This is a genomic window from Desulfosporosinus youngiae DSM 17734 (assembly GCF_000244895.1).
Taxonomy (GTDB): domain Bacteria; phylum Bacillota; class Desulfitobacteriia; order Desulfitobacteriales; family Desulfitobacteriaceae; genus Desulfosporosinus; species Desulfosporosinus youngiae.
The window spans coordinates 5,592,598-5,650,268 of record NZ_CM001441.1 but is presented as its reverse complement, the minus strand read 5'-3'; the positions used below and the strand labels follow the sequence as shown (position 1 = coordinate 5,650,268).

The following is a 57,671-nucleotide window of genomic DNA, read 5'->3' as shown; positions in this document are numbered from 1 at the left end:
TTCCATGCCCATATATTCCGCAAGACTATCTGTAAACCCTTACAAATCCATACCTTTCGATGGATTAGCAAGCCTTGCTTATGTCGGGTAGTCTAAATTTTGTTTGGGTTTCGTAATATAGTTTATTATGTTTGAGTTTAAGTAATAAATAGAGTGTTTTCCATACTAAATATAACAATCCCCGGTTTTGATGATATTATCAACTATATTATTCCCTTAATGTGTAAGTATTATATCAGCATAGGAGCATTAAAGAAGATAATTGTGTAAATGCACCTACCTTATGTTCCACGTGGAACATAAGGTAGGTGCATAGAAGGAAGGTAACTTAATTGTTAGGAACAATCGTAAATACAATAGCTATTTTGTTAGGAGGTTTAATAGGACTATTATTCGGACATGCTTTACCGGATAAAATGAAAAGAACCGTTATTCAAGGAATAGGCTTAGCCGTATTACTGATTGGAGTAAGTATGGCTATCCAAAGTGAAAATATCTTGGTGGTTATTGCAAGTCTAGCCTTAGGTGGGATTGTAGGGGAATTAATTGATATCGAACTTCAATTAAAGAGATTTGGATATTGGCTTGAGAGCAAATTCTCAAGGAATGGTCAAGGGGATAGATTCCCGAAGGCTTTTGTTACAGCAAGTTTAATATACTGTGTCGGAGCGATGGCTATTATGGGATCATTAAAAAGCGGACTATCAGGAGACCATACCATACTCTATGCTAAATCTATGTTAGACGGAATATCAGCGATAGTGTTTGCCTCATCAATGGGAATAGGGGTATTAGCCTCAGCGATCCCGGTATTTATATATCAAGGACTAATAACTCTTTCAGCCGGGCTATTACAAGGAGTTCTGTCTTCACAAGTTATTACGGAAATGAGTGCAACGGGAGGTCTTCTTATAGTAGGAATAGCCTTAAATATATTAGAAATAAAAGAAATCAAAGTGGGCAATCTATTACCGGGGTTGTTTATAGTCATTCCCATAACAATAATATTTACAAGCCTGCATTTAGGAGGGTAAGAAATTTAGGATTAATTAAGACCAACGTTCTGATAATATTAAACTTATAGTATAGTAAAACTTTATCTGGAAGGAAGTGAATATACCTGGTTAAAGGTAGTCAATGAAAAGTATTCTTTGCAATGCACTACCACTTTGTTAGTCGACAAAGAAAGTTGAATTGTTCAATTTTAAAAACCAGGTGATTATTGGTGACAATTGAAAGTATTATGCCCTTATATTGGTGGGCTGCTTGTATTATGGCTATTGTATTGCTCTTACTCTCCGTAATTACAATTTTGCTTTATGGTCGAATGAAGCGATTTGAGGCATCCTATATAAGCTTACAAACCTTTGTGAATGGCAAACAAATGGATATCTTACTTCAAGAGTATCAAGATAAATTAAGTAAACTGGAACAGAATCTAGAGGAATGCAAAGTAAGGCTCAATCCAATTGAAGTCAAATTGAAAGCCGGCATAGATCGGGCTGAATTAATTCGTTTCAGAGCATTTGAAGATGTAGGCAGCGACTTAAGCTTTGCTTTCGCACTCTTGAATCAAGAGGGAGATGGAGTTGTACTTAGTTCTATCCATAGTCGTGAGGAAGCAAGAGTTTATGCCAAACCAATAAGTGGAGGACAGTCTACGTATTTACTTTCGGATGAAGAAAAAGAAGTCGTCGCAAAAGCGATGATCGGGCAAAAGATTTAAATCTTTAAATCTTTCTGCTAAGGATGTCATTATTGTTTTATATGGGTTCTTAAGTATGAGCGAGTTATAAGAGAACTAATATTTTCTGACATTCTCCAGACTAAGTTGAGCCTGGTATTTTGCAACACCATGTATTCCATAAAACCACCGACATTTACAATGCCGGTCATATGAACTTCTCCAACTTCTGGAAGTTTTTTGTTCACGCCTGCTCCAGGTTTCAAGGGTCCTTGAGCAAGTGTGATGCAGCCGATAGAATCTAAACGGCCAAGACAAGCATCAACTGCGATAATAAAAGGATTAATAAAGTTATTCTTAATTGTAAGTATGTTATGCTCCAGGTTCGTTGCATGTACAGGATCATCCAATGTTCCATAGACATGAAGTTGAGGCAGTTTGAGCCGGGAAAGATGTGTCCCAATCAATGGACCTAAAGCGTCACCAGTTGATCTATCGGTTCCGATACACAGAATTACTGCAGGACGTTTGTGTGTAGAAGCAAAAAGATCTGAAAGATGTTCTTCCAGTTTTGCTTTGGCAGCATAATCATCAACATGCGCTTTAATTTTTTTAGTCTCAGTCAATAATGAAAACAAACTCACAAGCTGCCCCCTTACAATAAATCATTCATTAAATTATTTCCCAAATAGCCTTGTTTTTATGCATGAGATTCGCATTCTGCCCATAAGCATGATGGCAGGAGGGAGTAATCATGCGGTGGAAAGTATCGTTTCAGGTTGCGGCAACTTATATTGGCGCGGTCATGGGGGCTGGTTTTGCTTCCGGTCAAGAAATTCAGCAATTCTTTGCGCGCTTCGGGTATTGGGGATTAATTGGGGTTGTTCTGAGTTCGGTATTATTTTCTCTTCTGGGTTGGGGTATGTTAGATCTTCAAGAACGATGGAAGATCTCTTCCTATAAGCAATTCTTTAACCGTTTACTGGGGCCGGGCTTGGGGAAATGGGCTGATAAGCTGGTCAGTATCCTTTTGTTTGTAGGAATGCTGGCCATGATATCCGGAAGTGGGGCTCTTTTTGAGGAGTATTTTGGATTTTCCAGGTGGTTAGGGATTATCTTGACAGGATCTGTTATAGCCTTAGCCTTATTGTATCGGGGTGAAGGAGTTCTATGGATTAATTCAGTCCTGATACCTTTAAAGTTCGTATTTTGCTTAGGAATTGCAACAATTGCAATATTTGCCACTACTTCGGTGGATAGCGAAAACGTCAAGATGCTGCCAAATCCAATTGTCAGCAATTGGGCAGTTTCGGCGATCTTATATGTTTCCTTTAACCTGACCTTAGCTATGGTGGTATTTGCATCACTGGGGCGAGAGGTTCAAAAGGCCGGTGCTCGTTTAGGAGCGCTTTTGGGTGGGATTGCTCTCGGGCTATTTGCTTTTTCTATAGGATCGGCTTTACTGCGTTATCCGGATATATTGGGTCTGGAAATTCCTATGGTAGGGATTGCGGGTAAGTTAGGGGATTGGCCTGCCTTTTTCTATGTTGTGGTTTTATGGTTAGCCATGATTACTGCGGCAGTAGGAAATGGGTTTAGTCTGATAAGCAGAGTGGCTGAATCTGGAGGCTTGAGTTATGGTAAGGCAGCATTTATAGTATTTCTTCTGCTGATCCCTACAGCAGGGGTGAAATTTTCTCAGATAGTGCAGCTTGTCTATCCTTTATTTGGTTATTTAGGACTGATTTTTATGCCGGCGATTCTTTACTACTGGCTCAGAAGATAAGTGTCGGATCTACAGCGGATAGAAAACTTAGTTCAGAGGAATTTAAAGAGGATTGGACGACGAAAAAGAATTTGTTTACAAGAGAGTTTTTTGCTATAGTTAACTTGGAATGATATCCAATTGAGTACATATGTGAAGTTGGATTACAAGCAGTTCCTTAGCCGTGATGAGGACTTTGTTCGTGAAGATCATGCAAAATTACCAGCTATGAAGAATTTGTGGTCTAAGCCAAGTAAATAAGGGGAACAAAAATGGATGATCGACATTATTTAGTAGGTACAGCCGGGCATGTGGACCACGGCAAAACCGAATTGATTCGGGCTCTTTCCGGGATGGAAACGGATCGCTTAAAAGAGGAGAAGCAAAGAGGGATCTCTATCGAGTTGGGGTTTGCCCATATGATGCTTCCAAGCGGCCGGCAAGTTGGGATGATTGATGTTCCCGGGCATGAACGATTTGTACGTCAGATGTTGGCGGGAGCAAGCGGAATGGATGTGGTGTTACTTGTGATTGCGGCAGATGAAGGTATCATGCCCCAAACACAAGAACATTTAGATATTTTGACATTATTAGGTATTCCCAGAGGAATTGTTGTCTTAAATAAGGTGGACCTTGTGGATCAGGAGTGGCTTGAACTTGTGGAAGAAGAGGTACAGGAGAAACTGAAAAATACCGCCTTCAATACTGCTCGTATATGTCGGGTTTCGGCTGTAACAGGTGAAGGGATCGATGTGCTTCGTGAAACCATTGATCAATTACTTTCGGAGGTGGAAAGTAAAAAATCAACCGGGCCAGTAAGAATGCCGATTGATCGTGTTTTTAGTATTCAGGGGTTTGGTACTGTGGTTACAGGAACCCTGCATGGCGGGACCGTAGAATTAGGACAAGAGTTGGCAATTGAACCAAGCCATCTTATAGCAAAGGTTCGCTCTCTGCAGGTTTATAAAAAGAAAGTTAACTCTGCGGAGGCCGGACAGAGGGTGGCTGTAAATCTGGCAGGTGTCGAGGTTGCTCAAGTAGATCGGGGTTCAGTCCTTGTAACACCGAAAATATTCAATGTAGGGAAAATTTTAGATCTAAAGGTGATTAACCTTTCATCTTCAGATAGACCCTTAACCCAAAGACAACGAGTTCGTTTCCATCTTGGGACGACCGAAATTTTAGGACGCTTACATCTGTTGGACCATGAGGAAATACCCCCTGGCCAAGAAGGGTTTGCTCAAATATTATTAGATGAACCCGTTCTTGCAGCACCAGGGGATCGATTTGTTTTGAGGTTCTATTCCCCCACATATACGATTGCCGGAGGTAAAGTACTTAGCGTAGCAAAGTATAAGTTAAAGCGGTTTAAACAGAGTGTCTTAGAACAAATGAGAATTAAGGACCAAGGGGATCCCCTTGACCTCTTAGAAAGAGAAATGGACGAACCTAGAACGAGCTCAGACTTAGCGGCTCTCTTACATGTTAGTCCTGCAGAAATAGCAGAGAGTTTAAAATCCCTGGAAGAATCGGAACGATTGGAAATCTGGATGGAGGATGATGTTTTACTCTACTGGGGCAAGGCCGCCGCAGAAGCATGGAGATCAAAACTGATTAGAGTTGTAAGGGTTCATGAAGAGGAATATCCTCTGCGCGGCGGAATCAGCAGAGAAGAATTAAAAACCCGCCTGGGAATTTCATGGACGCATCGTCGTTGGCAAACGATTCTGGAACAAGGGTCTGTACGCAAATATTATCGTATCTCCGGAAGCAAAGTTCAAACCAACGAAGGAGTACAACTTCCTCCACTGATAATAAAGAGGCTTGATGCACTACGGGCGTATTGGCAAAATGTTGGACTTATGCCTCCTGAATTGGGGATTGCAGCTGAATCATGTGAGATTCCTAAGACAGAGATACAAGAGTACGCGGGATATTTATGTGAACAAGGTGAGTGGGTTTCAATCGGCGGCTTCTTTTATAGAAGGGACGATATTTCAAAGGCAAAAATGAGTTTGGTACAAGTGTTGCAAGTGCAAGGTGAGATTGGAGTCGCCGAGGTTCGGGAGTTATGGGGAACATCTCGAAAATATGCAGTGCCCTTGCTGGAATACTTTGACCAGCAACGGGTAACACAACGTAAAGGAGATAAACGGACTCTGGTTTAGTAATATTTAACGACAAATTTGAACAAACTAGCTAAAGAGCAGGTAACTTCTAAAAATAAGATAAGTTACTTGTTCTTTTGAATTTGCGGAGGTGTAAAAATTACGTTCACTTTAATAGTTAGGTTATATCCAAAATACTGCTAATAACTTCCTTGCAGTTTTTAAAAAATTCGCGATACTTTATACTCTTAACAGCTTGTCAAATGGTACTATTATATATAGAATATAGAACTAGAAGTTGTTATCTAACAGCCTCTTACTAATGGGTAACCCGATCGGAAAAGATATTTTCGATGGGGGATTTTATTGACGGTATCACATAAAGCTATTGAGGGAATACTGATGGGGGTGAATCTAGAAGAAATAATCGATAAGGCCTTAAAAATGAAAAAGGTACGAAAAAAGTGCAGAAAAAGGGTCTATAATGGAGAGGGGTAGAAGAATGAGAAAGATAGTTTCATTGGCAACGGCAGCGCTGTTAAGCCTTGCCTTAGTGACTGGTTGTGGAGCAGCCGGCGGCGAAAAGGCAGCCGAAGTTATTAAAGTTGGCGGAAACTTAGAATTAAGCGGCGGGGCGGCCGCATTTGGGCAATATGCTGAGAAAGCTATTAAGTTAGCCTTTGAACAGCAAAATGCTAAGGGTGGAGTACTGGGAAAGAAACTGGAATATGTATCGGCAGACAATAAGTCAGACCCGGGAGAATCTACAGTGGCCTCAACTAAGTTGGCTACTCAAGATAAAGTAGTAGCGATCCTTGGACCTATGACAAGCGGAAATACGTTAGCTGCTGTTCAAGTAGTAACAGACAACAAAGTTCCTTTGATTACACCGACAGGGACATCGGATAATGTTACATTCGAAAACGGGAAGGTAAAACCTTGGATTTTCCGGGCTTGTTTTATTGATCCTTTCCAGGGTCAAGTAGCTGCAAATTTTGCTTCGGAAACACTTAAAGTTAAAAAAGCTGCCATTTATATTGACCAAAAGGGAGATTATTCAAAGGGTTTGGCTGCTTCGTTTAAAGAAAACTTCAAAAAGGCCGGCGGAGAGATCGTTGCTGAAGAACAGTATGTAGCCGGCAGTGACAAGGACTTCCGGGCGACACTGGTGCGTATCAAAGCCGCTAACCCAGATGTTGTCTTTGTTCCCGGATATTATCAAGAAGTCGGATTGATCATGAAGCAAGCTCGTGAAATGGAAATGAAGCAAGTATTCCTGGGCGGAGACGGCTGGGGATCCCCTCAGTTAGTGGATGTTGCCGGGCCGAATGCTCTTGAGAATACTTACTATGTTAATCACGGCGCGATGGATGACCCAGGAATGGCTCAGTTTATCAAAGATTTCCAAGGGAAATACAGTTCTGAACCCGATACCTTTGCAGCACTAGGCTATGATACGGCAAATCTCTTAATTAAGGCGCTTGAGAATGCTCAAAGCACCGATCCCGAAAAACTGCGCAGTGCTCTGGAGACTATGAAGGGCTTCCAAGGTATCAGCGGAGAATTGAATGTAGATCCGGCGACCCACAACCCAGTGAAGAGTGCCGCTATTTTACAATACAAAGGCGGTAAGAGCGTATTTATGACAAAGGTAGATCCTAAATAATAAGTTATTAAGCATCAAGTGGTATACTATTGACGGATTAGTTTATCATAATTAAGAAAGGAGGGTGGAGAAACCCTCCCTCCTTTTTGTTTAAGTCACTAGATTGAAATAGATCCCCTATATAATTTGGTATTTCTTGGATGTTATTCGGTAGTTGGGAGTTGAAAATATGGGAAATGTAACTGAGCAAGTATTGCAGCAGATCGTGAACGGACTTTCGCTAGGAAGTATCTATGCTTTAGTTGCTCTGGGCTATACTATGGTCTACGGCATTATTAAGCTTATAAACTTTGCTCACGGGGATATAATGATGGTTGGAGCATACGCCGGATGGTTTGCTACAACAACCTTGCATATGTCATTCATTCCGGCGCTGCTTTTAGCAATGGCTGTCAGCGCAACTCTTGGTGTGCTGATCGAACGTATAGCTTATAAACCTTTGCGCAATGCCACTAGGATTGCAGCGTTGATTACGGCTATTGGAGTCTCCTTTTTCTTAGAATATGGGGGCATGTTAGTGGTGTCACCTCAAATGCGCACCTATCCCCCTGTCTTTCCCGAGACGATCTATAATGTGGGCGGGATTATCATCAAATATGGTGATATAGTCATGGTTGTTACATCCCTCTTCCTTATGGTTCTCTTACATTGCATTGTAAAATATTCGAAAATTGGCAAGGCAATGCGGGCAGTATCTTTTGACAATGAAGCGGCATTATTAATGGGAATTAATGTAAACAACACGATTTCGGCAACCTTTGCTATCGGTTCCTCGCTGGCTGCGGCTGCAGGGGTATTGATGGGGGTTTACTTTAATACGATTGATCCTTTGATGGGGATTGTTCCCGGACTTAAAGCGTTTGTAGCAGCAGTGCTTGGAGGAATAGGAATTATTCCCGGTGCAATGGTTGGGGGATACTTCTTAGGGCTTACTGAATCCATTGTCAGTGGTCTGGGAGCATCAACCTGGCGGGATGCGGTAGCATTCCTGATCCTAATTCTTGTTCTGATCATTAAGCCCAGCGGGCTCTTTGGTAAGAATATCCGTGAGAAAGTGTAGGTGGCAAACATGGGTAAGTGGATTAATCGTCAAAATGTTGTAACCTTACTGGGGGTCTTGCTTCTCTATGCCATCGTCCAGGGAAGTATCTTCATGGATGTTTTACCACCCTTTGTTGCTCTCACATTGATTCAGGTGTGTATTTTTGTTATTCTTTCGACCAGTTTAAATTTGATTAATGGGATAACGGGTCAATTTTCCATTGGACATGCCGGTTTTATGGCGATTGGCGCATATATGGCTGCGATTGTCGTAGTCAAATTTCAGGGGCCGCTTATTCTGGCGCTTCTTGCCGGGGCGACAGTGTCTGCGGTCGCAGGTTTCTTAATCGGATTGCCTACGTTACGGCTTAAAGGAGACTATCTGGCAATAGCTACCCTGGGGTTTGGGGAGATTGTACGAATTGTCTTTTTAAATATGGAGTATGTCGGGGGCGCTTCCGGGTTTTCAGTTCCGAAAACGATTACTTGGACATGGGCCTTTTGGCTCACGGTCTTAAGTGTTATGATTATTAGAAATTTTATTTATTCCACCCATGGCCGGGCTTGTATCTCTATACGGGAGAATGAAATTGCCGCGGATGTCATGGGCATTAACACAACCAAATATAAAATTATGGCGTTTACCTTAGGTGCCTTTTTTGCAGGATTGGCAGGGGGAATTTATGCTAATTATCTCTACATTATTCAACCCTTGACATTTAGCTTTCTTAAATCCTTTGATATACTGGTTATGGTGGTACTCGGCGGTTTAGGAAGTTTGACGGGCAGTATTCTAGGCGCAGTACTGATGACGGCTGTTTCAGCGGTATTGTCAGGCTGGCCGGAATGGCGGCTTGTGATAACCGCTATAATTCTGATCGCATTAATGATTTTCAGACCGACGGGTCTATTAGGTACTAAAGAATTTAGCTTAAGTTTCCTCGGAAAGAAGGGTGATAAGAATGCCTCTTCTAAAAATTGATAAACTCTCTAAGTCCTTCGGTGGTTTAAAAGCAGTATCCAATCTGAATATCGAGATTAATGACGGGGAACTGATTGGTTTGATTGGCCCGAATGGAGCCGGAAAAACGACGGTCTTTAATCTGCTCACAGGGGTCTATGATCCGACGGAAGGTACTGTCAGATTTTCGGACAAGGATATGCGCGGACTCAAACCTTATCAGGTTACGCAGAGAGGAATGGCCCGTACATTCCAAAATATTCGTTTATTCAGTGATTTAAGTGTTATTGATAATGTCAAGATAGCCTATCATCAACGAAGTTCCTATGGTATATTCAGTGCGTTCTTTCGTCTGCCAAGCTATTACTCGGGAGAAGAAGAAATGCATCGTAAAGCAATGGACTTGCTGAAAATTTTTAATCTTGATCATAAAGCTGAAGAAATTGCCAAAAACTTGCCTTATGGTGAACAACGCCGCTTAGAGATCGCTCGTGCTCTCGGAACAGAACCGAAGCTTCTCTTGCTGGACGAGCCGGCGGCCGGCATGAATCCTCAGGAAACTCATGACTTGATGAACCTTATTCGCTGGATTCGCGAGAAATTCAAGCTTACAATTTTGTTGATTGAACACGATATGTCTTTAGTTATGGGAGTATGTGAGCGCATCTATGTCTTAGATTATGGAACGATCATAGCTCAAGGTGCACCAGATGAAATCAAGAGCAATCCCAAAGTCATTGAGGCTTATCTAGGGGAGGAGGTTGTCTGATGCTTGTCCTTGAAGAGGTTAATGTTTATTATGGTGCTATTCATGCTCTCAAAGGGATCTCCCTCGAGGTTAATCAAGGTGAAATTGTAACCTTAATTGGCTCAAATGGTGCCGGAAAAAGTACCTGTCTTAAGACCATTTCAGGGTTATTGCGCCCGAAAGTCGGTAAAGTTATGTTTAAAGGTGCGGACCTTGCCAGCATTGCTCCGCAGGCGATTGTTTCTCAAGGGATATCTCAGGTTCCGGAAGGCCGTCGAGTATTCGCCAATATGACGGTTATTGAAAACCTGGAACTGGGAGCTTACTTGCGTAAAGATAAATCGGGTATCAAGGAAGACATAAAACGGGTTTATGACTTATTTCCTCGTTTGTTTGAAAGAAAGGCTCAGCTTTCCGGTACTTTATCGGGTGGGGAACAACAAATGTTGGCTATGGGCAGAGCTCTTATGTCCAGACCCCAGCTGCTCCTGCTCGATGAACCTTCGATGGGTTTAGCTCCTATTTTGGTTAAACAAATCTTTTCAATTATTAAAGAGATTAACACGACAGGAACAACGATTTTGCTTGTAGAACAGAATGCTCATATGGCCCTTTCTATTGCTAACCGTGCTTATGTCCTGGAGACAGGAAAGATTGTGCTTGCGGGAGATTCTAAACAACTTGCTGCAAGTGAAGAAGTCCGTAAGGCCTACTTAGGAGGCTAATTGCATATATTTAAGACAAGTCTCTTCAGTAGATCTTCCGGGGGTCCCTTGTTCGAGTGATGATAGCCTTTTTCATGACATAAGTGGCGCTAAGCATTAACCGGCCGCACTAGTTTAGCGTCGAAGAGTAACATTAATTTGCCGAGCTTTAAATTAGAAAGGGGTAATTTAGAAATGTATGTTCGACAATTTATGACGGCTCAGGTTTTCACAGTGAACCCGGAACTATCGATTGCAGATACAATGGCTCTTATGCGTGAAAAGAAAATAAGCCGATTGCCGGTTGTAGAAAAGGGTAAACTTGTCGGCTTCGTAACCGACGGTGATCTGCGTGAGGCTTCTCCTTCAAAAGCAACAACGTTGAGCGTGTTTGAACTTAATTATTTGGTGGCTAAAACCCCTATCCGTGAAGTAGCGATTAAAAAGGTTGTGTTCTGTCACCCGGATACTCAGATCGAGGATGCTGCTTTATTGATGCGTGATCATAAAATTGGCGGATTGCCTGTTGTTGATAATGGTAAAGTTGTTGGGATTATTACCGGTTCAGATATATTAGATGCCTTTTTAGATATTATGGGATTTCGCAGCCCCGGACAGCGCGTCATGATTGAAACCAGAGATCAAATTGGTGTTATGTCAGATCTGGCTGTTACAACCAAGGAATTTGATGTTAATATTGGGAGTCTGGCGGTATATCATCTTAAAGATAATCAAATCCAGATTCTTGCCCGTCTGCAGGGTGATCAGGTAGCTGAGGTTGAAGAAGCCTTACAGAAGAAAGGCTATCAAGTGAAAAAGTAGTCCAAATCAAGAAAGCCGGAAAGCACTAAGTGAAGCTAAATTCATTTAGTGCTTTCTTTCTGCGTAAAAAGAGATATAATATTATTGTATTACCATTAATTGCTTTATATATGAGGAGATGGAATAATGTATCTTTTTAATCGTTCGATTTCAGTCAATGTCCGTTCAATGGATTCCAAGACGGTATCTGTGAATGGCGTCTTTTTGGATACTCATCATGAACTTTGTATCACTCTGGAAGTTGACGTTCAACGTCAGACAATTACAGCAGCTACCGGTCAATTTTGCAGGTGTCCACATACAAATTGTGCAGAGACTCAAGAACGAATTGCCAAACTGGTTGGCCTTAAGCTGGATAAAAGTGTGCGTAAACAAGTTCTGGCTGCAGTTGGCCTGAAAAATGGATGCACACATATAACAGAGCTTACCCTCGAGTGTGTTAAAGGTTTTATGCAAGCAACTTATAAGTTGATGAATCTTTCAATGCCGGCGGAAAAAGTCGATGAACTAGTCGAACAATATCTCGAGGGCAGTTGCTTCCACTATCAAAAGCACTGATTTGGTTATTAAAATAGTTATTTCGGATTTTCATAAGCGATTAAGATGGTTTTCTCACCATTGGTATTAAATTTTGTTTCTAAGGCTCTAAGATCTTCAATTTGAGCTGTTGTTAAATTAGAAAATAAAACGTCTGAATGATTCATAACTAAACCCCTTTCAATTTCCTGATTCTTATCCGGTTATAGAGCTGGATAAGAATAGTTTGCTTAGATTTTTTAAAACTTATACCGTTGTTCTTAAGTTTAAAGTACTTGACATTACAGTACCATTTGCTTTCCAAACTATTGGAAATATGTTAAACTTATTGCTGTGGTTAGTTTGGGGATGGATGGTGGCTGGTGCTGCTCCCGGACTTCAAATCCGTGTGTCGGGACGCAGAACGTTCCGAGGTGTGTTCGATTCGCACGCATCCCCGCCATATTGAAGCCCGAGGGTGACTATTGAAGGATCAATTCAAGATCTGATCATGATAGACATGGAAACACAACCGAAAGATAATTTTGATGATATTAGGCAGCGATAGCTGCCTTTTAACGTATTGAACCCATTAGTTCAGCAGGATTTTGGCTGGCCTTAACCGAATAGGCATTATTCATAAAGAACTAAAAAGGCTGCCGATGGTTGATTAGGAGGGAACAACAGTGAATCTGTTTGATGTTCTTATTATGGGGTTTGTTTTATTAGGGGCACTGCGCGGCTATCAAAGAGGCTTAATCACAAGTATTGTTAATCTTTTTAGTTGGATTGTAGGTGTCTGGGCAGCCTCTTGGCAGTATATACCTGCTCTTCGCTGGGCTGAACGCTACTTTCCACTTCAACAGTGGTTGGAACCAGTGATCTATCGGGCCCTGCTGCCTTCGGTGGAGACAAAAGCCTTAACCTTGCAGCAACAGCTTTTGGGAAATATGTTGGGGATACTTCCTGAGGAATGGCGTAATATGTTTCCTTCATTAGATTTATCCGGCTTACAGATGCCGCAAACGGTTGAACAAGTCACTCATACTCTTGCCGGAACGATTACCGAGAATATTCTGCGGCTTATCGCTTTTGGCTGCGTGTTTTATTGTACAGTGCTATTGATACACTTATTGGCAGCGATCCTCCTGCGGCCCTTTGGCAGTTGGGGCGGATCGTTTAATCGCGGCGGAGGGCTTCTGTTTGGAGGGCTGGGTGCTCTTATTGGCTTGTCTGTCTTGGCAGGCTTATTGTCACCCTTCCTGCCGATGGGTGAGGGCGGTGATTTTATGCAGTTGATTGAGAATTCCCATTTCTATCCTTCTTTAATTGCCATCTTTAATGGTCTGGATCAGGTACTTTCGGCTCAGCTTAGAGAGAAGCTGATTGACCCCTTATTAATGAATAAAGGGGTTTGGTATTAGATATCAAATAGACCGCTTTAGGCGGAGACCCCAAGTGACTCTAAGTATCGTATAAATCAAACGCCGAAGAAGAAGACTTAAAAGTGGATTACTAATTTCCTGGCAAACTGCCGAATTAGGAAAACTATTTACGGAATGGATGTCTTGATATGGTCATGATGATGCGCGGCTATCATGCATTTTTAGACTATAAAGGCTAGACTATCTTTAACTGAAAAGGACGACGTATACTATGAATGGCACTTGGCTTCAAACCAGTTTAAACAACTATGATTGGCAGCAATTAGGAACGACTGTCTTGAATTCCTTACTGTATATCGTTATGATACTTATTATTGCCCGGATTTCCTATGGCGTGTTTATTTACATATTGCGCCGGATGCTGCTGGATCGCAAACAAAAAAACATTCTCAATGAACGTAAAGCAAATACGATGTTTTCCCTGCTCCGAAGTCTGTCGTTTTATTTTATTACCTTTACGGCTATTTTGCATACACTCAAACATCTTTTTAAGTTTGATACGGGCACCCTTCTGGCTTCGGCCAGTGTCTTGGGCGTCGCCTTAGGTTTCGGCTCGCAAAGTTTGGTTAAAGATGTAATAGGGGGTTTCTTCATCCTTTTTGAGGATCAGTTTTCGGTTGGTGACTATGTAAAAACCGGGCAATTCTCCGGGATTGTTGAAGAAACCGGAATTCGGGCGACCCATTTAAGGGACTGGGGCGGCGAACTTCATATTATTCCTAATGGCAGTATCACGGCGGTTACCAATTTCAGCCGGGGCAAAATGAGAGCATTAGTCGATATTCAGATTCCCTATAATGAAGATTTAGAACGTGCCATGAAGGTAATGCATGCTGTATGTGAAAGAGTCGCCGCAGAGTTTGGTGATAAAATTATTGATCCTCCGACCGTGCAGGGCGTCATTCAGTTTGGGGAACGAAATGCTGTCTTGCGGGTTGTTGGGTTTACAAAACCTAATGAACAGTGGAGTCTGGAGCGGGAACTGCGTCGTCAAATACATAGTGCCTTTCTGAAAGAGGGTATTCGAACTCCGCAACAAACGATTATTATTGATGATCTTAAGAAACCTCCCATGGGAAACAAAATATAATAACGTATTTTTTATGATAAAAGGTTTGTTAGTCAGAGAGGACGAATTAATCAGAGGGGTCGAATGACGGAAGCCAGAGGAGTGACATCCAACTTCGAACCTCGATTTAGGGGGGAGTTAATAAAAATGGTTCCATTAAATGTAGGAGATATTGTACGTCTTCGTAAACCACACCCCTGTGGCAGTGTGGATTGGAAAGTGATGCGGACGGGTATGGACTTTCGAATACAATGTTTGGGCTGTCAGCATCAGGCCTGGATCCCCAGAGTTAAGCTGGAGCGCAATTTGAAGGAGATTCTTCAGCATGCTGATGAAAAATAAGCTAAGTGGTTGCAGAGTAGAAGAACTTCACATATAATCTGTAAGGATAGCTCGTCTCGTTATTATGAGGAGGTTAAAGCATTGACGTTACATGCGGGAATTGTAGGTCTGCCTAATGTCGGTAAATCGACGTTGTTTAACGCCATCACCCAAGCGGGTGCTGAAGCGGCTAATTACCCATTTTGCACGATTGATCCGAATGTCGGAATGGTAGAGGTACCGGATTTCCGTCTGCAAAAGCTGGCGGATATGGTAAATCCTAAGAAGATAGTTCCGGCTACGGTTGAGTTTGTGGATATCGCCGGACTCGTTAAGGGAGCAAGTAAGGGAGAAGGATTAGGGAACAAGTTCTTGTCGCATATTCGCGAGGTAGATGCTATTGTGCATGTTGTACGGTGTTTTGAAGACGAGAACGTTGTCCATGTTGAAGGAACGGTAAATCCTAAAAGGGATATTGAAACGATTGATCTTGAGTTAATCTTAGCGGATATGGAAAGTGTAGAGAAACGTTTCGAGCGGACAGCAAAACTTCTGAAAGCCGGGGATAAAAAGGCTCAATCAGAAATTGCGCTTTTGGAACGCTTGAAGGTAGTGTTTAATCAGGGCAAAGGAGCCCGGACCTTGACCTTTACGGATGAGGAACGGGATCTTCTTAAGGGATTTCCGCTTTTAACCCTTAAGCCTGTGCTCTATGCTGCCAATGTCAGTGAAGGCGGACTTTCTACAGCGGCTGATAATCCTTATGTAAAACAGGTGATGGAGATTGCGGCTGAAGAAGGGGCTGAGGTTGTTGTAGTCTGCGCCCAGATTGAGGCAGAAATTGCGGAACTTGAGGCTGACGAGAAAGATGCGTTTCTTGAGGACTTAGGACTTGAAGAATCGGGGTTGGACCGTTTAATCCGGGTTGCCTTTCACCTGCTGGGTTTAATGACCTTCTTTACTGCAGGACCTCTGGAAGTGAAGGCTTGGACGATTTATCAGGGAACAAAGGCTCCTAAGGCGGCAGGGGTAATTCATACGGATTTTGAACACGGATTTATTCGGGCAGAGGTAGTCTCTTATCAGGACTTCGTGGAGCACAATGGACTGAATGGTGCAAGAGATAAAGGTTTAGTTCGGTTGGAAGGTAAAGAGTACATCATGAATGATGGGGATATTGTTCATTTCCGTTTTAATGTGTAACTCGGGCTTAATTTGGCCTGTTTTAGATAAATAAGTTGCTTTTAAGGTAATTAAATGGTATAATTTCTGCTTGGTAGTCTAAATATATCCCTGCTCCGTAAAACGGGGCCGCTAGTCCGGGGGGAGGTGCAAATATGAAAGCGTACGAAATACTCTATATCATCCGGCCAGATCTGGATGAGGAGGCAACCACAGCACTTGTTGACCGTTTAGGAGGGCTTGTAGCCGCTAATGGCGGAGCAAACCTAACGGTAGAAAAGTGGGGAAAACGCCGGTTAGCCTATGAAATCAAAGATTATAGAGAAGGCCAATATATCCTTATGAACTTTGAAGGTGAAGGCCGTACATCTCAGGAAATTGAGCGGGTTATGAAAATCTCCGATGATGTAATCCGTTTCCTAACAGTTAGAAAAGATGACTAAGAGGACGGAGGGGCGCATATGTTAAATCGTGTCGTTTTAATTGGCCGTTTGACGAAAGACCCCGAATTGCGCTATACACCCACAGGTGTAGCAGTCGCTAATTTTACATTAGCGGTGGACCGCAATTATAAAAATGCACAAGGGGAAAGAGAGACCGACTTCATCAATTGTGTAGTCTATCGGCAGCTTGCTGAACTCTGTGCCAATTATTTGGCTAAGGGAAAACTGGCAGCCGCGGATGGGCGGATTCAAGTCCGATCGTATACCGGACAAGACGGTCAAAAACGCTGGGTCACCGAGGTCATTGCTGAAGATGTCCGCTTCTTAAGTCCGAAAGACAGTGGGGGCGGGAGTACGGATTCAAGATCTCTGGGCGGAAACAGCTCGTTTGGACATGAAGTAAATTTGGATGATGACATCCCATTCTAGTAGGGGAAGGGGAGAATTAGTATGAAACGTGAACGCGGACGTCGCCCACGTAAGAGGGTATGCAGCTTTTGTGTAGACAAAGTTGAGTCTATGGATTACAAAGAGACACATAAAGTACGTAAGTATGTTACTGATCGCGGCAAAATATTGCCACGTCGTATTTCCGGAAACTGTGCGATGCATCAGCGCCAAGTAACCTTGGCTATCAAACGGGCTCGCAGTATTGCCTTATTGCCATATAGTGTAGAGTAGAAAAAAGGGAGCGAGAGCTCCCCTTTTCTATTTTATAATCAGGCCCTCCTCATAAGCCATTTTGACTCTGGTTAAATTTTCATTGGACAAAGGTGCAGGAGATTTATAGGTTTATCACGAATTGTATTGGATGGGCATAGTTTATCTCTTAGTTGGCAGGGAAGTCTGCTTTGCCGCCGGGTAATATATCGTTAGGGAAGGCTTTTATTGAAGAAGTGGATCGAGGTTAGGAGGGGGCGGCCCTGGATATTGAAGTTGATGTGGTAAAAGGCTTAAAAGCGATTGATGAACTAAAGGTAAATCTAATTCAGGCACAGTGGCTTGTTCAGCATGGAATTCTGAGTGGTTCTGAGGATGAAATGATACAAGGTTTGGCAGACTTAGTAGGAATGAGCTATTTGTTGGCAAGACGATTGGGCTTTGACTTTTCACGGCTTGACCGCATGCTTCTGCAGCGATTGGACGGTTTAAAAAGCACGGATGAGATGAAGCTTGAAGAGCACTGGGGAGATTTCAGCTTGTTATTAAGCTATCTTGCCCCGGAAGACTAACCTCATAGGAGAAAGTTGGAAACGATGTTTATAAGTGATGAATTAGCACAGGATTACTTGGCGAGAGCGGTTCTATTGACCTTCCCTTGGGTAGGCATCGCAATGGGAACTTGGGGATTTTTTTGGGAAGTCCTTTTATTATTAGCTGTGTTTATGGTAGGTCGTCTCAGGGGAGTGTTCAAATCCGCTCTTTTCCTAGTGGGCGGCTATAGTTTGGCTTTGGTTGTTTTGGGGGCGGATGCCCTTAACTATCTGAGCTATGTACCCTTGGCAGGGCTCCTGGGGGTTTATGGATGGCAGAAGGATTGGCCGGCTCGTGTCATCTTTTTTTGGGGTGCTGTTTTGGCGGGAGTTTTAGGAACGATACCCATTCTTGCCTTTGTAGCACAAGGAATTGATGCTAATACTATGAATACCATGATCGATGCGACTGTTCAGCAATACCACGCTTCAGGGTTGTTGGAAATGATGCAGCAGCAAGGAGTCGATGAGAGCCAGATCCGGGATTTACTGCATCAATTAATCCAAATTTATGCTTTGGTCATTCCTGGAATTGCTGCGATTATTTCCATAATTGCGTTTGGGTTTGTTTTCTATATTATGAGGCGTTGGTTTAAACGCAGCGAATGGGTTCCGTTTACCCATTGGCGTCTGCCTTGGTACGCAGTTTGGGGTGCTGTTTTGGGAATCGCCGGCTATCTTCTGGGGGATTACTTTTCCTGGCCTGTTATATATGGACTGGGAATAAATCTTATGGTTGTTTATGGGCCTATAACCCTGGTCCTGGGGGTTTCTGCGTATCTCTATTTATTAAAATCCCCAAAAATACCCCGGTTGCTTAAATGGACGTTAATAATAGTTAATTTTATATATTTCATGTTTAGTATTGTCAGCATTACAATGTTTGGCCTATTTGATTTAGTCATGAATTTCCGGCGTCTGCCGGAAGAATCGTAAGGGAGGAATTATGCATGAAAGTTATTCTTCAAGCGGATGTGAAAGGAACCGGCAAAAAAGGACAGATTTTAGAGGTTGCAGATGGATTTGCAAGAAACTTTCTTTTTCCTAAGAAGTTAGCTATTGAAGCGACAACCGGCAATATTCAAGATATTTCCCATAAGAAAGCAGTGGAAGAGAGACGCAAAGCAAAGGAAAAAGAGGATGCTGTTCAGCTGGGTAATAAACTTAATGCTTTTCAGATCGAAGTAAAAACGAAAACAGGTGAAGGCGGACGCTTGTTTGGTTCTGTGACGAGTAAGGAAATTGCTGATGCCTTAAATAAACAGCATGGGGTTGTGGTCGATAAACGGAAGTTAGATTTAAAAGAACCGATTAAAGCCCTGGGCAGTTATGAAGTTAATGTCAAGATTCATCCTGATGTAACAGCTAAGCTTCGGGTACATGTCAGTGCTTTATCATAAAGCTTAAGAATAATTGAACCGGAACTATCAGTAATCTGTTCTCGTGAAAGGGGTTCCCTGATGAAAGGGATTTTGACAAAATGGTTAAATCAGACAAATCTCCACGGTGATCGTCTGCATGATGAGGAAGAATTGAGTCGGGAAGTAGAAGCTCTGTATGTTCTGCTTTCCAATTATTATGGCACAGATAAGCTGGTGCTTAAGGCCAGCCGGTTAGAAGCCTTAAAGCTTATGCGTTCCGGTGAGCTTGCCGAACGTGTTGCGGGATTACGCAAAATAGTCGCTGATGATCCGACGGATCAAACGCTGCCGACGATGCAGGAGATTCCCCGGTTATTAGAGGAAATCGAGGAGCAAATTGCCGATATTATCGCCCGGCGTGCAGTTGAAGAGCGGCTGGAGCGTGTTGTTTCCAAGAAGATACAGGAGCGGCATGAAGATTATGTTAAAGAGATAAAACTGAATGTGCTCAAAGAAACGGCGGGACCGGAAAACGCTCAAACACTCAAAAAGTTAGCCGTTCTCGAGAAGATGAATACGATCTCACTCAAACGTTCTGCCTTTGATGTTTTACGTCCCCGGACAGTGGAAGAAATCGCAGGGCAGGAAAATGCTGTGCAAGCCTTATTAGCTAAATTGGCGACACCTTATCCCCAGCATATATTGATTTATGGTCCGCCGGGGGTGGGGAAGACCTCGGCAGCCAGGGTTGCCTTAGAAATGGTTAAGAACCTCCCCTGTTCTCCTTTTACGAAAAACGCTCCTTTTATCGAAGTGGATGGAACGACCTTAAGATGGGATCCCCGGGATGTAACAAACCCGCTCTTGGGTTCGGTCCATGATCCCATCTATCAAGGGGCAAAGCATGACTTAGCGGATACGGGCATACCGGAACCCAAAATGGGTCTGGTGAGTGATGCTCACGGAGGTATCCTTTTTATCGATGAAATCGGAGAAATGGACCCCTTACTGCAAAATAAACTGCTTAAAGTGCTTGAAGATAAGCGGGCATTTTTTGATTCTTCATATTATGATCCCAGTAATGGACAGGTGCCTCAGTGGATTAAGAAACTTTTTGATGAGGGCGCTCCAGCTGATTTTGTTCTGATTGGGGCGACAACGAGAGATCCTGCTGAGCTTAATCCGGCCCTGCGTTCCCGCTGCTCTGAGGTGTTCTTTGTTCCTCTGGAACCTAAGGATGTTCAGCACATTATACGTCAGGCCGGTCAGAAGCTGGGAGTAAGGCTGGATGATAATGTCCCGGAAATTATCAGTGAATATGTGATTGAAGGACGGAAGGCTAATAGTATTCTGACGGATGCCTACGGCCTGGCCAGGTATCGGAACCCTGATCAAGAGGAAGTTCGAGTGACGTGTGAGGATGTTTATGAAGTCCTGCGCTCCGCCCGGCTTACTCCTTTTATTTTTCGCAAGGTCCAAAGCAATCTGGAAGTTGGCAGAGTTTTGGGCTTGGGAGTGTCCGGATTTTTGGGTTCGGTTTTAGAGATTGAGGCAATTACCTTTCCCGGCCAGAATGGTAAAGGAACCATTCGCTTTAATGAAACGGCGGGAAGTATGGCAAGGGATGCTGTCTTCAATGCTGCCGCTGTGATCCGTGCGCTGACCGGGGAGGATTTACGCAATTATGATGTTCATGTTAATGTCATCGGCGGAGGAAAAATCGATGGTCCTTCAGCAGGGCTGGCAACCACCCTGGCTATATACAGTGCCTTGAAAAAGCAGCCGCTCCGGCAAGATGTAGCTGTGACCGGGGAGATTTCTATTCAAGGAAAGGTTAAGCCGGTGGGGGGTATTTACGAAAAGATTTTCGGGGCTAAGCAGGTTGAAGTTCGTAAGGTTTTGATTCCCCTTGAAAATATGGCGGATGTACCCCAGAGTTTGCAAGGTATTGAAGTGGTGGCAGTCAGTACCATTGAAGAGGCTATGAGCCACGTTTTTGATGTCTGAGAGTAATTTCAAGAGGATAGAATGAGTAGGTTCGGAGGAGAGAAGATATGGAACTCATAAAAGTTCCGCCCCAGAATTTAGAGGCCGAACAGGCGGTCTTAGGTGCGATGATGCTCGAACCGGAGATTGGAAGTTCTGTCTTTGAGATGCTTCAGCCGGAGGACTTTTATAGAGATAATCATCGTTTGATTTTCAGCGCTGTTCAAGAGCTCTTTGAAAAAGGGGATCCGGTAGACTTAGTTAGTGTTGCGGAAGTTTTACGCCGGCAGGGACGCCTGGAACAAGTGGGCGGAATAGCGGCAATCTCCGAGATTGCCCGTTCCGTCCCTTCTGCGGCTAATGTAGAGTATTACGCAAGGATAGTCTCGGAAAAGGCCCTCCTGCGTCAGCTCATTCGGGCAACCAGCAGTATTTTAGAACGAGGATATGAGCCTGGAGAAGAAGCACGGAGCCTCCTGGAGGAAGCTGAAAAACTTATTCTGGATCTTTCCCGGCAGCGTGTTAAAGATGGATTTAGCGCTATTCGTGACGTTCTGCTGGACACGTTTGAAAAGATAGAGTACCTCTATGCTAATAAAGGAAATCTGACGGGTGTTCCTACGTTTTTTACAGACCTGGATCGTATGACAGCGGGCTGGCAGCCTTCGGATCTGGTGATCATAGCAGCACGGCCTTCTATGGGAAAAACCGCACTTGTTTTAAATATGGCTCAAAATGCAGCGGTTCGGGCCAAGGTTGCTGTGGCAATTTTCAGCTTGGAAATGTCCAAAGAACAGTTGGTGCAGCGAATGCTTTGCGGGGAGGCCTTAGTTGATCAGCAGCGTGTAAGGACGGGTGATTTGCTGGATACAGATTGGCCGAAGCTGACGCGGGCAGTGGGGCCTCTCTCGGATGCCCCGATCTTTATTGATGATACCGTAGGAATCACCTTGGCCGAGCTTCGGTCGAAGGCGCGAAGATTAAAGTCGGAGCATGATTTGGGGCTGATTATTATTGACTATCTTCAACTATTGTCAGTGGGGAAAAAGTCCGAAAGCCGCCAGCAGGAAGTTGCTCAAATCTCCAGAACTCTTAAGGGGATTGCCCGCGAACTTAAAGTTCCGGTCATTGCCTTGTCTCAGCTTAATCGGGGAGTTGAACAGCGCCAGGATAAACGGCCTATTATGTCGGATTTATTAGAATCGGGAGCTATTGAAGCGGATGCGGACGTGATTTCGTTTATTTACCGGGATGAATATTATCATTCTGAGTCTGAGAAAAAAGGTATCGCTGAATTGATTATTGCCAAACACCGCAACGGTCCGGTAGGAACCGTTGAATTGGGTTTTCTCAAAGAGTTTACTAAGTTTGTGAATTTGGACCGGCAGCATCAGATGGCTTAAAGAATTCCCCTTGCCAATTCGGGCGGGGGATTTTTGTGTCTAAGGCTAAGGGCTTGTTCCTCAAGAGGATTTATAAGGAATGTTGTATTGTCGAATGTTTTTTGTATTTTTAAAGGAAATGTTCGGTTATTGGATTGACAATGAGGATTAGGATTGTTAAGATGAAATTGTTTGCGATTGGGGTTCTTTGTCATTTTGGAATTAAAACGGCTCTGGGAGGGGAAACAATTGAAACACAATGTGGATGTATTAATCATTGGAGCCGGTCCGGCCGGAATATTTACGGCTTTAGAGTTATCAAAACACCATAAGGATCTTAAAATTCTTATTGTGGATAGCGGCCGAAGCATAGAGAAGAGAAAGTGTCCTGCCCGTACGACGGGAGTTTGCGCGGGATGCAATCCCTGTGCTATTACCAGGGGATGGTCAGGTGCAGGGGCCTTCAGTGACGGAAAGCTCTCTTTGAGTCCTGCTGTGGGCGGACGTTTAGTTGAATATATGAGAGAAGAACAAGCTCAAGAGCTGATTAATTATGCGGATTCAATATACCGGCAGTTTGGGGCTCAGGAAACTGTGTATGGTTTAGACAACCGGCGGGTAGAAGAGCTTGAATATGAGGCATCCCGTCATCAGATTGCCTTAATTCATTGCCCTGTGCGGCATTTGGGCACAGAGCTGGCTTATGACGTGTTAAAAGGCATGTATGAATATCTTATGCAAAAGACGAAGACGGTTTTTTGGGAACTGGCAGAGGTCAAGGAAATCTTAGCCGACTCTGAAGGAGCTATAGGGGCGACCATTCAGCGAAGGGGAAAGCAAGAACTTGATGAAGTGTTTGCACGTTATGTTGTTGCCGCTCCCGGACGGGGAGGAGCCAATTGGCTGGCAGATCAAACGGTTCGCTTAGGTGTTGTCACAGAAAATAACGAGATCGATATCGGCGTGCGTGTCGAGGTTCCGAACTCTATCCTGGATCATTTAACCCGCGAGCTTTATGAACCAAAACTGGTCTATTATTCGGATACCTATGATCTGAAAACACGGAGTTTCTGTGTAAACCCAGGCGGGGTGGTCTCAGAGGAACACTACGATGGGGATATCGCTGTTGTAAATGGGCATAGTTACGCCGATGCTGCCAAGAAGACCAAAAATACGAATTTCGCTTTATTAGTATCAACTCGCTTTACAGAACCCTTTAATCAACCGATCGAATACGGACGATATATCGCCCGGCTGGCGAACATGTTAACCGGCGGCGGGGTAATGGTTCAGCGTCTTGGCGATCTTCTCCAGGGAAGACGGACAACTGAAGCCCGTTTGCGCCAATCGACGACCATTCCCACACTTCTGTCGGCAGTTCCGGGAGACCTCAGTTATGTACTTCCTGAGCGGTATTTGACCTCCCTTATCGAGACTCTGAAAGCCTTCGATAAAATTGCGCCCGGCATGTATTCGAAAAACACATTACTATATGGAGTTGAGGTTAAATTTTACTCCTCTAAAGTAAAAGTTAAACCGAACTTTGAAACAGAGATCGCCAGGCTGTATACCATCGGTGATGGAGCCGGGATCACCCGGGGCTTGATGCAGGCATCAGCGACGGGGATTGTGGTAGCCCGGGATATTGTGAGTAAGATATCACCAGAAAGCGGCGTATAAATTCGAAGCTGATCTTGAAGAAAATTTATGAGGCAATATGAAGTAGTATTTTACACTCCTTTGCGGAAGATAATAAGAATTATTATAATAGGCCAAGATTTGATTGGGGGCGAAGGTTGTTGCTCGATCGATACACTCATCCGGAAATGGGACAGTTATGGCAGGATGGATATGAATATGAACGCTGGTTAGAGGTTGAACTGGCAGTTGCTGAGGTTATGGCGAAGCGAGGGGAAATTCCCCGGGAGGCCATGGAGGAAATCCGCACGAAGGCAAAGGTTAATCCCAAACGGGTTTTAGAAATTGAAGCTGTAGTACGTCATGATCTGATCGCTTTTTTGCAGGCAGTTGTAGAAGAGATCGGGGAATCCGGAAAATACCTGCATCTCGGGTTGACGTCTTCAGATGTTAAAGATACTGCCTTAAGCCTGGTCTTGCGAGATTCGGGACGACTGCTGAAAGAGGACTTAACAGAACTTCGGGGTGCTTTAGTTAAACGAGCTTTAGAAAGCAAATATACGGTGATGGTCGGACGGACCCATGGTATTCATGCCGAACCGCTAACCTTCGGCTTGAAGCTGGCCCTTTGGATTGCCGAGATTGATCGTCAAATCGAGCGTCTTGATCATGCAATCCTTTCTGTAAGCGCCGGAAAGATCTCAGGTGCTGTGGGAACCTATGCCAATGTTTCGCCTGAGGTAGAAGAGGCGGTTTGTAAACATTTGGGTTTAGAGACTGCTTTGGTTAGCAATCAAATATTACAAAGGGACAGACATGCCCATTTTGTTACTACTCTGGCACTAATCGGCGGTTCTGTCGAAAAGATCTCAACCGAGATCCGCAATTTACAACGGACAGATATTCTTGAAGTAGAGGAACCCTTTGCGACGGGTCAAAAGGGTTCCTCTGCCATGCCCCACAAACGTAATCCCATCATTTGCGAGCAAGTGGCCGGAATGTCCAGGCTGCTAAGGGGTAATGCGTTAGCGGCAATGGAGAACATTGCCCTGTGGCATGAACGGGATATGACACATTCTTCTGTGGAACGGGTTATACTTCCGGACAGCTGTATTCTGTTAGATCATATGCTTCGCCAGATGACTAAGGTTATTGCGGGACTAAAAATTCGTGAAGATCAAATGAAGAGGAATCTTCAGAAAACCTATGGACTGACATCGTCACAGCGTGTACTTTTGGCCCTCGTTGAACATGGATGTATGAGAGAAGAAGCCTATGCCTGGGTTCAGCAAAACGCTTTTCAAGCCTGGGAGCAAGGTCAGGATTTCATAGAGGTTGTTTCTAAGGATGCTCGTGTCCTGAACTATTTGACGAATGAAGAAATTCAAAGCTTGTTTGATCTAAACTATCACCTACATCATGTGGATGATATCTTTAGACGGCTGGAATTAGAAGACTAGAGCTTGAAGGATGGGAGGAATATCTATATGGCTGCAGTTGTATTGATTGGTTCTCAATGGGGAGACGAGGGAAAGGGCAAGATAACGGATTTCCTGGCTGAAAAGGCGAAGGTTGTTGTACGATACCAGGGAGGAAACAATGCGGGTCACACGGTTGTTGTGAATGGGGAAGAGTTCAAGCTTCATCTCATTCCTTCGGGAATCCTCTATGAAGACAAGACTTGTGTAATTGGCAATGGTGTGGTAATTGATCCGAAGGTATTATTGGATGAATTGGATTACCTTGCCGAGCGAGGGGTTAAAACGGGCAAACTGGTCATTAGCAGCAATGCGCAGGTGATTATGCCCTACCATAGGGTGCTTGACGGCTTAGAGGAAGAGGCCCGCGGTGAACACAAAATCGGGACTACGAAGCGCGGAATTGGACCGGCCTATATGGATAAGGCGTCACGGATCGGAATCCGGGTCATGGATCTTTTAGATAAGGATGAATTCGCAGATAAGCTGCAGAGGAATCTGGTGGAGAAGAATAATTTGTTGGTTAAAGTCTATGGCCAGGAAGCACTGGAATTTGATGAAATTTATGAAACTTATCTGGGCTATGCTGAGCGAATTCGTTCGATGGTCGCGGATAGTTCGCTTACCATTGATGTAAGTATCCAAGCTGGAGAGAAAGTTCTCTTTGAAGGGGCTCAGGGGACCTTGCTTGATATAGATCATGGGACTTATCCCTATGTAACCTCTTCTCATCCGATTGCCGGAGGGGCTTGCATAGGAGCCGGTATCGGTCCAACCCGTATTAATCGTGTGGTTGGGGTTATTAAGGCCTATACCACCCGTGTGGGAGAAGGCCCTTTCCCTACAGAGTTATTGGATGAGACCGGCGAAGAAATGCGTAAGAATGGACATGAGTTTGGCACTACGACGGGCCGCGCGAGACGTTGCGGCTGGTTTGATGCTGTGATTGCCCGTTATGCTGTTCGGGTGAGCGGAATCTCAGACTTTGCTGTTACAAAACTCGATGTTCTTACGGGATTTGATAAATTAAAGATTTGCGTTGGGTATAAGGTTCAGGATGAGATTATCCATGAATTTCCCCAAAGTCAAAAACTTTTCAAGCAATGCGAACCGGTTTATGAGGAAATGCCTGGTTGGCAAGAAGATATCACCAGCGTTCGCCGCTTTGAGGACCTCCCGCAGGCAGCGCAAAATTATATCCTGCGGATTGAGGAGCTATCCGGTGTACCGGCAACCTTAGTTGCAATTGGGCCGGGGCGTGAACAGACCATTGTACGGGGGGAAATCTTTTAGACGGGCCAATATCAAGGATCTTCAATAAATTTATGGGAAAAGCCTTGACAGAATTGATGCCTTCGTGTAAAATTCTAACTCGTGGTACAAATTTGGGCCATTAGCTCAGTCGGCTAGAGCACCTGACTTTTAATCAGGGTGTCCCGCGTTCGAGTCGCGGATGGCCCACCATTTTATAGAGATTTTTACATGAATCCGGCAGCCTCAAACAGGCTGATGATGGTTCTTAGATTGAATTGTAACAGCAAGAAGACAGTAATTAACAAACGTTAAATACTGTCTTTGTTTGTTTTGGTTTAAACGTACGGATGTTATACTTTTTGGAATTATTTCAAAGTAAAAATTAGATGCCGGAGTGCAAAAGATGCTCAAAGTTTAAACAAAATTAACATATTATAAGGAGTTATATATAATATTTGCTATTATTGTGCTATATTCAGATGAAAGAGGTTAGATTGACGAATTAGAACCTTTTTATAGTATATAAGGCTTTATTTGACAAGGGTAAACCCGGTAAAAGCTCAGGACGCTAAACCAGGGATTTTCTACATAAGGTAATGATGGCTGAGCTGCTGATTCAGGGCTATGTCGGGCCTTATTTGAGGGGGCGATTTTGCTGTACTTAATTATTCATTAGTGAAGAATTTAAGCTGTTGAGAGAAGGGGGCTAAGAGAAATGACAAAAATAAAATACAGTATTATTCTGCTGCTAGTGACGATAGCACTTATCATATGTTCTATTCTCGGAGGGTATAATATCTATAATGTGATAGTGAACGAGCGAACGAGTGTCACGCAATATCGTGATACCTTGTATGAACAGTTTGACCGGACGATTAAACTCCAGGTTCAGACGGCTCATAGTTTAGTCAAAGACATTTATGAACGTCAGGAACGAGGGGAATTAACCCCTGAGGAGGCAAAAAAGCAAGCTGCTGATTTAGTTAGAAATTTACGGTTTGACAATGATAACTACTTTTGGATTGACACGACTGAGGGGATAAACGTTGTTCTGCTTGGGAGAGAGGCTTCTGAAGGTAAGTCACGCTATGATGCCGTGGATAGTGACGGTAAATATTTTGTCCAGGATTTCATTAACAATGGAATTCAGGCAGATGGAGGCTATACTGATTATACCTTTGCTAAACCTAATGAAACTGAACCATTACCGAAGAGAAGCTATACCTTGTTATTTCAGCCTTATAACTGGGTGATTGGGACCGGAAATTGGGTTGATAGTATGGATAAGCTTGTTTCGGTGAAGCAGCTTGAAATTGAGAATAAGGGCAGGGCAAGTATAATCTATACTCTGGTATCTATCTTAGCGGCCTTAGGGGTATCCATGATACTGGGGACTATCTTAAGCAACAAGATTTCGAATAGAATTGTAGCAATGGCTAATTACACAGCGGAAATAGCAAAAGGTAATCTTAAAGTTGAACGCATCAATAGTGATGCTAAGGACGAATTAGGACAACTTGGCAGAGCGTTTGATACTATGACTGAAAATCTTATTCAGCTTGTCGAGCATGTGTCATCGTCATCCAAGCAAGTTGCTGCATCATCCCAACAATTGAGTGCCGGTGCGGAACAATCGGCTCAAGCGTCTTACCAGGTTGCAGCGGCCATAGCGGAAGTCTCTATGGGTGCGGAAAAACAATTAAGTGCTGTCAATGAAACATCGGCCAGTGTTGAGCAGATGTCGGCAGGTATTCAGCACATGATGGACAATGCTAAAATAGTGGTTAAGTCCTCTGAGCAAACGGCCCTTTCTGCCGCGGAGGGCAGCCAGGCTATCAAAAAGACGATTCAGCAAATGATGAATATTGAAGAAACAGTTACAGGATCTGCTGATGTGGTTATGAATTTGGGTGAGCGTTCTAAAGAAATCGGACAAATTGTGGATACCATTTCAGGTATAGCTGAACAGACAAACCTTCTCGCCTTGAATGCTGCAATTGAAGCTGCACGAGCAGGTGAACAAGGAAGGGGTTTTGCTGTTGTAGCGGATGAAGTCCGAAAATTGGCGGAACAATCTCAGGAGGCTTCAAAGCAAATTGCCTTATTAATCAGTGGTATTCAGCATGATACCCAAAAGGCTGTTGTGTCGATTAATGAAGGCACCCATCAAGTAAAACTGGGGACAGAGGTGGCTGAAACTGCCGGTCAGGCATTTAATGAGATAGCGGATTTAGTAAATCAGGTTTCATCCCAAATTGGGGAGATTTCAGAGGATATTCAACAAATGGCAGTGGGCAGCGAAAAGGTTGTCTCTTCGGTTACGGATATATATGAGATTAGCCGGGAAATCAGCGGGCAGACTCAAACGGTGTCTGCCGCAACAGAGGAGCAGTCGGCTTCTATGGAGGAAGTTTCCTCTTCGAGCCAGATTTTAGCAAAGATGGCTGAGGAATTGCAGGAAACCTTGAAAAAATTTAATGTATAACTACAATCCCCAAAAGGGATTAACAGGGGTGAAAGGAACGGAATAATTATGGTTTAACGCCGTTCCTTTTCCATAGCCCGCTCGAATAGTTCCGTCTAAATATTGTCGTCTAACTCAAAATCATGACCCTATAAAAATAAAAAGAGAAAAGCAAATAAAAAGCAGAACAAAAGTATAAAAAGGTATTGACAGTGATAGAAACATAGTGTAAAATCCATATTTGTGAGTGTCTTTTAAATACCTCTCTACATTAGGTCGATTTAAAGTACCTTACTAAATGGCCCGTTGGTCAAGCGGTCTAAGACACCGCCCTTTCACGGCGGTTACACGGGTTCGAATCCCGTACGGGTCACCATTTGTTTTATGCCTCGGTAGCTCAGTCGGTAGAGCAGAGGACTGAAAATCCTCGTGTCGGCGGTTCGATTCCGTCCTGAGGCACCATTTTATTCAGCAACTAGTAATCAACCAACTAAAATCTATGGATATAGCTAAAGGTTCTGTGAATTCCCCCGGGGGAAAATCAGGGCTTTTTTTGTCGTAGCAGGTCAATAAAACTGTTAGGATGTACTCTTTTGAAGAGATTAAGTCAATAATTAGTGCCCTGATACTAACGAATAAGAATAAGAGCCATCATAGGAATTCTTTTTAACGGAATGCAAAGTTGTTAATTTAGAAATACTAAAAGCAGGCTTATCATAAATAAGAAATCAGACAAGCTCCGGATGCACTATAAGACTCTTAGATGGTTTTTGGTGCTTGCTGATTATTCGTTTAATAAGGTTGGTGACTAACTATGCCATTACCTGAGAACAACTTGTTGTTTGGGTTTGCGCCAAGATTAACGCCGGAACAGCGTGAGTATGTTGACGCGATCTTCGATTATCAATTAGTCATGGTTAATGCTAAAGCAGGAACGGGGAAAACCACCCTTGCGGTTGCTTGTGCCAAGCTCTTTAAGCAACCCCTGACTTATATCTTTAATCCGGTTCAGGAATCTGCCATGGGTTTCAGACCGGGTACCCAATCTGAAAAAGAAAGTATTTATCATCAACCTTTAATAGATGCTCTTTTAGAGATCAATGAGAATCCCGCTCAGTGTGTGTATAATGAAGAGGCACTGGTTAATGAGGCCATACGCAGAAAGGTAAGCATGAAAAGGGTCATGGACAGTATTTGGTGTTACCCTAAAACACCCTTATTTCTGCGGGGGACAAATCTTAAAGATATGACGATAATTATTGATGAGTGCCAGAATTTTACGGTTCAGGAATTAAGAAAAATCTTTACTCGTGTCCATGATTCATGCAAAGTCATCTGCATTGGACATTCAGGACAGATCGACATACCCGCTGCCAAAAGTGGTTTTGTCCCTTATATGGAGCACTTTAGGAGCCAACCCTATTGCAAGATTTTGACACTGACAAAGAACTTTCGAGGAGAACTTGCCAATTGGGCTGACTCAATTTAAAGTAACTGAAACCTTTGTATCAAGGAAAGCCTTGACGAATGGGCAAAGCTTGTCTATAATATAGTTTGTTATCATAATATGCGGACGTGGCTCAGCGGTAGAGCATTGGCTTCCCAAGCCGAGGATCGCGAGTTCGAATCTCGTCGTCCGCTCCATACAGTAATAGCAACGGGTTTAGGGCTTCCTGTAAAGGAGTTCTGAACCCGTTTTTTGCATAGGCTGAGGCTCCTACGTAGAGCATTGGACAGGCAATTTTTGACTAGACCGAGGATCACTTCTATCCTTCCAAAACGATTTAATGGAGGGACTTAATTGGCTAGGTTGTTAAAAGATTAAAATGGAGCAGCAATATACAAATTGGAAAGAATGTATTAAAGATTTTTTAACTTTTAAAATGGCCCAAGGAGTATCAGCACGAACAATTAAAGACTATGAATGGCATCTCGGGCATTCTTCAAAAAGTACTCTGGATGGGGAGACAATGTGAAGTTGAAGAAAGCTATCATCAGTTATTTTGCTGAAGGGAACAGTTTAGCACCTGCAAGTCATAATATCCGTAGGAAATATCTAAAATGTTTCTTCTCGTGGGTTGTAAAGGAGGGTATCTTACCTGCCAATCCCTTAATAGATATTCCTTTGCGTCGTGAGGAGCCTCGAGTACGTGAAATTGACGAGTCAAAGCTCCATTCAATATTTGATGTTTGTGATCTTACAATATACTCAGGTTTAAGAGATTATGTACTTTTATGTCTGACTATAGATACAGGAGTTAGACCAAAGGAAGCTTTATCCCTATTACCGGATGATTTTAACTTACGTAGTATGGAAGTTCGGGTACCAGCGATCATTGCCAAAACAAGAGTTAGTAGAACTCTTCCATTGTCACCATTAACAGTAGATGGAGTTAGAAAATTAACTAGCATACGACCTGACAGTTGGGGTAAAGTCCCCTTCTTCGTTTCAGCAGAAAGAAATACCATGGACACTCATGCATGGTCGCAGAGGTTGAATCGCTATGGCAATAAACTTGGATTCAAAATTACCGCCTATGATTTACGGCATGCATTCGCTCTAATGTTTTTACGTAATGGTGGACATGCTTTAGCCCTTCAGAGAACTTTAGGGCATGTCGACTTAACTATGACTAAACGATATGTAGCATTAACCCAGGAGGATCTGCGTAAACAGCATAGAATGGCATCACCGTTAAATGTAATAGTACCAAAGAAAGAGCGCCTTAGAAAGCTTAAGTACTAAGCCGCGTTTGGTAAGTAAACAACTCTATACCTTAAAGACCAGGAGGCCGCGCTTTTGAGCTTGGCCTCTCTATTTTTAGAGGTCCGGAATTTCCAGATTTACTTTGTGTGCTTCGCGGTAACTCATGAAAAGACCGGTCTTAAAGAGCAAAATAGCAGCAATTATAGCTGCCTCTTTGAACCATCGTTTACGAGCAATGCCTTGTACTTTGTTACAGATACCATTAAATAGGGTATAGTCTTCTTCTACTTCGATTGAACTTATGCAGGATTCAAAAGCTGCACGTCGCTTAAGACTTTCGACAATTCTATGAACATCATCATCAAGGTTTTCATGAGTATCATGCTCTTCTTCATATTCAGCGTACGCATCGTTCACTTTGAGACTATTGTATCTATTATTCCTAAGAATATTAAACAAAGTCAATCCTCCTTAAAAAGAAAGCCGTTTTGGCTTCCTTTTATTTAGCTATTTCTAATCGAGTTTCTTACATTATTTAGGACATTTAAATACGAATCGACTGAGATTTTTAGAGTTTTTGTTGCTACGGCGCTTCCTATTGATGCGACTGCAATTTTAGCGAATCCTGTTGTTACGTCTACTGCGTTCTTTTTTCCAATTTGAGTAAGTATGTTTGCCATTGTAAATTCCTTCTTTCTTATTTTTACTAATATACTTATACCATCAAAAATCCGACTTATTCGTTAGATTATTCCGCGTTCCTTGAGACTGACGTACCTTTGGGAGCCTATAATCACATGGTCACAACCTCGATGCCAATAAGTTTACCAGCATCAACAAGACGTCTAGTAACTTTTAAATCTTCATTGGATGGGGTAGAGTCGCCTGAGGGGTGGTTATGGCTGACGATAACACTATTAGCCGAGCGTTTAATTGCTGACTTAAAAACTTCTCGTGGGTGGATTAATGAAGAATTAAGGGTCCCAATACTAACGGTATCAACGGCTATCACGTGGTTCTTAGTGTTCAGCATAACAACAACGAATTTTTCACGATCGAGGAGCGTCATGTCAATTAGGAGATCATAGACATCTTGAGGGCTGTTGACACACTGGATGGCTTTGGCTGGAGCGGTATACATTCTCCGCCCAAGTTCGATACAGGCAAGGATTCTCCGTGATTTTGATTTCCCAAGTCCTTTTATCTTTGTAAGTTCTTCCTCTGTGGCTTCTGCGAGGTCTTTGATTGTTGGAAACTTTAAGAGTTAGATCTTTGCTAGATTCCCTTACAGTTAGTTCAAGTAGATCTTGAAGGGGCAGATTGTTGTACATTTTTATCGCCTCCCATAAAAAGATTAAGGGACTGATTTCTCAGTCCCATAGGTATTGCGGGTTAGTGCTTTACCTTAATGTTCTTATACCTGTACTTTCGATTAGTGTCCGAAACTCATTGTATTCGTTGGATGTAACGAGTAGAATTAATGAAACTGCTTGGGCCTAACCCCATTCAATAGACACTAAAGCAAACTAGTTATTATCGGTTTCTTCTTCCACGACTCCACCAGTCATAGAGTGAAGCCCACTATGAAGGAATGCGGATCTAAATATGGCGGAAAAACTGTACCCGAATAGCACTTCTAGCTTACGTTGTCGATCGAAGTCCTTACGAAAGAGGAAGTCTGACAGAGATCATTTTTAGCAGAGTTCAGAGCCACGCAGCCCCATATGCCTTAGTGGTTGACCATACTTTACAAAGCTAACAGTGAATCTCCCAAATCTCATCGATAAACGTAGCGTTACTAGGGATTTCGTTCATAAGATCATCCATAGAGTTTAGTAAGAAAAGAGAAACTGCCATGAGGCAGTTTCTTGGTCTATCCTTAACTAAGAGAATTAGTAAAATGGTAATTATCTCAGCAACTAACATAATTATTTAGCGTCAAAATGACGGCAATTACTACAATAGGTGCGGCTGTTTATGAAAATTAGATTTAGTGGAAATGACGAGTTTTAAAGCTTGTCTATATTATATTCCTTCTCCTTGGCACCCAACTACCACGTGTTTTGCGCTCCTTCAAATCACAACAACCGCCACTCCAATCGCCAAACCAGTCTTGGCATATGGGTAGATCCAATCGTTTGTCGGTCTTAGAATCATAATGGAATCCTTCTTTACAGTAATTGCTTAAGAAGTGTTTACGTTTACCAGGCTCTCCGTGCCAAGAATAAAAACATAGCTCTTTCTTACTCATAGTATTCACTCCTCTAATGTTCTACCTAAATTATACCAAGGATTTGAAAATACTGAAATCCTTGGAACTGGGGAGGGAATAGTTGCTACGTGTCGAAGATTACGAAATGGAGTTTCCATGAAGTCAGATTTACAGGAGGACAATATGCGAAAAAGAATCGTCACCGACGAATTCATAAATAGGGTACCGATGGCAGAGGCAGCGATCCACGACTGGATGAGGAGTAACAACATCATCGAGACTACTCCCGATCTTTGTATAGACATTCTAGTAGGTAATCATATTTATAAGTACAATTCAAAGCGTAATGGTCATAGCTTTAGAAAAGATCTAAGAACCCTTCGAGGCAACGGCTTGTTGGAGACTACTTTTAAAAGGATCTTAGTGAAGCAAAAGAAGCCAGGTGCGCCTTGGTATATAGAAATAGAGAAGAACATCTAATATTTGATCCACCAATTTGTCTTGATGGAATGATATAATCAAGTCTGAGTAGCGGACTAAAGTGTCAGACTATATGAAGTGAGACAATTAGCTAAAAGGAAATATCAGAGAGAATGGGGCAAAAGTTAGATGCTAACAGGAGAGATTCGCAACAAGGTTGACAAAATATGGACAGATATCTGGGCTGGCGGTATTACCAACCCAATAACCGTCATAGAACAGCTTACTTATCTAATGTTTATCCGTTCCCTCGATGAAAAGGAACTGGAAAACGAGAGTATCGAAGCCTTAACGGTTGAGGCAATGCCCAAGATCTTCCCTAATGACGCAGAGAGTCAGGCAATGCGGTGGAGCAAGTTTAAAACTAAAGACTCTCGCGAGATCTATGAAATAGTCGGGACAAAGGTATTCCCCTTTATCAAAGCGATGAACGGGGAAAATACTTCTGCTTTCTCGCGCTACATGCAGGATGCTATGTTTTTAGTTCCAACCCCTCAGGTCTTGCAAAAGATGATCACAGGCTTAGACGAGCTTTATGAGCATGATATTAAAGACTTAGATATGCAGGGCGACCTGTATGAGTATATGCTGGGAAAGCTGGCTACAGCGGGCCAGAACGGTCAATTCAGAACCCCAAAGCATATTCGTGACATGATGGTACGCTTGCTTGCCCCAACTCCAAATGATAAAATTTGTGACCCCGCTTGTGGTACCGCCGGTTTTCTCGTTTCCTCTGCGGAATATATCCGGGAAAAGTACGAAGCCGAGATGACAACCGAGCAGTGGGATAATTTTGCAGGCGAGATGTTCACAGGTCTCGATACCGACAGAACCATGCTTCGATTTTCTGCAATGAACCTGATGCTGCATTCCATCAATAAACCCCATATCAACTATGTGGACAGCGTTTCCAAGCAAAACAGTATTTCCTCTGCTTATGATATTATACTTGCCAATCCCCCCTTCACAGGCACAGTGGATGCAGAGAGCATTAACGATAACTTAAAGGCGGTCTGCAACACCAAAAAGACAGAGCTTTTGTTTGTGGCGCTTTTCTTGAGGATGCTACGCAAAGGCGGACGCTGCTCTTGTATTGTGCCTGATGGAGTATTATTTAGTGGAAGCAACGCACACAAAGCACTGCGGAAAGAATTGGTAGAAAATCATCAACTGCAAGCGGTGATTTCCATGCCTAGCGGTGTGTTTAAACCGTATGCAGGGGTTAGTACTGCAGTTCTTGTGTTTACGAAAACAGGCGCAGGTGGTACTGATAAAGTATGGTTCTATGATATGAAAGCTGATGGTTTCTCTTTAGATGATAAACGATCTGCTGTTGAGGCAAATGATATTCCGGATATTCTTGCCCGCTTCCATAATCCTGATGGGGAAGCTGACCGGAAGCCCACGGAGCAGAGCTTTTTTGTGGAGAAGTCTGCCATTTCGGGTAATGATTATGATTTATCGATAAATAAATATAAAGAGGTTGTTTATGAAAAGGTGGAGTATGATGCGCCAGCGGTGATTATGGCACGTCTTGATCAGTTAAGCATTGATATTGCTTCCAAGATGGAGGAATTGAGGGGGCTTATCGGTGGGTAAGTGGGTGAAGGTTAAGCTGGTAGATATTTGTGATTTGAATATGGGACAGTCACCTGAATCTTCAAGTTACAATCAAGATGGAGATGGTATTCCCTTTTATCAAGGGAATGCTGATTTTGGTGAACTGAACCCTGAAACAAGATATTTTTGCAACAAGCCTACTAAAATAGCTCAAAAAAATGATATTTTACTTTCTGTTCGAGCGCCTATTGGAGCATTAAATATAGCAATGAAAACTTGTTGTATAGGTCGTGGTCTCGCTGCCATTACTGCAAGGGAAAATATTTCAGATGCTAAATTTCTGTACTATGTTTTAAAAATGAAACATGCTGAGTTGAATCAAAAAGGAACAGGTAGCACATTCAAAGCGATAAATAAACAAAATCTAAGTGAAGTTTTGTGTCCTCTACCCCCCCTCGAAATCCAACGGCAAATCGCCAAAACCCTAGACACTGCTGCAGAGATAATTGGTATGCGCAAAAAACAGCTTGCAGAGCTCGATAACCTTATCAAATCCACCTTTAACGATATGTTCGGCGATCCTGTGATGAATGAGAAAGGGTGGGATAAAGTATCTATACTTGATGTCTGCTCTGAAATAGTAGATTGTGTTAACAAAACAGCTCCTATTATCGATGGCGTAAGTCCGTACAAAATGCTTAGAACGACTAATATTAAACAAGGGAAAATTGATACGAAAAATTGTAATTATGTGGATGAACAGACGTTTCGAAAATGGACAAGACGATCGATTCCTAGAAGAGGGGATGTGCTCCTAACAAGAGAAGCTCCCATTGGAGAAACTGGGATAATCGAGAGTGATGAGAATTTATTTTTAGGTCAAAGGATTGTGTCGTATAGAGTTAATGATTCAATCATTCTTCCGTTATATCTTTTAAATCTTATGCAAACAGAGTATTTTCAATATCAAATAAGAAAACTAGCTCGTGGTTCAACTGTAAAGCATTTATCAGTTCCGGAGTGTAATCTCTTTGAAGTATACACTCCACCGCATAACCTACAAACCCAATTCGCCACTATTTTAACCAAAATCGAAGAACAAAAAGCCCTTGTGAAAAAGGCAATCGACGAAGCACAACTCTTGTTTGACAGCCTAATGAGCGAGTATTTCGAATAACAGTGAGGTGAATTAAATGCCTGCAAACTTTCAATTCTTACAGGGACAAACTGAATATGCCTTATTTGCCAACGCTTGCATCGAAGCAGAGTGTGTTCTTGCCACCTCCCCAACAATGGCAGCGGTAGGTAGCCGTAAGGCCTTCGAGTTGGCGGTAAAATGGGTGTATTCTGCGGATAACACTATCACTATGCCTTATAAGGACAATTTGCAGGCGTTAATTCACGAACCATCTTTTAGATTCGCTATGGATAACCAAACTTGGAGCAAGCTCCCTTACATCATCAAGCTAGGGAACCTTGCAGTACATACTGAGAAAACCATTAGCCGCAGTGATGCCATTCTATCCCTTTCCTCTTTATTTGAGTTTGTGGAGTGGCTAGATTACTGCTATGGTGCAAACTATGAGGAACGTAGATTTGATGAAACAAATATTCCGGCGGAAAAGGTCATTCTTGACGAAGCTAAGATCAAAGAAAAAGATAGTCTAATTGAGCAAAAGGATTCTGAAATTGAGGCTCTTCGTGCTAAGATTGCGGCCATGAGTGACCGTCTTACGGCTGATAAAGAGCAACATAAGGAAGAGCGCCACTTCACGCCTAGGGATATTTCTGAATTCCTTACTCGCAAAAAATATATCGATGTGGACTTAAAACTCCTTGGTTGGGTATTCGGCGACGATGTGCGGGAAGAAGTAGAGCTTTACGGTATGCCTAATAATAAAGGAAAGGGCTATGCCGATTATGTCCTTTACGGTAAAGACGGACGTCCCTTAGCAATAATCGAAGCTAAGCACACCTCAAAAGACCCGAGGAAAGGTACTCAGCAAGCAAAGCTCTATGCTGACGGCTTAGAGAAAATGACTGGCAGACGCCCCATGATGTTTACTACCAATGGCTTTGAAACCTATCTCTGGGACGATGTAACCTCCCCACAGCGCAAAGTAAGCGGTGTGTTCTCCAAAGCTGATCTTGAAAAGCTAATGAACCGCCGCAGTGAGCGTAAAGTTTTAAATGAAATTCCCATTGATGATAAAATTACCGATCGCTACTACCAAAAGGAAGCCATCCGTGCGATCTGCGAGAATATTGATACTGGTCACAGAAAAGCCTTGCTTGTTATGGCCACAGGCACAGGGAAGACAAGAACGGCATCTAGTTTAACCGATGTTTTGTCACGAGGTGGATATGTCACCAACACCCTATTTTTAGCTGACAGAACCGCCTTAGTTAAGCAAGCAAAGGACGACTTCAAGAATTATCTACCAGATATGTCCCTCTGTAATCTTTTAAGCAATAAGGATGATAAGACTGCCAGAATAGTTTTTTCAACCTATCCTACAATGCTTAACTCAATTGACACGGCTAAGAGTGAGAGCGGTCAACGACTATTTACGCCTGCCCATTTTGATTTGATTGTGATCGATGAGGCACACAGAAGTATCTTTAAAAAGTACCGGACAATCTTTGAGTATTTCGACGGTTTACTGGTTGGCTTAACAGCAACCCCAAAGACAGAGGTTGATAGAAATACCTATGACTTCTTTGAGATGCAAAGTGGTGTGCCCACTTACGCCTATGATTATGAAACTGCCGTGGATAAAGACCACGTTTTAGTACCTTACTATAATATTGAAGTAAGGACAAAGTTCTTAGATAAGGGCATTGTCTATGATGAACTCTCAGAAGAAGATAAAGCCCGATATGAAGAAGATTTTACTGATGAAGACGGTGCAATGCCTGAGTTCATCCCATCTCCTGAACTAAACAACTTCATTTTTAACCAGGCCACAGTGGATATGGTGTTAGAAGACTTAATGACTAAGGGCATTAAGGTAGCAGGTAGCGATAGGCTGGGTAAGACCATCATCTTCGCCCAAAATAAAAAGCACGCACAATATATAATCGATCGGTTCGATAAACTTTATCCTCACTATCATGGCAGCTTTGCCAAGCGAGTTGTTTGTGATGATAGCTATGCCCAAACACTTATTGATGATTTTAAGGTTGCTGAGAAGGAGCCTCATATTGCTGTGTCCGTTGATATGCTGGACACAGGTATTGATGTACCTGAACTTGTTAATTTAGTCTTCTTCAAGAAGGTCCGCTCCAAAACAAAGTTTTGGCAGATGATTGGTCGTGGAACAAGGCTTTGCCGTAATTTATTTGGTGATGGCCAGGATAAAACCCACTTCCTCATATTTGATTATCTCGGAAACTTCGAGTTCTTCCGTCAACATAAAGAGGGGCTGCTTGGTAACGAGACTCAGAGCCTGACTGAGGCAATCTTCGCCAAGCGGGTGCGCATGATTCATCACCTCCAGCATTCAGCTTTTAGCGATGAGCCTTACCAAGTAATTCGAACAGGCTTAATTGAAACAGTCTTACTACAGATTAAGGCGTTAAATACTGAACTGGTAGCCGTAAAAATGCAACTCCAATATATTGAAATGTATAAACATGCGGAGGCTTTTGTCTGCTTATCGGAAGTGGATAAAAGCAACTTAATCAAGTACCTTGCCCCGATTGTTTATATGGAAGACACAGATGAGTATGCTAAACGTTTTGACAATTTTATGTACGGCTTAATGATTGCTCAGATAGAGGGCATGCCTCAGTTTAAGAAGGGTCAAAAGCAACTCCTAAAGGTTTGTGCCGGCCTTGCCCAACGGGCAAGTATTCCCCAAGTTAAAGAAAAGCTAGAACTCATTAGTGCCATCGCCACTGATGATTTTTGGCAGACTTCGGATATCTTGAACTTTGAGAAGGTCCGGGTGGAACTGCGTAGTCTAATTAAGTTTTTGGTTGATGAAGGCAGGAAACCAATCTATACGAATCTTGCGGATGATATTCTCGAAGTCAAAGAAGGAGAGGCCATATACCAAGCCTATGACTTTGAGGATTATAAACTGAAGGTAAACCGCTACATTGAGCAAAACCAAGACCACATAGCAATTCATAAGTTGCGAAATAATATGCCCTTAAATACTAAGGATTACAAGAGCTTGGAACATATCTTCACGGGGGAACTCGGCACAGCAGAGGATTATAAGAGAGAATTTAAGGATACCCCATTTGGCTTGCTAGTGCGTAAAATTGCTAAGATGGAGTATGAAGCTGCCGTTGTAGTGTTCTCAGAATTTATCAATGACCAGTCTCTCAGTCGCGCTCAAATTGCTTTTGTCAAAAAGGTTATCGATTACATTGTGAAGAACGGCTATATTGAGAATGTCTCCGAACTGATGAAGCCACCCTTTGATAAACCCCAGAGTCTCATCAAGCTGTTCGATGGATCCAAACAAAAGCGGTTGGTGGAGTTAGTTACAAGCATTAAAGATAATGCGATAAAGATAGTTGGTTAGAAAAGTTAACCAATTTATAGGTGTGCAGAAGGCTGAGGAAGAAGGATTAACTACATCCTTAGGAGGAAAAGTACATGGCTGATATCAAATTCGAGATAAAAGAAACTATCGGTGCCCTTTCAGAATCAGCAAAAGGCTGGAAGAAAGAACTTAATCTTATAAGCTGGAATGATAAGGAGCCTAAGTATGATATTAGGGAGTGGTCCCCAGATCATACGAAGATGGGGAAGGGTGTTACTCTTACTAAAGAGGAACTAGAGAACTTGAGAGAAGTTTTGGAAGGACTCAACTGGTAGTTGAGATGGAGGGGAAGATATGAGTCAAGAGATTTCGCAAGGGAAAATGTTACAAGTCCTCGATTGGGCTTATGATAAATCTATAAATGGAGTTCCTGGATTAGATTCGGCTCAAGAACTTGCCGAGGATTATTTGAATAGAAGCGGCTCACTAAAAAGTAAGGTTAATTCATTAATCCGGTGGCAAAATTCTAAATGTGCAACATCTGGTTTTATATCTGGCCTCGGGGGGATAATCGCGTTGCCTGTCGCTATACCAGCGAATATTTCTAGCGTTATGTACGTACAGATCAGAATGATTGCAGCGATTGCATATATGGGAGGGTATGACATAAAAGATGATAGGGTTAAATCTCTTGTCTATATTTGTTTGCTAGGAAATGCGGGTAAAGACATTTTGAAGGAAGTTGGTATTAGCATAGGTACTAAGTTAGCTAAATCAGCTATTGAAAAAATATCAGGACAAGTAATTCTTAAGATTAATCAAGCAGTGGGATTTAGATTGGTAACTAAATTTGGCACAAAGGGTATAATTAACTTGGGTAAGGCAGTACCTCTTGTCGGTGGAATTATTGGGGGAGCCATGGATTTATCATCAACCAATGTTATAGGAAACGTCGCTAGGGATACTTTTATTGATTAGTTTGTTGAAAGGGAATTTGCTCAGATGGACATGCTTCGCAAGATGAACGTCTAATCTAATTATGCTTGATTAAAGGGGTAATATCCCGGAGAGAAAGGTGAAATTGATACCCCATGACAGCATAAAACTGTATTATTTCATGCTGAGCCACTGAAGGGGCTTTCCATATTATTTCTCTAGTTAATTTTTATGTTTAACGATAATGGAAAGGTGCTTCAGTAGATAGTTTATCGCTAAAACCCAATAAATTATCATGATCTTAGTGGCAAAGTTCAAGACGGTAATAAAAATAAACGTAAAATAAAGGCCCAGGCATAACGATGGGCCTCTTTCTGTTTAACACATCAACTAGCAAACTCAACAAACGAAGGCAATCTCAAATATCCCGCCTTGGTCAGGGAGCGATACTTAACCTTGCACATTAGGCCCCGACTAGCTTGAGGAAACATAACAAAATCCCCGGCGTCTTTACCAACCATCTTAGCAACCCCGTAAACCGTCTTTCGAGCATTTGCCGGAACAAGCTCCATAATCCCAGCGGGTTTGCCATCGGGGAATTGTATTACCCAACCAAACTCAGACTTCCTAAACCCAGCAATTTCTACAGTTGTATACTGATAATTAACTACCTTTAGCCAATTGGAAGATCTTTTCCCAAGCTCATACTTGGAATCTTTCTTCTTCAGGACTATGCCCTCAAGTTGCTGCTGTTTAACTAAATCGAACAGCGCCTTGCCATTACCCACAATCGAGGGAACCTTAGTTATCCTTGGTAGTTCTGGAAGTACCTCATATTAAGGATTTCCTTATGCTCTAGCAGTGGTAAGTGGCTAACACGTTCACCATGATAATAAACCACATCAAACACACAGTAGGTCACGGGCTTAGTCTTGGAAATACTGGGGATTCGCCGTAGGCTACTAACTTGAAACCTCCTCATTAGTTCCTCAAAATCGGGTTTACCGTCATCATCTTCGATAATGATCTCACCGTCGAGGATCGTGCCTTTAGGAATTTGGCTGGTGATAAGTTCGGGAAAACGTGTTGTTCCTTCGTTTCCGTGGCGGGTATAAAAATGTAATCCATCCATTGTAGAATAGAGAAAGCGGATCCCATCTAATTTTAGCTATCTCCATAATATTGTACATTACTTTTCTTGTACAGAATTATATTTACATATTCGATGCATAAAGGAAACGAGATGCTTTTCTCAAAAGATCATTGTACAAAAATCAATAAGCTGATATTATGGAAAACATAGTGTATCAGCTTATTAATATCTTCACAATATTGTACATTAATCTCTTTTGGAGGACAAATGGTCAATTCGTATACATCAAAAAAAGGAACTCTTCAAAAATATAAATTTATTATGATTCCTGTATGGATTGATTGGCGTAAATTAAGCGACGGGAAAGTTATTAAAAAGCAGTTCGCGGTGATCGGATTAAAAAAGCTTAATACGGATACTCATATCATCCATCCGGTAACAGATTTCATTTTACATAACTGGCAGTCAAGGAAGTTTAACACTCAAAAAAAACATGCGTTAAACATCGCGAAATTCCTTAATTTCTTAATGGTTAACAAGCATAGTATGAGGATACATTCAATGTCTGATTTGAAATTGACAGACGGGAATAAATACCTTAATACACTTACTTCTGCGGGACATTCCATAGGAACCGTAAAAGACAGCGAAAGGACACTCACTTATTTCTACCTTTGGTTAGTCGATAAAGGTGTTATTGCCAGCATTGATAAGAGTAGCTTTGTCAAAAAGGAATCAACACATGGCTCAATCTACTACGAGTCTCCTTTCCAGGTGATATACCCAGAAAGGAGACCACCAAATGTAGAGCATGCATTCCCAGTTAAATACATCCCTCTCCTATTAGAAATTGCGATTCTGGAAGCAATGCCTATTGCACTAGGGGTTTATATGCAATTATTCGGCGGACTTCGAGTGGGAGAAGTGGTTAATTTAAAACGGACTCAAGTGAAAAAACGAGTAGCCAACGGGGATTTTCTCTTTGAAATTAAGGACCAAAACTTCCGTTCTGATCTTAAGGATAGTGCAGGCAGCAGTTATGTTAAACGGCCCAGAAATCAAAGAATTTTTCAGATCAAGGACTGGGGCGAATCTTTATTCCATGATCATGTTGAATTATTTAAAGCAACGGATAATACCAATGCCCTTTTTGTAAATAGGGATGGGAAAGCAATGTCTGGACGGAGTTACCGTCAATACTTCGATAAGTTAAAAAAATGTTATATTGAATTCTTGAAGACATACGGCGACAGCGAGGATAAGATACTTGCACACCATTTGAGCATGATGAGTTGGTCCACCCATATTGGTAGAGGAACTTTTACAAATATGTTAGCAGAGGTAGCAGAAAATCCATACGATATTGCTTTTCCACGTGGAGATAAAAGCCTCGTCTCTTCCCTTTCCTATATGGCAAGGACTGAACGTTTGCGAAAAAAACTTGAACAGAAATTCAACAATATGCATGAAGTATATATTCCAAAGCTAATTGAAAAACGCCAACAAAAGGAGCAATGAAACATTGCAATCTAAACCGGAATTTCTGACAAAAGCTGAACTCGCAAGAGTTTTGAATGTCACCTATGGCACTATCATCAGATGGATAGCAGAAGGAAAAGTTCCTTTGATTAAAATCGGTAATAAAGTCCTAATCTCACAGGAATCTATTCCATTGATAAAGAGGAATATCGGACATATAAATACTGACGAGTACATGGGGCTAACTGAATTTCTTGGTTTATTTAAAATTAGCCACGAAACTTATTTGAATTGGATTAAAAGGGGATGGGTTAAAACCAGTGTACAATTCGGCAAAAAGGTTTACATCCCACTTAGTTCGATTAATGAGATAAAGAAGTTAAGTGGCTACGTTAATGAGGAGGATTATATTAGCGTTAAGCAATTAAGCAGCATGCTAAATTTGAGTCCAGAAAAAATTTTAAGATTAATTAAAAGCGGATTACTTGTAAGTTACCATCTGTACAAGGACAAATATCTATTTAAATCCGACTCAATTGAGGATATTAAACAAAGCATCGGTTATATCGATGATTATAATCCAAATGAATACTTAAGGATAAACCAGGTTAAGGAAAAATTGAATCTCGACTTCAATTTTCAATATTGGAAAACGAAAATACCGTACATCTTACATATGGGAACCCCTTATATAAATATTAAGGATTTACCCCTAATTTATGACGTTATAAAACATGATAAAGGCAAACCGGCCTTTACCGAATATCTAGGGCTTGAAAACTATGTAGATACCAGCAAGGCTGCAGAATTATTAAAAATCAGTAAAGGCACGTTATCCCAAAAAATAAACTCTGGAATAATCAAGGGTGCTATTAAAGTTCCGTTTAATACAAAGCAAACCAAATGGATGATTCCGATGGAATCAATCGTGGATTATAAACCCCAAAGCCGAATTTCTTTGATAAAACACAAAAAAGCAATTCTCATGCCTTCCAATACAATAAATCTTAAGACTATAGCCGATAAGACCGGATTGTCATTGCAAACGCTAAGGATAAAAGTTAAAAATAAACAGTTGTTTACAAATGCCCAAAAGGTTAAAGGGTTGTATTGTATACCGATTGAAGAAGCAGATGAATTTATCGCTTCGAGGCCTAAACAACAGTATCATAAAAAGGGCATAATTTATACGAACAAAGATGCGTTGGAAGAACTTTTACGCTTTATATCGGCTTTCCCTTTGCCCTTTAATTTGAGAAAAACGCAGGATTTATTTGTAGAGTTCTGTAAAATTAAATTAGGCAAATTAAGAGGCAATCCGAGTCATGTCCAAAGCTTTTTTGGTTACTACCAGTCTGTATTCGAGATATTAGGGACTTTTAGTAAAAATCTGTACGAGTTAGATGTCAGTTTTATTGATTCTATTATATACAATAAAATGACAAGCGATCATAAAAGGCGTATCTTTATTCATTTCTATGAATATTGCTACACAGTCCAAGGTCTGTCGATTCCGAAAAAATATGTTGTTTTTAAATCAAAAAAAACTAAAAGGGAAAAGGAAATTTACTCTCCTGAAGCTTTTTATTCATTTTACAGGTACGTTAAAGATCTAATGTTACATTTGCCTAATGCGATTAACAATCAATATTACGCAAATATGTGGGCATATACAATAATGCACCTTACGGACGCATGGAGAGCTACCGACATTGTTTTTAATATGCCGAAAATCGATATCTCCTCTATTCAGGTTGATTCTTTTGACTGGTTTAAAGCCAATGTCTTATCAATTACGCAATGCCAAAAGGTTATTAATCAATTGTATCTGCATTTTCGTTCAATCAGAACAAGTAAAACGACCACGTTTGTTACATTTTTAGTTGAGCCGGAACTGGTTGAGCCATTGTCTACAGCATTGATCATTTCAGAATTACATAGGCAAAAGGAGGCTCAATCGTTTCTCCTTGAATCATTTATTTATGGAGAAAGAAAAACTGTGGCTACCTCGGGGAAAAATCGTCACCAAGAATTTTTTAAATTCAATTCATCCCTTGAGCCCTTTAAAAGTCTGAAGTTTAACAACAGCACGTTAACTTACTTTTTTTATAGCATAGGTGATGAGGACGGCAATGATTCTGATGTGGCTCTGGAACTTACTCAAAGGATAAGGTCCCACAATAGGGCGGAAACTACAGCCATTTATGTTCAAGCAACAAATAGGGATGGGAGCTTAAATCAAGTTTCCTCAAACCTATTCCGGCGAGGGCATTTCGGATGGCTCTACAATTATTTAATTTTATTGGCAAGCGAAAAAGTTGATGTTACCCGAACAATGGAGGAAAAAACCGAAGCGATTGTTACCCTTCGGAATCAATTAGGCAGCCCTAACCAGGCTGAAAAGTGGGCGCAATTTCTTTTAAAAATTAAGCAAAAGCGAAATTCTGTTATGACAAGATTGGCAAAATTGAGCAAGGAATCTCTAATAGAAATTATAATAAAAATTTTTAAGGGCGAAATGCCTTCAAAAACCGAAAACGCCCAGTGCATAACGCACCCTATTTGTGAATACCCGCGATTAAACTCGTGTTATTCATGCCCCAACATTATTCCGAAAAATTACTTATTTATTGAACTTAGTGGAGAATTTGATCGTTTAATTAATTCAATTGAAACTACTCAATATAGTACCATTCGAAAAAAAGATTCATATTTTCTTTTGAATTTATTACTCCTGCTTGACGAGGGAATCAAATTTTTTGGAGGGGAGTATATTGAAGCATTTATAGAAATGCAAAATGTACGAAATAAGCTTAGCGAACTGGCTGACAAAATTTATATTGAATAAGGTGAACAGCTTGGAACTAAAAATTTCTCAAGATTTATTCAGCCACGCTAATGTAAGCGTAGTCGAACAAATTTATTACGACGAATCAGAAACAGAACGTTATCTGAGCACTTTTTTGGCTTTAAAAGAAAATGGGTATATTATTGCAGAGTCTTTTAATGATCGCACCTGGATTATGCCATGCCCAATAAAGGCAAACGATTTTCGACTGGCATTTGATATAGAACTTTTCGAGGAATTAAACCAAGCCATTAAGGCCTTTATCACGTTCCGTAGATCAACAGGAGTTAGCCCTCATAAGTGTTACGATGAACTCCAACTCCTCAAAAAGACGATTAGGGTATCGAACGGCTTTAAAAAAACCGACAGGCTGAAACAGACGATGTTATCAATGTCGGAGCCGCGTTCTTATAACCTTTCAAACGTGTTAAAGAACTTTATCAGTTTTTTCCCTTGCGATCAGGAAAATCAGATATTAAGTATTTGCAACACCGTACCCTTTTCAAAATCAAGCAGCCGGGATTTGCCGCATTTTAACGACGTACTGGCATTCAACGATATCTTAAACGACTTTTTTCAGACCAAGCCAATTGAACAGACCCTAAAATTCGTGCCAATTATGATCTGGTGGCTTGTTTCGAATATTATACCTATGCGACCAACAGAGTTCCTTTTAATGAAGATGAATTGCTTGGAACCAAGACCAGACGGAACTATTTGGCTTAAAGTACCAAGGATCAAGGATCATAATGATACACCCAAAAAAGAAATTCATTATGATTTAATCCAAATTGATCGTCAAACGTACCAGATTATCTCTTCCTATAAATTTAAGTTAGAGGAATTGGGAATTGAAGATGAATACCTTTTTCCACGGGATTTTTATCAAATGTTCCGAAAAAGACCCAAAAGTCAAGCGTTTAATAGGATGACTCTCTACAATTTTGATTTTTTACTGCTAGAGTTTTATACCGAGGTAATTGAAGGCATATATTCGGAAAACAACCTTGAGAGAATTAAGCCAGGTGATACCAGGCACTTCGCAATTATCAATATGTTTTTACAGGGCTTTAACATGCTTTCCATTGCAAGAATGGCAGGACATGATGTAATAGCCACACAGGAAAATTACTACTCTCATGCGGAACATTTTTCCCAATCATATGTCTATATCCTGGCTCAGCACATTCTGGAAGAAAAAATTTCTAATGAAATTCCCGAGGGGTTTATCGGATGGAGAAGGGATGTTTACAATAGAGGAAAAATTTACAATGATAAGGATGCCTCTAAAATGTTAAAAGTGGATTACGGTTTTTGCAAGGAGAAAATTGAAATCTTCCCTAACTCATGCGTCGAGGATTGCAGGATGTGCAACAACTATATCTTTAAGCCGGATATCGATAAATACGAACAAGGAATACAATGGTTACAAGACTTCTCCACCTTCCTAAATCAACGCATGAATGAAATCCTTCTAATTATGAGGGAACAATGCAGTTCATCACTCCTATCTAAACACCCTGGTTCAGAGGAATTATTAAAAACAAATTCAAAGAATCTGGTCAAATACATGAATCAAAAAGCAATGGTTGATTCAAGACTGATAGAGGAGGACAGGTATGACTAAAGAAAGGGTTGGACAGGCTGGCAAAGGTAGACCTTCCAACTATAGTGATGAGCAACTTAAAGAAATGGCGTTACAGATTAAAAATAAAATCAAGGGGCAAAAACTAACATATCTTTTCTTAGAAAAGGAAACCGGAATTGGCAGAAATACGTGGAGTAGGCGTATACCCGAAACAATCGATGAATTAAATAAACCAATCTCAAGGTCTATTGGATTTACAGATAATGATGATGTATATTTCCCAAATATTGAACAAATATTTGAAGTGTACAAAAATGACAAGAACAAAATAATTCACGAGCTGCATTTTATCGAGACGACCTTCATTGAACTTTATAATGAGGCAAAGAATTTGAAAGAGGAGCTCAATCGAAGAAAAGGTGAAAATGAGGAGTTAAGGCTTAGAAACGACGAGATACGGCTTTTACGGGAGCAGGTAAAACATTATGAACAATTGTACAATGAACAAATGGTTTCAAGCGCATTCCCTCACCTACACTCTCAAAGCCAGCTTAAAGATAATTTAATTATATTTGACAGTAATAACAGGAAACATACGACTCTTGAAAATATGGAATCTTTATTCGAAACCAAAGGCTCTAATCCTGCGGAGAAAAATTCTAACCTTTCAAATATAGAAAACAGGTTTGGTAACATTTTCAAGAAGGACCTTTAGGTCCTTAATTCTTGTTAGGCGAAGCAACCAAAACTCAGAAAAAGGTACCTAGGTACTAATAACGGGTTCCATTCTTAGGTTCAAAAGTCAAAATCGCATTGAATTTCTCAAAGGTTTTCGCTCAGATAATTAAGGCTAAAAGAGCTAAAAACACCTTGTTCAGCTAAGAGCAAAAAACATGAAAAGAGGGCGGTGACTATGAAGTCATCGCCTTCTTTCACTGGAGCGTAGGCCCAATCCTTACATCGAGTTATAAGAATAACTGGAAGTCAAAGTTTTAAAGATACGTTCAGAATTTGGGTCTTTAGCGAATGTAATTCTGCAAGTAATTCCTATCGCGCTAAGTAATTTAAAAATCGCCTGAGGTCCTCTTGTGTTGCGTTTTCCATCTTTTTTTGCGGTTACATAAAGTCCGAAATTTGTTGTTAAAAAATCAATACTAGATCCCTTAACCCATACACCATCTTCTTTTAAAAATCCATCTATATCTAACACTATATGAACAACGCTATACGTGCGAGTTGCATCCTGTGCAAAAAACCACAGATTAACTGTGAGATGCTAATAGCAATGTTTAGATTAGTCGAGTAACTTTATTTGATGTATTTGAGATGTGATTGTCCACTAATCAACGACCAATCTTAATTCATCCATCACTTATTTGTTCACATTCGTCATTGTTTGGAGATCAAGCTGATAATTGATCTGTAATTCCATATTCCCCCATTTCCTTAACCACTCTTCGTCCTTGATTGGTTGCGAGAAGGGGGTAAGCGAGTGTGTCCCCACTTGTAAAGGATCAACTTTCCACTGTTGCATTTTCTGTAGTAACGCAGTTGTTTGTTTTTCCAAATAGGATTTGATCTCTTGATTAAGGTCCTCTAATTCGTCACTATCGACTATATTTTTATCCCCCCGGTACTCCTCGATTCTGCCAACCAAATTCACCTTAATTGAAATTGACGAGTAGTCTGGAGCTAATTTTATAATAACCTTTGAACGAATCTGACCTAAAGAGACGGCTAAGGACGGAATCGGTAAGAGTTTGAGGTAATAATCGTTATTAAGGAGTTGGAGAATTTGATCATTCATGTCGCTGATGGTTGCAACTAATTTGTCATCCTTGAAAAAGGCAGTTCCATTGTAGATGAAATTTTCTTTGTTAACTTTAAAAACAGGCAGTATGGGATCTGAAAATGGAGAGTACAACCGTTTCAAGAATTGATGCAAATTAATTACAGTGATATCCCCTTGATTTTTTGTTTCATAATGTTTAAGCATGCGATAAAGAAAATAATCTAGGTTTTCTTGTTTATCTACTTGATTTCTGATGTAATCATCAAAATTTCCTTTGATGACCACGAGATAGAGCCGTTGGGAGATATCGGGATCTGTGAGAAGGGTGTCGATAAGGGGAAGAATCCCTTTTTTGGCAAGCTCTTCGCTGATAAACAACATTCTGAGTTGTCCTGATTTCAATTCGCGATAATAAACTAAATTAAAGTCCTTTCTTCCCTGTTTTAATAGATTAACTTGAAGGGTGAGCATACTTTTCTTCTCATTGATCAATGGCGGCACCAATGTGCTTATTTTCAATTTACCTGACTCACCTTCTTGGATAGACCAGAAAATAACAGGAGCGATTTCTTCGACCGTATTGTTCTCCACAAAAAAAGAAGAACATCCGCTCAAAAAGACGATATTTATTATTATCATCAATAAAACTACTCGTTTTATATGCGTCATACTTTGAAACGCCCCTTCAGTTTAGTGGCTACCAGAAGGAAGGCCGGAACTAAAAGGTAGGTGAATGCTCCTACTCCAATCTGAAGGTTCAGCCAAATGTTCTGTTCTTCGCCGGATTTCCAGAACCACTCATTGATTACGAGGATACTTACAAGAATTATTATAAAACTTGCCGCAAAACCCATTCGTGTGGTCTGTCGCACCCCTTTTCCCAAGAGGATTCGGATAGCCCCATAAAATAATAAAATGAAAATTGAGTTAACAAATACAAGGACAAACAGATGGACCGAGATCAAAACTATATCAATTCGTTCATAGGCAGGAAATTGCAGGTACCGAACCATATCAAGTACAGGATACTTCGTTTTGTCTAAGTAATTGGAACCAAAAAATAATAGCGATGATATAAATAAGACTAGATATTCTAAGACTGAGATCGTATTGCCGATCGTCAAGTATTTTAGCATCTTTTGCTTTGGCCTTAGCCAAGGAGTCAAACATACCAAAAATTCAACTCCTGACAGTGAGGACCAAACCAATAACAACCCTTTCCAAGAAATTGCCGACCATTCCGGCGGCATCAAAGGATATAAATCATGCATAGAAGCAATCGGCGGAAAGAAAAATGAATAATATATGATCACCATCCAAATTGTACTTAGAAATGCGATCACAACAAAACGTATGGTATTCTCCATCCCTTGAGAGGCTAGGTAAAAGCAGACTATAAAGATGGAAAGAATTAACCAATTGGAAGTCATCGAGGGAAATATATATTGGTGCGCGATTTCCACAAATCCCAGTGTCATTACAGTTATTCTGAGCAAGATTAGAAACAAACCAAGAAAAGCAAATACTCTAACCGTCCTTTCACCTAATAGCTGCACGAATCCTTGATAACCCTGCACTGAAAAATCAGATGAAAACCACTTGGATAACAGCATCAAATTAACTTGCGACAAGATTCCTACGGCCATAATCCCCATAATCATATAAGGATGAACTAAATGCCTCGGCATGATTATAAAATAGTAAAGCATTTGCATTCGATTGACCATCAACATGAAATAAACGCCGCTAAAGGGAGACGATTTTTCAAATAACGAAGGTGAGGGCAAGTGATCATCTCCTTCGGCTGGATCGCCATTTCTGCAGGGGATATAAAGAAACAGGACGCGTCTTGATCCACTGCAAGGGTGCGCGAATAAAAAGATCCTTCCAATCGCTCATATGTAAAGGAGCAATTGGGGCAAAGTAAGGCTGTTTCAGTGATGTAAGCCCATTCAAATGAACGAGAACTATAATGAACCCAAGTGCCATACCAAATATTCCAAGAATTGACGAAAGTAGCATAAAAGCAAATAAAAGTAGCCTGTTAGCTTTGACCATCAGATAATTGGGAACTAAAAACGAAGCAATTGTGGAAATACCTACTGTGACAATTAACACTTTACTTGCAAATCCGGCTTCAACAGAAGCCTGCCCAATGACAATCCCGCCAATTACTCCTAAAGTTTGTCCAGTCTTCGTAGGCATTCGAAGACTGGCTTCAATTATGATTTCGATTATGATTAACATTAGAAATGCTTCCCAAAATGGGGTAAAAGGCAATTTGCTTCTGGATTCTAATAAAACGAATAGCACTTGAAGGGGAAACATTTGATAATGATGTGTGTTTATAGCGACATAGAGAGGGATCATGGTCAGCGAAAGAAAAAAGCTTACAAAGCGAACGCCACGCAAAAAACTTCCAATCAGCCATCGATGGATATAATCGTCGGGAGAGATAAAGAGATCAAAAAATGTGATAGGGGCAATTAATGCAAATGGAGTATTGCCAACCAAAATCGTGAGTTTTCCGGCGCCCAAAGCATAAACACATGAGTCCGGACGGTCTGTCTGTTGGAATTGGGGGAAGATACTATGAACGTGATCCTCCATAAACGCGGCAACTTGAGATGAATCTAAAAACAAATCATAATCAATAGTAAGAATTTTACTTTTCGCAATGGTAATTAATTCAGGATTAGTCAATCCCTCAATGTACATAAGTACAATCGGTGTTCTAGTTAGAGAACCGACTGTGAACTTTTCCGTTTTGAGTTTCGTCAGTGGTAGCCGCCTTCGAATCAGTGTAACATTTTGTTCTATTTGTTCACTAAAGCTATCTTTTGGACCGAATAAAATGGTTTCCGTTTCAGAGGATTCAATGGAACGGCTTAATGGATTTTCTAGTTTAATGGCCAACCATTGGTCCTCACTACGATCACGAAGAAGTATCGCCCCCTCCATCAGTTGCCTCTGAGCCTCATCTAAGTCATTGACTTTCGATGCTTTACAAACGTTTATACATTCGTGAATAGGGGCTGGAGAATGATGGATCAACGGTTCAATAATTTCATCATTCAAACGTTCTTGATTAATCAACGTTCTTATATACAGAAGTGTAACCTTATGGTCTGGATTAATTTGACGTTCAATGATTTCTGCATCATCCATGTTCACCACAATGTTTTTCAGAGTATCTAGTGTTAAAGTTGTATTTTCAACTTCCTTGTTAGGGTCATTTTGTTTCCGGTCGCTTCCACTTTTCCTCTTTTTCCAAAACATAAGCGGTCAACACCTTAGATTAATAATTTAGCGATAAAGGTAAAATATAGAATTTTATTATTCGCATTTATTATGATTAGTTCCGCTTCATTTTATACTGGACAAGAAATTCAAAAAAGGCCCTGAAAGATACAATAGCCTAATTAAATGATACCTGCATAAATTTATTTGGAGGAGATCGCTGAGGAATTGAAAAGAATTTCGGTGATTGCGTCTTTACCCCGACAGGGATGTTCGCTAAACTCCCATTTAGTGAACTTCCAGTTATCCTACTAATGCGAAAACTAGTTTCCACAATTAAATCTGGCAACGATTATCTAATTATACAAAACGATAAAGTCTTCTGATTATCTCATTAATAGATTAGGAGATTTACGCCTCTGTAGTATCAGTTTGCCGATTCAAGCATGGTTTAGAGATTATAGATAGAAATTTTCGTACTTGTCGTTTTTCTTTTTTAATCCTGTCTGTTTTATATCGCCATTCGAGGATGAATTAGCATTCAGATATTTTTCCCAATGTCTAGGACGAAATAGTGTCTCAGGGCAAAGTCGAACGTTCATCTTGGGATCATCTAGCCACACAGAAACCATATTGTCAATAATCCGAATGAACTCGTCTAGCTTTTTACCTTCCTCAAGCATTTTGTCTATTGCAGTTAATGACTCTTTAGTATCTAGCCCGAAATTCTTACCTGTCATTTTGTTTAGATGGGCTATAATTAGTCGTCTCTCTTCCGAGTGGTCAATATCCGAAAGAATTTTCTTCTTTCTGCCTCGTCTTAAAGGGCTTTGAGTATGTTCGTTCTCACCATAAAACTTTGAGAAAAGGTTAATTCCATCTTGATGCTTCTGATGCTCTTGAGAGGTGCTAAAAGACTCTACAGCAATATTATTTACAGGTTGTTGACATGAGGGATTCTGTTCATTTTTCACAGCATCAAGAGACCGTACTTTAATAGTCTTAGCTTTCTTACAAACGCCAGAAACCAAAATCTCGTCCCCACTTAGCAGATTACGTAAGACCTGAACTCTGTTAATACCTAAGCCAGCGGCCAAATCGTTAAAACGCTCTTCAAAAACCTTGTTCAACCTGATAGTGATTATGGAAGGTGTCCCTTCTTTGGCTCCAAATACATCTTCTATAGTTATTTGTTGTAAGGTTTTGGCCTTTTCTTCTATCATGTCAATAAGAATAGTATCGTTAGATAATAAATTCCGAATCACCTGGGTTCTATTGAGTCCAAGACGTGCTGCCAATGAATCAAAACGTTGTACGTAGTCAGCATTAAATCTAAATTGAATCATTCCTGCCAAAACAAGCACTCCCTTCGCACTACACAAAAAATACCCTGTACATACAGGGTACATATATAAACACTAATTGGCAATATCAAAATCAGCGCGAAGCCTATTATTATTTTATGAATTTGCACAAAAATACCTTTCCTAATCCATCATTTATGTACAAGAAAGCAATTATGTACACTCGGTAAACATCACATCAACGCATATAAAATGGCAATAGGGATTGAATTATAATTATTGTACACCTTTTTTTATGGAGATACTTTTAGCTCGCTAAGCCATTCGTTGCTGTCGAACGGGCTATCTATCTTGAGTAGAAGCATTGAGCTTATAAACATAACTTACACCTCTACCGAAGTTTAACATGGGAAAAGCTTACAGTCAGGTGGGAAGTGTTGGTAGACTGGAAGGCTGGAGGGGTTGACGCTAACTAGGTGCCCTTTTTTGGTTTGTCGCACTAAGTTGGAGGAATTTAGAAACTTATAAAGAATTATCATATAGAATGTCAGAATAATGGAATGTGCTAAGGAATACGAGCCTTAAGCAAAGGAGAAATACGAATGACGCAACCCGAGGCTATTATTGAAGCTTTTAAGGCTTTAGGTGGAACAAAAAATAAGTATGAAATTGAAGAATATGTTTGTCAGAAATACGGGGACTTATGGAAAGATTTCGGTACCCCTATGGCGGATATGGTTCCGATATCTTGTGGTGGAAATAGCTCTTCAAATGTCCGAGAGGATTTACGTGTTCTTGAAAGGGTTAATCCTGGCGAATACCGTTTAATTACGAATTGATCGGGTGAAGCTGGTCTTGAGCAGTAATGTTAAGGAAAAAGTGCGCATTAAGTTTGGAGGTTAAATTGGCATGAGTCAAATACAAGCTGATGTGTTATCGGTTGCAGCCCGGAATACATATCCATTTATAGTTGCTTATTCTGTCCATGCCTGCCCCAATGAGGGCCCTAGGTTTCAGTATAGACCATCTAAATATATTACTTTTCGTAACCCACAAGGTGGCGAGATGGAAAAGCTTTACCTTGTCGATAAGACTGTGGTATTAAATCCATATGAACCCACCTTGGAAGAGAGATTGGGTCATATGGAATCTTCGTACTCGAAAAGAATAGCTGGATACATTAAAGAACGATTTTTGAAATGGGAGTTTTCTCATCACAACGAAGACTATAGATTTTATATCCTTTCGGAAAAGGGGCAAATTGAATTACCCCATGCCCCAAAACCAAGCGTAAATAATTCCGGTGGGTGGTACTATACTTTAGCAGAACTTCTAAGTGGAAAGAAAATTGTGGAGGTAGAGTCAAGAGCAATAGGCAATAGGGAGTAATTTCCATCTTTCGGGACTTATTATTTGTTTGGAGGGCCATTATGAATAAGTATGGACAAGCTGCCATTAAAGCGGTTGATTTAATAGAATCAAAACATGCAAACACACCAGAAGCCGCATGGGAAATGGCAACGATAGAGATTTTTGGCGAAGGGACATCCGGTCAAAGCAAAGGGTGCCCAAGAAGTACTTTCCTAGCATTATGTGAGACGGGTAAAGTAAAAGGTATAAAGTCAGGCGTTTATATTTCAGCTAAGGAAAACAAAGAATATGCTGTCAAAGCACTGAAACTCCTTGTCGACAACCCGTCGCTTTCAAATGATAAGAAAACTCTTTGGAATGAAACAAAGGGTGGGATAAAGAAATCACACAATTCTCAGATGGATGTTGTGCTAGCTTTATGGAACGAAGGGTTCATTATAATTTAAGATGTAACCTATTGGTTAGGTGAGATGGGAGTTAAAGATGAGCATTATCGAGCCTACTTATTTACCTTTTTCAGGCGCAACATTAGTGAAACACTTTGCTCCTGGCCATACCGAAGATGCAAAGAGTATCTAAAATATTACCTCGAAAGCGCCAAACGCTACAAGGAACATGCTATTTCGGATAAAGTCGGGGTTACTATAAGTAAAGTAAAACTTCCCCGCCAGTTGGAAAAAGATGAGCGGTTTTGGGTAGTTGCCTGCTTATAAACTATTACTACTCAGATAATAGGAACGATTTATTCTCCAACCTGCTATCTGCTACTTTGGGAGAGAAACCACCAATTGAAGGTATCACTTCATGGAGAGAATGCTTAGAAGGAAATCTCCAACTTTACTTTGAGGTCGCTTTACCTTCACCAAAATCGTACAAAAAGTGGCTTGCGGAACATTTACAAAGTCGTCATTTCATCCCTTATGTTTTAGAGGCGGCCTGTAAATTTGGTGAGGATTTCAGGCCTGATCTTGAAGGAGCGACCCATGTAGATGCACTTTTGATTAATCCTGATACTCAGTTTGCCATACTTATTGAGGCTAAAGTATTGTCAGATATTTCATGTCAAATCACTTATGATGCGATGAGAAACCAAATAATTCGAAACATAGATGTTCTACTTGAAAAAAACAAGGAGATGGACCAGCCCTTATCTTTACGTCTTCCAGACCACACCCTTTTTGTGTTATTAACCCCTCAAATGTTTAAGGACAACCCAAGTTCGCGAACTCTAAAGGATCTGATTGGTAACAGCGAATACAAGCGTTATCTTA

At 41.3% G+C, this 57,671-nt stretch carries 54 protein-coding genes, 5 tRNA genes and 1 pseudogene (1 of these 60 running past the window's edge); 49 read left to right on the top strand and 11 right to left on the bottom strand.

What is annotated here, in order from left to right; genetic code table 11:
• The first annotated feature begins 332 nt into the window (after positions 1 to 332).
• Together DESYODRAFT_RS26385 and DESYODRAFT_RS26380 are read left to right on the top strand one after the other, a co-directional pair.
• The gene (locus tag DESYODRAFT_RS26385) at positions 333 to 1,034 is read left to right on the top strand and encodes a DUF554 domain-containing protein (RefSeq protein WP_007787701.1); all 702 of its coding nucleotides are present in this window, start codon (positions 333 to 335) and stop codon (positions 1,032 to 1,034) included.
• A gap of 191 nt (positions 1,035 to 1,225) precedes the next feature.
• Positions 1,226 to 1,726: a DUF4446 family protein gene (locus tag DESYODRAFT_RS26380; RefSeq protein WP_007787700.1), complete on the top strand. Its 501-nt coding sequence runs from the start codon at positions 1,226 to 1,228 to the stop codon at positions 1,724 to 1,726.
• 29 nt (positions 1,727 to 1,755) lie between these two features.
• Here DESYODRAFT_RS26380 and yyaC read toward each other — a convergent pair whose 3' ends face one another.
• Positions 1,756 to 2,328 carry a spore protease YyaC gene (yyaC, locus tag DESYODRAFT_RS26375; RefSeq protein ID WP_007787699.1) on the bottom strand — a complete coding sequence of 191 codons (573 nt, stop codon included), beginning with the start codon at positions 2,326 to 2,328 and terminating at the stop codon, positions 1,756 to 1,758.
• Between the two features lie 110 nt (positions 2,329 to 2,438).
• Between yyaC and DESYODRAFT_RS26370 the strand changes: the two genes are divergently transcribed.
• The 10 genes from DESYODRAFT_RS26370 (at position 2,439) to DESYODRAFT_RS26330 (ending at position 12,057) form a co-directional block, all read left to right on the top strand.
• Positions 2,439 to 3,470, top strand: coding sequence for a YkvI family membrane protein (locus tag DESYODRAFT_RS26370; protein WP_007787698.1), 1,032 nt, complete (start codon positions 2,439 to 2,441; stop codon positions 3,468 to 3,470).
• Positions 3,471 to 3,721: 251 nt separating this feature from the next.
• Entirely contained in the window at positions 3,722 to 5,617 is a 1,896-nt protein-coding gene (gene selB, locus DESYODRAFT_RS26365) for a selenocysteine-specific translation elongation factor (protein WP_007787697.1), read from the top strand.
• 306 nt (positions 5,618 to 5,923) lie between these two features.
• Entirely contained in the window at positions 5,924 to 6,055 is a 132-nt protein-coding gene (locus DESYODRAFT_RS29695) for a hypothetical protein (protein WP_282433044.1), read from the top strand.
• A 4-nt stretch (positions 6,056 to 6,059) separates the two neighbouring features.
• The gene (locus DESYODRAFT_RS26360) at positions 6,060 to 7,223 is read left to right on the top strand and encodes an ABC transporter substrate-binding protein (RefSeq protein ID WP_007787696.1); all 1,164 of its coding nucleotides are present in this window, start codon (positions 6,060 to 6,062) and stop codon (positions 7,221 to 7,223) included.
• Positions 7,224 to 7,392: 169 nt separating this feature from the next.
• Positions 7,393 to 8,283 carry a branched-chain amino acid ABC transporter permease gene (locus DESYODRAFT_RS26355; RefSeq protein WP_007787694.1) on the top strand — a complete coding sequence of 297 codons (891 nt, stop codon included), beginning with the start codon at positions 7,393 to 7,395 and terminating at the stop codon, positions 8,281 to 8,283.
• Between the two features lie 9 nt (positions 8,284 to 8,292).
• Entirely contained in the window at positions 8,293 to 9,246 is a 954-nt protein-coding gene (locus DESYODRAFT_RS26350; protein WP_007787692.1) for a branched-chain amino acid ABC transporter permease, read from the top strand.
• Complete coding sequence (locus DESYODRAFT_RS26345) at positions 9,227 to 9,994, top strand: ABC transporter ATP-binding protein (protein ID WP_007787690.1); 768 nt, start codon at positions 9,227 to 9,229, stop codon at positions 9,992 to 9,994. Before DESYODRAFT_RS26350 ends, DESYODRAFT_RS26345 begins: the two co-directional genes overlap by 20 nt.
• Positions 9,994 to 10,698, top strand: coding sequence for an ABC transporter ATP-binding protein (locus tag DESYODRAFT_RS26340; RefSeq protein ID WP_007787688.1), 705 nt, complete (start codon positions 9,994 to 9,996; stop codon positions 10,696 to 10,698). The genes DESYODRAFT_RS26345 and DESYODRAFT_RS26340 overlap by 1 nt, the downstream gene beginning before the upstream one ends.
• Positions 10,699 to 10,872: 174 nt before the next feature.
• Complete coding sequence (locus DESYODRAFT_RS26335; protein WP_007787686.1) at positions 10,873 to 11,499, top strand: CBS and ACT domain-containing protein; 627 nt, start codon at positions 10,873 to 10,875, stop codon at positions 11,497 to 11,499.
• A gap of 126 nt (positions 11,500 to 11,625) precedes the next feature.
• Positions 11,626 to 12,057 (top strand): DUF2889 domain-containing protein, encoded by a 432-nt coding sequence (locus DESYODRAFT_RS26330; RefSeq protein ID WP_007787684.1) that lies wholly within the window; start codon positions 11,626 to 11,628, stop codon positions 12,055 to 12,057.
• Positions 12,058 to 12,074: 17 nt separating this feature from the next.
• On the opposite strand, the gene DESYODRAFT_RS29690 is transcribed toward DESYODRAFT_RS26330, so the two are convergent.
• Complete coding sequence (locus DESYODRAFT_RS29690; RefSeq protein ID WP_007787683.1) at positions 12,075 to 12,203, bottom strand: hypothetical protein; 129 nt, start codon at positions 12,201 to 12,203, stop codon at positions 12,075 to 12,077.
• Between the two features lie 177 nt (positions 12,204 to 12,380).
• Here DESYODRAFT_RS29690 and DESYODRAFT_RS28550 point away from each other — a divergent pair.
• The 23 genes from DESYODRAFT_RS28550 to DESYODRAFT_RS26225 all read left to right on the top strand — a co-directional run bounded on the left by DESYODRAFT_RS28550 (position 12,381) and on the right by DESYODRAFT_RS26225 (position 32,037).
• A tRNA-Sec gene (locus DESYODRAFT_RS28550) sits at positions 12,381 to 12,478 on the top strand.
• A gap of 223 nt (positions 12,479 to 12,701) precedes the next feature.
• Entirely contained in the window at positions 12,702 to 13,439 is a 738-nt protein-coding gene (locus tag DESYODRAFT_RS26325; protein ID WP_007787682.1) for a CvpA family protein, read from the top strand.
• A gap of 232 nt (positions 13,440 to 13,671) precedes the next feature.
• Positions 13,672 to 14,550 (top strand): mechanosensitive ion channel family protein, encoded by an 879-nt coding sequence (locus DESYODRAFT_RS26320; protein WP_007787681.1) that lies wholly within the window; start codon positions 13,672 to 13,674, stop codon positions 14,548 to 14,550.
• 126 nt (positions 14,551 to 14,676) lie between these two features.
• A complete protein-coding gene (locus DESYODRAFT_RS26315; RefSeq protein WP_042339195.1) occupies positions 14,677 to 14,871 on the top strand; it encodes a DUF951 domain-containing protein in 195 nt (64 codons plus the stop codon).
• Between the two features lie 81 nt (positions 14,872 to 14,952).
• The gene (gene ychF, locus DESYODRAFT_RS26310) at positions 14,953 to 16,053 is read left to right on the top strand and encodes a redox-regulated ATPase YchF (RefSeq protein ID WP_007787679.1); all 1,101 of its coding nucleotides are present in this window, start codon (positions 14,953 to 14,955) and stop codon (positions 16,051 to 16,053) included.
• Between the two features lie 134 nt (positions 16,054 to 16,187).
• Entirely contained in the window at positions 16,188 to 16,475 is a 288-nt protein-coding gene (gene rpsF / locus DESYODRAFT_RS26305; protein ID WP_007787678.1) for a 30S ribosomal protein S6, read from the top strand.
• A gap of 18 nt (positions 16,476 to 16,493) precedes the next feature.
• Entirely contained in the window at positions 16,494 to 16,904 is a 411-nt protein-coding gene (locus DESYODRAFT_RS26300; protein ID WP_007787676.1) for a single-stranded DNA-binding protein, read from the top strand.
• Positions 16,905 to 16,925: 21 nt separating this feature from the next.
• Positions 16,926 to 17,156 (top strand): 30S ribosomal protein S18, encoded by a 231-nt coding sequence (gene rpsR, locus DESYODRAFT_RS27775; protein WP_007787675.1) that lies wholly within the window; start codon positions 16,926 to 16,928, stop codon positions 17,154 to 17,156.
• 260 nt (positions 17,157 to 17,416) lie between these two features.
• Complete coding sequence (locus DESYODRAFT_RS26295) at positions 17,417 to 17,707, top strand: MazG-like family protein (RefSeq protein ID WP_007787673.1); 291 nt, start codon at positions 17,417 to 17,419, stop codon at positions 17,705 to 17,707.
• 24 nt (positions 17,708 to 17,731) lie between these two features.
• Positions 17,732 to 18,664 carry a DUF2232 domain-containing protein gene (locus DESYODRAFT_RS26290; RefSeq protein WP_007787672.1) on the top strand — a complete coding sequence of 311 codons (933 nt, stop codon included), beginning with the start codon at positions 17,732 to 17,734 and terminating at the stop codon, positions 18,662 to 18,664.
• A gap of 14 nt (positions 18,665 to 18,678) precedes the next feature.
• Complete coding sequence (gene rplI, locus DESYODRAFT_RS26285; protein WP_007787671.1) at positions 18,679 to 19,128, top strand: 50S ribosomal protein L9; 450 nt, start codon at positions 18,679 to 18,681, stop codon at positions 19,126 to 19,128.
• A 60-nt stretch (positions 19,129 to 19,188) separates the two neighbouring features.
• Positions 19,189 to 21,096, top strand: coding sequence for a Lon family ATP-dependent protease (gene lonC / locus DESYODRAFT_RS26280; protein WP_007787670.1), 1,908 nt, complete (start codon positions 19,189 to 19,191; stop codon positions 21,094 to 21,096).
• Between the two features lie 47 nt (positions 21,097 to 21,143).
• Complete coding sequence (dnaB, locus tag DESYODRAFT_RS26275; RefSeq protein ID WP_007787669.1) at positions 21,144 to 22,478, top strand: replicative DNA helicase; 1,335 nt, start codon at positions 21,144 to 21,146, stop codon at positions 22,476 to 22,478.
• Positions 22,479 to 22,706: 228 nt separating this feature from the next.
• Positions 22,707 to 24,137, top strand: coding sequence for an NAD(P)/FAD-dependent oxidoreductase (locus DESYODRAFT_RS26270; protein ID WP_007787668.1), 1,431 nt, complete (start codon positions 22,707 to 22,709; stop codon positions 24,135 to 24,137).
• A gap of 119 nt (positions 24,138 to 24,256) precedes the next feature.
• Complete coding sequence (gene purB / locus DESYODRAFT_RS26265) at positions 24,257 to 25,555, top strand: adenylosuccinate lyase (protein ID WP_486599013.1); 1,299 nt, start codon at positions 24,257 to 24,259, stop codon at positions 25,553 to 25,555.
• Between the two features lie 27 nt (positions 25,556 to 25,582).
• Positions 25,583 to 26,866, top strand: coding sequence for an adenylosuccinate synthase (locus tag DESYODRAFT_RS26260; RefSeq protein WP_007787666.1), 1,284 nt, complete (start codon positions 25,583 to 25,585; stop codon positions 26,864 to 26,866).
• Between the two features lie 94 nt (positions 26,867 to 26,960).
• Positions 26,961 to 27,037 (top strand) — tRNA-Lys (locus tag DESYODRAFT_RS26255).
• 505 nt (positions 27,038 to 27,542) lie between these two features.
• A complete protein-coding gene (locus DESYODRAFT_RS26250; protein WP_007787665.1) occupies positions 27,543 to 29,312 on the top strand; it encodes a methyl-accepting chemotaxis protein in 1,770 nt (589 codons plus the stop codon).
• A 279-nt stretch (positions 29,313 to 29,591) separates the two neighbouring features.
• Positions 29,592 to 29,667, top strand: a tRNA-Glu gene (locus DESYODRAFT_RS26245).
• A gap of 10 nt (positions 29,668 to 29,677) precedes the next feature.
• A tRNA-Phe gene (locus DESYODRAFT_RS26240) sits at positions 29,678 to 29,753 on the top strand.
• 352 nt (positions 29,754 to 30,105) lie between these two features.
• On the top strand, positions 30,106 to 30,780 hold the full coding sequence (locus DESYODRAFT_RS26235; protein WP_007787664.1) for a PhoH family protein: 675 nt from the start codon (positions 30,106 to 30,108) through the stop codon (positions 30,778 to 30,780).
• Positions 30,781 to 30,860: 80 nt separating this feature from the next.
• Positions 30,861 to 30,935, top strand: a tRNA-Gly gene (locus tag DESYODRAFT_RS26230).
• Between the two features lie 334 nt (positions 30,936 to 31,269).
• The gene (locus DESYODRAFT_RS26225) at positions 31,270 to 32,037 is read left to right on the top strand and encodes a tyrosine-type recombinase/integrase (protein WP_157137255.1); all 768 of its coding nucleotides are present in this window, start codon (positions 31,270 to 31,272) and stop codon (positions 32,035 to 32,037) included.
• Between the two features lie 75 nt (positions 32,038 to 32,112).
• On the opposite strand, the gene DESYODRAFT_RS26220 is transcribed toward DESYODRAFT_RS26225, so the two are convergent.
• Together DESYODRAFT_RS26220 and DESYODRAFT_RS30055 are read right to left on the bottom strand one after the other, a co-directional pair.
• The gene (locus DESYODRAFT_RS26220) at positions 32,113 to 32,457 is read right to left on the bottom strand and encodes a hypothetical protein (RefSeq protein ID WP_007787662.1); all 345 of its coding nucleotides are present in this window, start codon (positions 32,455 to 32,457) and stop codon (positions 32,113 to 32,115) included.
• A 334-nt stretch (positions 32,458 to 32,791) separates the two neighbouring features.
• Positions 32,792 to 33,244 carry a JAB domain-containing protein gene (locus DESYODRAFT_RS30055; RefSeq protein WP_083842225.1) on the bottom strand — a complete coding sequence of 151 codons (453 nt, stop codon included), beginning with the start codon at positions 33,242 to 33,244 and terminating at the stop codon, positions 32,792 to 32,794.
• Between the two features lie 1,149 nt (positions 33,245 to 34,393).
• Here DESYODRAFT_RS30055 and DESYODRAFT_RS26205 point away from each other — a divergent pair.
• The 6 genes from DESYODRAFT_RS26205 (at position 34,394) to DESYODRAFT_RS26180 (ending at position 41,727) form a co-directional block, all read left to right on the top strand.
• On the top strand, positions 34,394 to 34,690 hold the full coding sequence (locus DESYODRAFT_RS26205) for a hypothetical protein (RefSeq protein WP_007787659.1): 297 nt from the start codon (positions 34,394 to 34,396) through the stop codon (positions 34,688 to 34,690).
• A 129-nt stretch (positions 34,691 to 34,819) separates the two neighbouring features.
• Positions 34,820 to 36,289 (top strand): type I restriction-modification system subunit M, encoded by a 1,470-nt coding sequence (locus tag DESYODRAFT_RS26200; protein WP_007787658.1) that lies wholly within the window; start codon positions 34,820 to 34,822, stop codon positions 36,287 to 36,289.
• Positions 36,282 to 37,427: a restriction endonuclease subunit S gene (locus DESYODRAFT_RS26195; protein ID WP_007787657.1), complete on the top strand. Its 1,146-nt coding sequence runs from the start codon at positions 36,282 to 36,284 to the stop codon at positions 37,425 to 37,427. The genes DESYODRAFT_RS26200 and DESYODRAFT_RS26195 overlap by 8 nt, the downstream gene beginning before the upstream one ends.
• Before the next feature lie 16 nt (positions 37,428 to 37,443).
• On the top strand, positions 37,444 to 40,788 hold the full coding sequence (locus tag DESYODRAFT_RS26190; protein WP_007787656.1) for a DEAD/DEAH box helicase family protein: 3,345 nt from the start codon (positions 37,444 to 37,446) through the stop codon (positions 40,786 to 40,788).
• Between the two features lie 74 nt (positions 40,789 to 40,862).
• Entirely contained in the window at positions 40,863 to 41,084 is a 222-nt protein-coding gene (locus DESYODRAFT_RS26185) for a YdbC family protein (RefSeq protein ID WP_007787655.1), read from the top strand.
• Between the two features lie 19 nt (positions 41,085 to 41,103).
• A complete protein-coding gene (locus DESYODRAFT_RS26180; RefSeq protein ID WP_007787654.1) occupies positions 41,104 to 41,727 on the top strand; it encodes an EcsC family protein in 624 nt (207 codons plus the stop codon).
• Between the two features lie 344 nt (positions 41,728 to 42,071).
• Here DESYODRAFT_RS26180 and DESYODRAFT_RS29685 read toward each other — a convergent pair whose 3' ends face one another.
• On the bottom strand, positions 42,072 to 42,473 hold the full coding sequence (locus DESYODRAFT_RS29685; protein WP_052315282.1) for an ATP-dependent DNA ligase: 402 nt from the start codon (positions 42,471 to 42,473) through the stop codon (positions 42,072 to 42,074).
• 17 nt (positions 42,474 to 42,490) lie between these two features.
• Complete coding sequence (locus tag DESYODRAFT_RS30050) at positions 42,491 to 42,838, bottom strand: ATP-dependent DNA ligase (RefSeq protein ID WP_427854331.1); 348 nt, start codon at positions 42,836 to 42,838, stop codon at positions 42,491 to 42,493.
• A 207-nt stretch (positions 42,839 to 43,045) separates the two neighbouring features.
• On the opposite strand from DESYODRAFT_RS30050, the gene DESYODRAFT_RS26170 reads away from it, so the two are divergent.
• Genes DESYODRAFT_RS26170 through DESYODRAFT_RS26155 form a run of 4 tightly spaced genes read left to right on the top strand, consistent with a single transcriptional unit; the run spans position 43,046 to position 49,408 of the window.
• The gene (locus tag DESYODRAFT_RS26170; protein WP_007787653.1) at positions 43,046 to 44,296 is read left to right on the top strand and encodes a hypothetical protein; all 1,251 of its coding nucleotides are present in this window, start codon (positions 43,046 to 43,048) and stop codon (positions 44,294 to 44,296) included.
• Between the two features lie 4 nt (positions 44,297 to 44,300).
• Positions 44,301 to 47,105, top strand: a complete 2,805-nt coding sequence (locus DESYODRAFT_RS26165; protein WP_007787651.1) for a helix-turn-helix domain-containing protein — start codon at positions 44,301 to 44,303, stop codon at positions 47,103 to 47,105.
• Between the two features lie 10 nt (positions 47,106 to 47,115).
• Positions 47,116 to 48,732 carry a site-specific integrase gene (locus DESYODRAFT_RS26160; protein WP_007787649.1) on the top strand — a complete coding sequence of 539 codons (1,617 nt, stop codon included), beginning with the start codon at positions 47,116 to 47,118 and terminating at the stop codon, positions 48,730 to 48,732.
• On the top strand, positions 48,725 to 49,408 hold the full coding sequence (locus DESYODRAFT_RS26155; protein WP_007787647.1) for a hypothetical protein: 684 nt from the start codon (positions 48,725 to 48,727) through the stop codon (positions 49,406 to 49,408). Before DESYODRAFT_RS26160 ends, DESYODRAFT_RS26155 begins: the two co-directional genes overlap by 8 nt.
• A gap of 240 nt (positions 49,409 to 49,648) precedes the next feature.
• Here DESYODRAFT_RS26155 and DESYODRAFT_RS26150 read toward each other — a convergent pair whose 3' ends face one another.
• The 5 genes from DESYODRAFT_RS26150 to DESYODRAFT_RS26815 all read right to left on the bottom strand — a co-directional run bounded on the left by DESYODRAFT_RS26150 (position 49,649) and on the right by DESYODRAFT_RS26815 (position 55,071).
• Positions 49,649 to 49,903 carry a hypothetical protein gene (locus DESYODRAFT_RS26150; protein WP_042339194.1) on the bottom strand — a complete coding sequence of 85 codons (255 nt, stop codon included), beginning with the start codon at positions 49,901 to 49,903 and terminating at the stop codon, positions 49,649 to 49,651.
• A 162-nt stretch (positions 49,904 to 50,065) separates the two neighbouring features.
• Complete coding sequence (locus DESYODRAFT_RS26145; RefSeq protein ID WP_007787646.1) at positions 50,066 to 51,154, bottom strand: Ger(x)C family spore germination protein; 1,089 nt, start codon at positions 51,152 to 51,154, stop codon at positions 50,066 to 50,068.
• Positions 51,151 to 52,272 carry a GerAB/ArcD/ProY family transporter gene (locus tag DESYODRAFT_RS26140; RefSeq protein WP_007787645.1) on the bottom strand — a complete coding sequence of 374 codons (1,122 nt, stop codon included), beginning with the start codon at positions 52,270 to 52,272 and terminating at the stop codon, positions 51,151 to 51,153. The genes DESYODRAFT_RS26145 and DESYODRAFT_RS26140 overlap by 4 nt, the downstream gene beginning before the upstream one ends.
• Before the next feature lie 4 nt (positions 52,273 to 52,276).
• Positions 52,277 to 53,764 carry a spore germination protein gene (locus tag DESYODRAFT_RS26135; protein WP_007787644.1) on the bottom strand — a complete coding sequence of 496 codons (1,488 nt, stop codon included), beginning with the start codon at positions 53,762 to 53,764 and terminating at the stop codon, positions 52,277 to 52,279.
• A 419-nt stretch (positions 53,765 to 54,183) separates the two neighbouring features.
• Entirely contained in the window at positions 54,184 to 55,071 is an 888-nt protein-coding gene (locus tag DESYODRAFT_RS26815; RefSeq protein WP_242833726.1) for a conserved phage C-terminal domain-containing protein, read from the bottom strand.
• 560 nt (positions 55,072 to 55,631) lie between these two features.
• Here DESYODRAFT_RS26815 and DESYODRAFT_RS26125 point away from each other — a divergent pair.
• From DESYODRAFT_RS26125 to DESYODRAFT_RS27765, 4 genes and pseudogenes are all read left to right on the top strand, one after another.
• Positions 55,632 to 55,868, top strand: a complete 237-nt coding sequence (locus tag DESYODRAFT_RS26125; RefSeq protein ID WP_007787641.1) for a hypothetical protein — start codon at positions 55,632 to 55,634, stop codon at positions 55,866 to 55,868.
• A 70-nt stretch (positions 55,869 to 55,938) separates the two neighbouring features.
• Positions 55,939 to 56,418 (top strand): hypothetical protein, encoded by a 480-nt coding sequence (locus tag DESYODRAFT_RS26120; RefSeq protein ID WP_007787640.1) that lies wholly within the window; start codon positions 55,939 to 55,941, stop codon positions 56,416 to 56,418.
• Positions 56,419 to 56,459: 41 nt separating this feature from the next.
• Positions 56,460 to 56,846 carry a DUF6979 family protein gene (locus DESYODRAFT_RS26115; protein ID WP_007787639.1) on the top strand — a complete coding sequence of 129 codons (387 nt, stop codon included), beginning with the start codon at positions 56,460 to 56,462 and terminating at the stop codon, positions 56,844 to 56,846.
• Between the two features lie 782 nt (positions 56,847 to 57,628).
• Positions 57,629 to 57,671: pseudogene (locus tag DESYODRAFT_RS27765) on the top strand (IS1634 family transposase); its annotated part runs 466 nt beyond the window's last position; the annotation flags it as partial.

Coding starts and splice junctions, on each gene's coding strand:
- DESYODRAFT_RS26370 (WP_007787698.1), top strand. CDS start 2,439: ATGCGGTGGAAAGTATCGTTTCAGGTTGCGGCAACTTATATTGGCGCG.
- selB (WP_007787697.1), top strand. CDS start 3,722: ATGGATGATCGACATTATTTAGTAGGTACAGCCGGGCATGTGGACCAC.
- DESYODRAFT_RS26360 (WP_007787696.1), top strand. CDS start 6,060: ATGAGAAAGATAGTTTCATTGGCAACGGCAGCGCTGTTAAGCCTTGCC.
- DESYODRAFT_RS26355 (WP_007787694.1), top strand. CDS start 7,393: ATGGGAAATGTAACTGAGCAAGTATTGCAGCAGATCGTGAACGGACTT.
- DESYODRAFT_RS26350 (WP_007787692.1), top strand. CDS start 8,293: ATGGGTAAGTGGATTAATCGTCAAAATGTTGTAACCTTACTGGGGGTC.
- DESYODRAFT_RS26345 (WP_007787690.1), top strand. CDS start 9,227: ATGCCTCTTCTAAAAATTGATAAACTCTCTAAGTCCTTCGGTGGTTTA.
- DESYODRAFT_RS26340 (WP_007787688.1), top strand. CDS start 9,994: ATGCTTGTCCTTGAAGAGGTTAATGTTTATTATGGTGCTATTCATGCT.
- DESYODRAFT_RS26335 (WP_007787686.1), top strand. CDS start 10,873: ATGTATGTTCGACAATTTATGACGGCTCAGGTTTTCACAGTGAACCCG.
- DESYODRAFT_RS26330 (WP_007787684.1), top strand. CDS start 11,626: ATGTATCTTTTTAATCGTTCGATTTCAGTCAATGTCCGTTCAATGGAT.
- DESYODRAFT_RS29690 (WP_007787683.1), bottom strand. CDS start 12,203: ATGAATCATTCAGACGTTTTATTTTCTAATTTAACAACAGCTCAAATT.
- DESYODRAFT_RS26320 (WP_007787681.1), top strand. CDS start 13,672: ATGAATGGCACTTGGCTTCAAACCAGTTTAAACAACTATGATTGGCAG.
- DESYODRAFT_RS26315 (WP_042339195.1), top strand. CDS start 14,677: ATGGTTCCATTAAATGTAGGAGATATTGTACGTCTTCGTAAACCACAC.
- rpsF (WP_007787678.1), top strand. CDS start 16,188: ATGAAAGCGTACGAAATACTCTATATCATCCGGCCAGATCTGGATGAG.
- DESYODRAFT_RS26300 (WP_007787676.1), top strand. CDS start 16,494: ATGTTAAATCGTGTCGTTTTAATTGGCCGTTTGACGAAAGACCCCGAA.
- rpsR (WP_007787675.1), top strand. CDS start 16,926: ATGAAACGTGAACGCGGACGTCGCCCACGTAAGAGGGTATGCAGCTTT.
- DESYODRAFT_RS26290 (WP_007787672.1), top strand. CDS start 17,732: ATGTTTATAAGTGATGAATTAGCACAGGATTACTTGGCGAGAGCGGTT.
- rplI (WP_007787671.1), top strand. CDS start 18,679: ATGAAAGTTATTCTTCAAGCGGATGTGAAAGGAACCGGCAAAAAAGGA.
- lonC (WP_007787670.1), top strand. CDS start 19,189: ATGAAAGGGATTTTGACAAAATGGTTAAATCAGACAAATCTCCACGGT.
- dnaB (WP_007787669.1), top strand. CDS start 21,144: ATGGAACTCATAAAAGTTCCGCCCCAGAATTTAGAGGCCGAACAGGCG.
- DESYODRAFT_RS26260 (WP_007787666.1), top strand. CDS start 25,583: ATGGCTGCAGTTGTATTGATTGGTTCTCAATGGGGAGACGAGGGAAAG.
- DESYODRAFT_RS26250 (WP_007787665.1), top strand. CDS start 27,543: ATGACAAAAATAAAATACAGTATTATTCTGCTGCTAGTGACGATAGCA.
- DESYODRAFT_RS26235 (WP_007787664.1), top strand. CDS start 30,106: ATGCCATTACCTGAGAACAACTTGTTGTTTGGGTTTGCGCCAAGATTA.
- DESYODRAFT_RS26205 (WP_007787659.1), top strand. CDS start 34,394: ATGCGAAAAAGAATCGTCACCGACGAATTCATAAATAGGGTACCGATG.
- DESYODRAFT_RS26200 (WP_007787658.1), top strand. CDS start 34,820: ATGCTAACAGGAGAGATTCGCAACAAGGTTGACAAAATATGGACAGAT.
- DESYODRAFT_RS26190 (WP_007787656.1), top strand. CDS start 37,444: ATGCCTGCAAACTTTCAATTCTTACAGGGACAAACTGAATATGCCTTA.
- DESYODRAFT_RS26185 (WP_007787655.1), top strand. CDS start 40,863: ATGGCTGATATCAAATTCGAGATAAAAGAAACTATCGGTGCCCTTTCA.
- DESYODRAFT_RS26180 (WP_007787654.1), top strand. CDS start 41,104: ATGAGTCAAGAGATTTCGCAAGGGAAAATGTTACAAGTCCTCGATTGG.
- DESYODRAFT_RS26170 (WP_007787653.1), top strand. CDS start 43,046: ATGGTCAATTCGTATACATCAAAAAAAGGAACTCTTCAAAAATATAAA.
- DESYODRAFT_RS26155 (WP_007787647.1), top strand. CDS start 48,725: ATGACTAAAGAAAGGGTTGGACAGGCTGGCAAAGGTAGACCTTCCAAC.
- DESYODRAFT_RS26145 (WP_007787646.1), bottom strand. CDS start 51,154: ATGACGCATATAAAACGAGTAGTTTTATTGATGATAATAATAAATATC.
- DESYODRAFT_RS26135 (WP_007787644.1), bottom strand. CDS start 53,764: ATGTTTTGGAAAAAGAGGAAAAGTGGAAGCGACCGGAAACAAAATGAC.
- DESYODRAFT_RS26815 (WP_242833726.1), bottom strand. CDS start 55,071: ATGATTCAATTTAGATTTAATGCTGACTACGTACAACGTTTTGATTCA.
- DESYODRAFT_RS26125 (WP_007787641.1), top strand. CDS start 55,632: ATGACGCAACCCGAGGCTATTATTGAAGCTTTTAAGGCTTTAGGTGGA.
- DESYODRAFT_RS26120 (WP_007787640.1), top strand. CDS start 55,939: ATGAGTCAAATACAAGCTGATGTGTTATCGGTTGCAGCCCGGAATACA.
- DESYODRAFT_RS26115 (WP_007787639.1), top strand. CDS start 56,460: ATGAATAAGTATGGACAAGCTGCCATTAAAGCGGTTGATTTAATAGAA.